Here is a 40,424-nt window from a genome sequence, read left to right as displayed (position 1 = left end):
CAGAAGCTAAAGCTAATGCAGAAGCTAAAGCTAATGCAGAAGCTAAAGCTAATGCAGAAGCTAAAGCTAATGCAGAAGCTAAAGCTAATGCAGAAGCTAAAGCTAATGCAGAAGCTAAAGCTAATGCAGAAGCTAAAGCTAAGGCGGAAGCTAAAGTTGAGCAAACTGCAGTAAGCGAACAACTTTCTCCTGTTCCTTACAGTAGTTATTACGTTGCAGAGAAGATAAAAGTCGAAACAGATGACAACCCTCATCAAGCATCTGACATTTCTACCACAGTAACCATCTATCAGATAGCCTCTGGGGAGAAAGAGGTTATTATTTCTGAAAAAGGTTTTCCTGTTTCTGTTGAACATATCTATCCTTGTATTGTTACCCGTGAAAAACCTTCTGTGTCGGAGATTTTACGGCAGATAGGAAGGTCATTAATGAATCCGATAACGGTTTTGGGAAGAGAAAGTCAAATAATTCATAACCATATTACCCTTCAAAAGGGTTGCCCTACGGTAAAAGATCAGAACATACTTTCTGAAGAATTAATAAAATATGATAAAGTTATTTCTTCGATATCGTCATTAATTCCCTCAGCTCTACCATTAAATATAGTTCAGGGTGTTGTAGGGCCCATGCTGATAATATTAGCTGACGATATTGACCGTAAGCCAGCAAATCTTGATTTACTTAAGGAGGCGAATTCACAACTTGTCAATTTATGCAACCTGGTCGTAAAGGCGCAGCTTGAATCGCTTAAAATAGAATTGAAGAAAGAAAAAATAATAGGAAATTTAATTCCAAAAGATATAGAAATTAAACACGGAGAGTTAGATATAATAATATATGGTAAGAAGAAAACTCTCTATGAGAAGAATGATAAGGTTTATGTAGATGGCATAGGAAAATCAGCAGTATATTATGACAGGGAAAGTGAGATCTGGAAGTATGAGGACGAGAGTTTAAATGCTCCGGAAAGAGATAATGTTCTGATGGAGCAAGATAGTGCTGAAAGATCCTATAGCGATTTTATGAGTTTTTATCAGACAGGATATGAAAATTATGAAATAAACCGGGTAAATGATGCGGCAAGATACTACTCTCTGAGAAGCAGCAATGAACAGCGTGTCGGGGTATTCATCGCGAAAGTATTAAAAAAATCAGGTATTCTTTCTTCCGATGAAGCGATAAAATTTGCCACAAATATTGACGTTCCCATTTTAAATATTGAAATGATATTACACCAGCCCCGGAGAATAATTAGTACTGAGCAATTATTAAAGGTACAAAAAGGAGAGGTATTGTCTTTTATTTCTGATGGGCAGGAGGGACAGGATGGACACGTTGCTCATTATTTGGTTTCATTAGGCAATGGGCGATTTGTTGGGGTGAAGAACTCTATCTTAACGGGTGATGTGAATAGTGAACCGCGTTTCTTTACTGCGGAGCAGTTGGGTGAAATGAAAAATAATTTATTAACACCTTTCCATAACCCAAAAAATAAATTTCAACTCTATTGTGGATATCCTGAAAATAGCCAGCACTCATATCTTTTTACGCTCAAAGAAAATGCTGATAAATTAGCCGAAAGTGGAATTGGTCTTGATATTTCGAGGAAAATTTCCACTGTGTTAAGAAATTCTGGTGAACTATCACACGAGCAAGCCGAGGCTTTTTTTCAAAAAGCGAGTATTATTCTTTCAGGGAAGTCTGCGAATTTATCTGTTTCTTCTTTCACTGATACACTAAGATATGTCACTCCTGCTGAATTTAAGAACGTTGAGGCTGGTAATTTAATTATCATTCAAAATAAATCGGGGGGGGTCGTAAGTATGGCATTAAGTCTGGGTGACGGGGAGTTTCTTTCGGATAATAGAGGTAGAGTAATGTCATCGTCTAAAAATCATGATGTCCTTTCCGCGGAGAAATTGGCAGAGTTATTTTTACCAGAACAATATATTTTTATAGAGAGTGATATTAGCAGAACGAAATTACGTCTGGGATCGCTTTTAGGAAAAGATGCCAGTTTCTATTTTTCAGCTCACTCCGGGGAATTGACTGTCAGAGCTCATGGCGCGCCTGGAAACGTTAATATGTTGAATCCATTTGAACTGGCGGATGTAATACGTGGTTTACTGATAAGTAAAGGGATAGATATCCGTAATATCAGGACGATTAATCTTGAATCTTGTTTTGGCGCTATGGGGCTGCCTTCAATGGGGAAAGCATTGGCAGCATTGCTTGATAAAAGAGTTGTAGCCTATCCTTACAGGTTCAGTGTCAGTGGTAGAGATAATCCCTCCAGCTGGCGTGTGGCTGCGACGACTTACGAACCAGCACTACTTGCAACTGACAGGGAGAGTATTAAAGCCCAGTGCAGGAGAAATTATCGACTGATGAACACGTTGGGTACCATGTATGGATATTTGACACGGAGGCGTTTCGCTCGCTCAGATATGCCGTTTGAAACGATACTCACCAATGTTGCCAGGTTTGTGTTGCATCAGCTTTCAGTAGAGGAATTCATTAAGTTACAACCTGAATATGATGCGGACCTGGGAAATACACTGAGCCTCATTCAAACGTCGCAATTACCTGACACTCCTTATGATTTTGCTGAGCGCTGCTTAGACATATTGTCTTTGACTGAGAGCACATACGCACAGCTCAATGCCAGCATTTTGTACGAAAATACGTAAATTTTCTGCATAATATTTTATAATCTGCGAAGTACCTTCAGATCCTGTTGGTGCTTCGCTATTTTTATCAGAACCAAACGACCTTTCTGGCGATGGAACTATTTTTTCGAGGTATATTGCCGTTTTATTTTTGCTGTTTCATATGCTGACCCATGTTTCTTTTTTAAACCAGCGACACGATAGAATTTATGCGTCTCCTAAAGGAGACATCTAATTTGTTGATTTTTTAATTCTTTCTGAAGTTCATGTTAAGACTGTTGCATGTCGGCGACGGTCTTATTTGACGGCCTGGTGAAAATAATTTCTCAGTTTGATCCTGTTATATTATTTTTATCAATTAAATCAAATAAATAAAAATAATCTTCACGTGTGGCACGACTGTTGCTAGAATTAGCGCAGTGGCTCATTCACCTGGTTAAGACAGCCCTGCGAAAGCGGTCAAGCGCTTCTTAATAACCCGAATGACGCACAAAACGGTGCCTGCCGTCCAAAAAAACCGATAACAGACCTTCAGTGGCTTTATCAAGCATCGGACGTAACGTTGAGCCAGGCACCACCTCATTTACTGTAATGATTTGTCTCGTTACAGCAGAATGGCAGACTCCGCGAATCTGCCATTTTTCGTTTTAACGCCAGCACTTTCTTCCCAGGATGTACTCCGTTAGCATGACGAAAGAGTGTTGAGGAGAGTGTTGATTGAAAACATGGCGTATCTTCCCCCGTTCCCTGCGTCAGCTGGTGCTGATGGCGTTTCTGCTGGTGTTATTGCCGCTGCTGGTGTTGGCCTGGCAGGCGTGGGAAAGCCTGTCGGCGTTGAGCGATCGCGCGGCCGATACCAACCGGACGACCCTGACTCACGTTCGTCGCAGTGAGGTGATGGCCCGTACCGCACTGGAACTGGAGCGTAGCTACCGTCAGTATTGCGTGCTTGATGACCCCATGCTGGCCAGCCTTTATCAGACTCAGCGCAACAAATATTCCCAGTTGCTGGATGCCCAGGCTTCAGTGCTACCGGACTCCCATATTTATGATTCATTGCGTCAGTCACTAATGCAGTTGAATAAAATGACCTGTGACAACAACAATCCGGTTAAAGCGGCTTCTGACACGCTGGAAACATTTTCTGCCGCAAATACTCAGCTGGTAGAGTCCACGCGCGAGGTGGTTTTTTCCCGAGGGCTTCAGTTACAGCGTGAAATCGCTGAACGTGGTCAGTATTTTGGCTGGCAGGCCCTGATACTCTTTCTGCTCAGCCTTGGGCTGGTTTTATTGTTCACCCGGATGATCATTGGCCCGGTTAAGGCGGTTGAAAGGATGATCAACCGTCTGGGAGAAGGACGGCCACTGAGCCACAGCCTCTCTTTTAAAGGACCCCGTGAACTGCGGTCACTGGGACAGCGCATCCTCTGGCTCAGTGAACGCCTTGCCTGGCTGGAATCGCAGCGTCATGAGTTTTTACGTCATATCTCCCATGAGCTAAAAACCCCACTGGCAAGTATGCGTGAAGGAACCGCCCTGCTGGCTGATGAGATAGCCGGCCCACTGACCGTCGATCAGCAGGAGGTGGTGAGCATTCTGGATGAAAGCAGTCGCCACCTGCAACGGCTCATTGAGCAACTTCTGGACTATAACCGTAAACTGTCGGAGTCACAGATCGCGCTGGAGCCTGTGCAACTGGCCCCGCTGGTGGAGGGGATCGTCAGTACGCACCACCTGACGGCAAGATCGAAAAAGATGCATACTGACATTGCGCTGTCGGCCAGCGTCTGTCTGGCAGAGGTGGGTTTGCTTACCCGTGCCATCGATAATCTTTATTCAAACGCCATACATTACGGTGCTGAATCAGGTACCATCTGGATCCGCAGTGAACAGCAGGGCCGCAAGATGGTTATCGACGTGGCCAACACCGGAACGTCGGTGCCGGTCGCCGAACAGGCAATGATTTTTGAACCTTTTTTTCAGGGAAGTCAGCAGCGTAAAGGTGCCGTGAAAGGCAGCGGGCTTGGGCTTAGCATCGCCAGAGACTGCGTACATCGTTTGCAGGGCGATCTTCAACTGGTCAGCAGTGACGGGGCGGATGTCTGCTTCAGAATTGAACTCAACACCATTATCGCCGGGAATGAATAACCATGACATCACACTCCTTTTTTGCCGCCGCGAAGGGTATTAATCGTGTTGGACAATTTATGGTGGTTACTTTGCTTCCCGCCTTTCTGGTTGCATGTCACGGCACTGCCCCTCCCGTGGCGGACAAACTGGGGATGCTGGTTGCGCCAGAGAGTAAAGTTGTCGATTACCAACAGGTACCGTGCGATCGCCTCTGGCAGGCTGTTGATGATAAAATTGATGAAAATCCGCTCTACTGGCTGCGGGCGATGGACTGTGCTGTCAGGTTTTCGCCGGCACAGGCGCGTGCAGAGGCGCGACGCTGGCCGCAGGATGACTGGCACAGCGCCTTTAAACAGGGGGTACTGCTGGCGAATGGCAACGTTACGCCCCAGGAACGTCGTGCATATCTGCAACGGCTGGATACTTTCAGCCAGTATTATCCCGCGCCTGTCCGGCCGCTGATGCAGCTGTGGTGGGGTGAACAGATGGGGCAACTACAGCTTTCCGAAGAACGGATGCGTTATTCTCATCTGCAACAGGCCAGCGATGCACAGCTGGATGCGCTGCGACAGCAGCAGCTCAGTCTGGGTAAAGAACTGACGCTAACCCGCCGTAAACTGGAAAGGCTGACCGATATTGAACGTCAGCTTTCGTCACGCCGTTCTCCTGATGGCGCTGATAACGGCCACAGTGAGAAAAGCGACGGGGCAGACAGTGCTTTACCACCAGGCACCACAAAGGATACCCGTCAGCCATGATAAAAAAATCGGCCACGCTGCTGTTGGTCGACGACGATCCCAGCCTGCTCAAGTTACTGGGGATGCGTCTGAGCAGCGAGGGTTTTCGTGTACTTACCGCAGAAAGTGGGCCGGAAGCATTGCGCATCCTGCCGCGTGAGACTGTCGATCTGGTGATAAGCGATCTGCGCATGGATGAAATGGACGGTCTGGCATTGTTCAGTGAGATCCAGAAAATCCAGCCCGGTATGCCGGTGATTATCCTGACCGCCCACGGGTCGATTCCTGAAGCAGTATCGGCAACGCAGCAGGGGGTGTTCAGCTTCCTGACCAAGCCGGTGGATCGTGATGCGCTTTACGGCGCTATCGATCAGGCACTGGCGCAACGGGCACCCGCCAGTGATGACGCGTGGCGTGAAAATATCGTTACCCGTAGTCCGCAAATGTTACGCATGTTGGAACAGGCCAGGATGGTTGCCCAGTCAGATGTCAGCGTGCTGATTAATGGCCAGAGCGGTACCGGAAAAGAGATCCTTGCTCAGGCCATCCACGCCGCCAGTCCGCGAGCAGGCAATACCTTTATTGCCATCAATTGTGGCGCGCTGCCGGAACAGCTACTGGAGTCTGAACTTTTTGGCCATGCGAAAGGCGCCTTTACCGGTGCGGTCAGCAGCCGCGAAGGGCTGTTTCAGGCGGCGGAAGGTGGAACGCTGTTTCTTGATGAAATTGGCGATATGCCACCCGCGCTTCAGGTGAAGCTGCTGCGTGTGCTACAGGAACGTAAGGTTCGTCCGCTGGGCAGCAACCGCGATCTGGATATCAATGTGCGTATTATCTCGGCCACCCACCGCGATCTGCCCAAAGCGATGGAGAAGAAAGAGTTTCGTGAAGATTTGTTCTATCGTCTTAATGTGGTCAACCTGAAGATCCCGGCGCTGCACGAGCGAGCAGAAGATATTCCGCTACTGGCAAACTATCTGTTAAAACAGTCAGCAGAACGACACAAGCCGTTTGTGCGCAGCTTTTCCACCGAGGCGATGAAACGGCTGGTGGCGGCAAGCTGGCCGGGTAATGTACGGCAGCTGGTCAATGTTATCGAGCAGTGTGTGGCGCTCTCTTCTGCGGCAGTGATTGGTGAAGCGTTAGTTGAGCAGGCGCTGGCGGGTGAAAATACCGCGCTGCCTACTTTTGCCGAGGCCAGAAATCAGTTTGAGCTGAATTACTTACGCAAGCTGTTGCAGATGACCAAAGGCAACGTCACACATGCCGCACGACTTGCCGGACGTAACCGCACTGAATTTTACAAGCTGTTGTCGCGTCATGAACTGGATGCGTCTGATTTTAAAGGGTAGTTTTTCATGCCGCCAGGCCAATGATGTATGCCAGTTTCAGCGTCCTGAAAAATAAGATAAACCGCGCTGCGGGACCGTTTCTCTGCATTTATACTGTCAAAATTACCTTCCGGCTGCGGGAGGGGTAAAAAGGGTATGCCATGAAAAAGATTGATGCAATTATCAAACCGTTCAAACTCGATGATGTGCGTGAAGCGCTGGCGGAGGTCGGGATCACCGGGATGACCGTCACCGAAGTAAAAGGATTCGGCCGCCAGAAGGGGCATACAGAGCTGTATCGTGGTGCAGAATATATGGTCGATTTTCTGCCGAAGGTGAAGATAGAACTGGTTATTGCTGATGATATTGTCGATACCTGTGTGGACACGATTATTCGTACAGCCCAGACGGGTAAAATTGGTGACGGTAAAATCTTCGTCTTTGATGTGGCGCGAGTGGTACGTATCCGCACCGGCGAAGAAGACGAAGAAGCAATTTAATCCTGGGTGTGTAACGGGAAAAGAAAAGGGCGGCTGTCTTTGGGATGCCGCCCTTTATTATGGGTCAAATCACGGTGTGTGGGCCAAAAATTTCATAATGGATGCATGGCATGCCGATCCCAACCCTCTGTAGCTGCTGTACCACATGTTGCATAAAACCTACCGGACCACAGAGATAAAAATGCATACCGGGTTCGCTAAGTTCATGCCTGAGTGGCAACAGATCCATCAGGCCTGCACTGTCGTAGTGGCCTTTGTCCAGCGCTGATGGCGCTTTATAACACAAATGCGATGAAAACTTAGCCAGCGTGGCGCCTTTTTCCAGCACTTCGTCGCGAAACGCGTGGCGTCTGGCGTTATCCGCAGCGTGAAACCAGCGCACCTGCGCCGGATGCTTTTCACGCGCGAGTACATCCAGCATCGACAACATGGGAGCCTGTCCGGCCCCTGCCGAAATTAGCGTCACGGGGGTGTCGCTGTTTACGTTGAGGAAAAAGTCTCCTGCCGGTGGGGTAAGATGCAACTCATCACCGGTTTTTGCCTGCTGATGCAACCAGCCTGAAACTTTTCCACCTGACTCATGGCGCACCGCAATACGATAATCCCGGCCATTGGGTGCCTGGGTCAGGGAATATTGACGGATTTGCTGATCGCATCCCCTGCGTAGCCAGACTCCCAGGTACTGGCCCGCGCGATAATCTGCAACGGCCAGCCCATCGGTGGGTGTCAGAATAAAACTTTTGATCGTTTCACTTTGCACGTCGATCCTGCTGATGTGGAAGTGTCGCAGACCTCTCCAGCCACCGGGTTTGCTCTGATTTTCACGATAGATTTCCTCTTCCCGCTCAATAAATACGCCAGCCAGCAGCCCGTAAGCTTTAGCCCATGCGGTAAGGACTTCCGCTCCGGGACTGAGGTCCTCATCAATTGTTGCAAGCAAATGCTTACCAACAATCTGATATTGATCCGCCTGGATGGCAAAGCTGGTGTGCTTTTGGGCAATTTTCTCGATGGCTGGCAGAATAACGGGCAGGTTTTCAATATGAGTGGCATAAGCGCAAATAGCATTAAAAAGCGCTTCGCGCTGGTGGCCGTTACGCTGGTTGCTCATATTGAAAATGTTTTTCAGCTCTGGGTTGTGAGCAAACATGCGGTCATAAAAATGCGCGGTAAGACTGGGGCCGGTAGCGAGCAAAGCAGGAATGGTGCTTTTGATGGTAGCAATAGTTTGGGGATCTAACATGGCGCTGCTCCTTGCGTTATATAACATGTATTTTAAATGAATCTTATAGGGGCTGAGAGGGTATTGTAAATACACATCTGAACCACAGGGTTTTTAACATGCGGATGTGGATGAAAATTTTGCATGTTAATGATGATCAAATATTGTGAAGTCCTGATGGAGACAAAAAGGGGGTAAAGGCTTGTCAGCGCTGGAGCCAATCGTTTGCCTAAAAAGCATGGTTTCGGCTGGCAGTCGGCAGGCAAAACAGTTTACACTGTCTTCCTTCGCCCCAAAGGGCCGTTCAATGCCGAATACCAGTTAGCTGAGTCAGGAGAAGCGGATGTTAAAGCGTGATATGAATATTGCCGATTATGATGCCGAATTGTGGCAGGCAATGGAGCAGGAAAACGTGCGTCAGGAAGAGCATATTGAACTGATTGCTTCTGAAAACTACACCAGTCCGCGAGTGATGCAGGCGCAGGGATCTCAGCTGACCAACAAATATGCCGAAGGCTATCCGGGTAAGCGCTACTACGGTGGCTGTGAATATGTGGATATTGTCGAACAGTTGGCTATCGATCGTGCGAAAGCGCTGTTTGGCGCTGACTATGCCAACGTGCAGCCACACTCTGGTTCTCAGGCGAACTTCGCGGTCTTTACCGCGCTGCTGCAACCGGGCGACACTATCCTGGGCATGAATCTGGCACACGGTGGCCACCTGACGCATGGTTCGCCGGTTAACTTTTCGGGCAAGCTGTACAACGTGGTGCCTTATGGCATTGATGAAAAAGGCAAAATTGATTACGACGATCTGGCGGCACAGGCACAAAAGCATAAGCCTAAGATGATCATCGGTGGCTTCTCCGCCTATTCCGGTGTCTGTGACTGGGCAAAAATGCGTGAAATAGCTGACAGCATCGGTGCTTATCTGTTTGTTGACATGGCACACGTTGCCGGTCTGGTTGCTGCGGACGTCTACCCTAATCCGATTCCTCATGCGCACATTGTTACCACCACCACGCACAAGACGCTGGCTGGACCCCGCGGTGGGCTGATTCTGGCGAAAGGCGGTGATGAAGATTTTTACAAGAAACTGAACTCGGCAGTATTCCCCGGTGGCCAGGGGGGCCCGCTGATGCATGTGATTGCGGGTAAAGCGGTGGCGTTGAAAGAAGCCATGGAACCGGAGTTCAGGATTTACCAGCAGCAGGTGGTAAAAAATGCCAAAGCGATGGTGGACGTTTTTCTCTCGCGCGGCTACAACGTGGTTTCCGGCGGCACCCACAACCATTTGTTCCTGCTGGATCTGGTTGACAAAAATCTGACCGGTAAAGAAGCTGATGCCGCACTGGGTCGTGCCAACATCACCGTTAACAAAAACAGCGTGCCAAACGATCCGAAAAGCCCGTTTGTCACTTCCGGTATCCGTATTGGTTCACCATCCGTCACTCGCCGTGGCTTCCAGGAAGCGGAAGTGCGTCAGCTGGCGGGCTGGATGAGCGATATTCTCGACAATATCAACGATCAGGGTGTTCAGGAACGCGTTAAGAAGCAGGTGCTTGAGATCTGCGAACGCTTCCCGGTTTATGCATAAGCACGCCAGGTTAACAATCAGCGGGACATGGCGTCCCGCTTTTAGATCGTGTTTGTCGTCGTATGCACATCATGATTCCAGTAACATCCTGATACGCTCCTGATGATGGCTTTGCAGGGGAAGTTCAGCGTGGATCAGCGGTGGCGAATAAAGCGGTAAAGACGTGGCGTAGGGTGAGATCACCAGCGCTATCCCTCCCGGTGCACTGTCGCGCTGATATGCCTCCACATCAAGATATTTTATATTCAGTGGCAGTAAGGTCAGTTCCCGCAGCTGTTGTTCAACGTCAATTTCCAGCTGGCGATCTTTCCCGGTCAACAGCAATACCTGTTTTTCCTGAAGTGCATTTTCCTGCATCAGCCACGCGCCGAAAATAATGGCAATCAGCGCCACTTCTTCCAGTGTGAAATGTAACTTATACAGTTGCTCAATGTCCGCTACTGTCTGCCGGGCAGTACGCAGCAGGCGGGGATAGAGCCTGACCACTTCTTCAGTCAGACCGTTATCAATGCCAATAGCGAACAGGCTACGCTCCATTGCCTGGCTGAGGTGTGTATAGAGCTGAGCGCACAGCCCCTGTTCATCACTGAAACGCATTGCCGACAGTTTCTGGAAATCTGCGATCATCTGACGTACGGCAGAGAGCAACCGGCGTTCATGCTCATGGCAGATATTGTCTGCCACTGGTGTGCAGAGCTGGCTGAACACCAACGCGAATAACATCACTTCGCTGTCATCAGGTGCGACTTTGCAGCGCTTTTGCCAGTGGCGAACCACTTTCAGAGCAACCTGATGCTCAGGCCGTGCCGACAGCCAGTAGAGTTGAGCGTTACTGAATTCAATATGCGCGCGGCGGCCCAGCGAATGCTGCATAAAAAGCGGAAGAAACTGGCGATCGCGCTCGCTGAAATCCCGTGACAGCTGGTTAGCACAATAGTGCACCAGTGCCTGCAGATTATGCTCATCGTAAAGGGCTTTGCCGATCCCCAGCGCGTTCAGTTGCTGTTTAACGGCCGGTGCAAAATGGTGCTGAACAAAATCTGGGGTGACACGCAAGGCTCGTCGCAACCAGTGCAGCAGGCAAAGACGTTGATCCAGTTCCGCTCCGTCAATCCGGTAGTTACCCCGGGTATCCTCGTTAAGGACAAGCCGGTGATAGCGCTGGATTTCTGTTGCCACCTCCGCTATATCTTGCCGGGTAACTGACTGATCCACCCGGTTGAGCTCACTCAGCGATGCCAGGGTGACAGTGGTTTGCGGCAGATAAAGCAGTAACAGCAGATGGCTCTGACGTTGTGGACTGGAAAAGGCAGAAGGATCGGGTACGGATAAACTCATCGTCTGCAATCCAGGTCAAAGAGAAACATCGCTAAGAATAGCCCGACTGCGACGTTATGATTTTGTGTTGGTGGTATTTATTCGCGTCTTTTAAGACAGGTCACAGAATTTTTTTCCAGATAACAGGAAGGAATAAGATTTGTTATGTTATAACATGTTTTTCCGGTTGGTGATCGGCGTCCTGCTGCTGACAATAGCGCCATTAACGTGGAGTCATCCTCACAGCTTTATTGCCATGCAGGTGACACCGGTCCAGAAAGATAACCAGCTTACCGGACTGAAAATGCACTGGGTAATGGATGAAATTACCTCGGCCGATCTGCTCTACGATGCGGGTAAGGCAAAGCCGGGATCGCCAGTGTGGAAAAAACTGGCGGCAGAAGTGATGGCTAACGTGTTGGGGCAGCACTATTTCAGTGAATTCTGGCATGATGGTAAAGCCGTGAAGTTTTACAACCTGCCGCCGGAATACCAACTGTTCAGAGAGGGACATAAAGCCGTGCTGGAGTTTATTTTACCGCTGGGTGAACCGCAGCCGCTGTCCGGCCAGCGCTATACGTTTTCTACCTTTGATCCAACTTATTTTGTTGATATGTATTACGATTCTGAAAAATCACTTCATTTGCCGCCGGAACTGGCGTCCCGATGTAAATTTACCCTGCACACGCCCAAAGCCAATGAATCCATGAAAGCGTATGCACTCTCTTTGGATAAAGCTGACGCACCACCGGCAGAGATGGATCTGGGGCGGCAATTTGCTCAAACGGTAACGTTTTCATGTCACTGACTGTGTTGCATAAAAAATTAAAACCGGTGGGCTGGTGGCAGGCATGGCCTCTGATGGTGTTGTTAGCTTTGCTGTTGGCGGCTGGTCTGGCGTTATGGTTTTACTGGCCACAGATCCTGCTGCAAAGCACGTTCTGGCAGAGATCGCTGAATCAGCAAATGACCATACTGTTGCAACAGGTTGCCACGCATCCCCATCAGGCGGGAGTGACATTAATGGGCTTCAGCCTGATTTATGGTGTGCTTCATGCGCTGGGACCGGGCCACGGCAAAGTGGTGATCGCCACTTTTCTGGCAACGCACCCAACCAGAGTTAAAACCAGTCTGCAACTGACCCTCGCGGCTGCCGTGGTGCAGGGCGGCGTGGCCATTGCGTTGGTTACGGTAATGCTGGGGATACTGGGTCTTTCGTCCCGTCAGCTGCATCTGAGCAGTTTCTGGCTGGAGAAAGGAAGTTATCTGCTGGTCGTCGGTTTGGGAGGCTGGCTGTGCTGGCGGGCAGTAAGCAAAATTTGGCGCACATGGCGATCGCCGCAACCACTGACCATCCACAGGATAGTTTCGGCTGGTAATCAGCACGGCGCTGAGTGTGGTTGTGGACATCATCACGTCCCGGACCGCGAGATGCTCGACAGGGCCGTGAGCGGCAAAACCAAAATTATGGTCGTGCTGTCGATGGGCTTAAGGCCCTGTTCTGGCGCGATTATGATGCTACTGTTTTCGAAAGTGATTGGCGTCTATACGTGGGGAGTGCTTTCCGCACTGGTGATGGCGGTGGGTACGGCAATGACGGTATCGGCAATGGCTTTGCTGGTGCAGGTTTGGCGTTCACTGGCCGTGACGTTGAGTCGGAATGTACCCGCTGCACGCTGGCAAAAAGTGGGTTGGGCGTGCCTGTCTCTGGCGGGAGGGATAGCGCTGATGGCGTTGGGAACCATGCTGTGGCTCACTGCTCAACCGGCGATGTCCGGCGGTATCAGGCCTGTGTTTTTGCATTAACGCAGGTCCAGCACCCGCGCGTTTAATCGCGCGGACGCTGTTGCAGCGGCGCTTCAGCGCTTCAGCGCTTCGCTCAGCTCATCGCGCATGGACGCCAGCATCGTTTTCACCACGCGGGGATTACCGGCAATAATGTTGCCGGAAGTCATATAGCCATGTGCGCCAACAAAGTCAGTAACCAGACCACCTGCTTCACGTACCAGTAGTTCACCGGCTGCGAAATCCCACGGTTTCAGACCGATTTCAAAATAACCGTCCACGCGACCCGCGGCAACATAAGCCAGATCCAGCGCCGCCGAACCACTGCGGCGGAAATCCGCACACTGCGTGAACAGTTTGCCAATGATGTTGATATAGGGCGTGGCGTGCTGCTTCATTTTAAACGGGAAACCGGTGGCCAGAATAGTGCCGTCCAGATCGCGGGCGCTGCTGCCACGTAAACGATAGCCGTTAAGTTGAGCGCCCTGGCCACGTGCCGCGCTGAACAGCTCATTGCGCATCGGATCATAAACCACGGCAACTTCAGTGCGACCTTTGATACGCACGGCGATTGAAACGGAGAAGTGAGGGAGACGCTTGATAAAGTTTGACGTGCCATCCAGTGGATCGATAACCCATTGTACATCCTGGTCTTCACCGGCTAATTCACCACACTCTTCAGAAATAATGGTGTGTTTCGGGTAAGACTTGCGGATCACCTCAATAATAAGGCGTTCAGCGTCGCGATCAACATTGGTAACGAAGTCGTTGCTGCCTTTCTGGCTGGCTTCAACCGCGTCCGGGGTTTCGTAATTTTTGGCAATTAAATTTCCGGCCTTGCGCGCAGCGCGCACGGCGATGTTGAGCATCGGATGCATCGGTCTCTCTCACTGGATGTTAAAGAACGGGAAAACGGCGCGGATTATAACAGGGGGAACGGCAAATGTCCTGAAAATATGTTAGCATCGAAAAATTATCTCACGGATCTGAATTCCTATGCTGCAAAACATCCGAATCGTGCTGGTGGAAACGTCTCACACCGGCAATATGGGCTCCGTCGCGCGTGCGATGAAAACAATGGGCCTGAGCAATCTCTGGCTGGTTAATCCACTGGTTAAGCCTGATTCCCAGGCCATCGCGCTGGCGGCCGGAGCCAGCGATGTGATTGGCGAAGCCCGCATTGTTGATACCCTTGACGACGCGCTGGCGGGCTGTAGTCTGGTAATTGGCACCAGCGCCCGTTCCCGCTCACTGCCCTGGCCGATGCTTGATCCGCGTGAATGTGGCGTGAAAAGCGTGCACGAAGCGCAGCAGGCACCGGTGGCACTGGTGTTTGGTCGTGAGCGTGTTGGTCTGACCAATGAAGAACTGCAAAAATGTCACTATCACCTCGCGATAGCCGCCAATCCTGAATACAGTTCACTGAATCTGGCGATGGCGGTACAGATTATCGCTTATGAAGTGCGAATGGCGTTTCTGGCGCTGCCGGAAACGGCACGGCCAGAGTATGAAACTTCACCGTATCCGCTGGTGGATGATCTGGAGCGCTTCTATCAGCATCTGGAGCAGATGATGACTCACAGTGGTTTTATCCGCGAAGGTAGCCCCGGGCAGGTGATGAGTAAAATGCGCCGCCTGTACACCCGCGCCCGCCCGGAGAGAGACGAGCTGAATATCCTGCGTGGCATGCTTTCCTCGCTGGAAAAACCGAAGGGCGACAGATAAGCGGAACCGGTCCGCCGTCAGGTAAAAAGTAGTTGAGCAGATTACCAGGTTAAATAGTTGAGTAAATTACCAGGTTAAATAGTTGACCAATTCACTCGGGAATGTCAGACTTGCGTCCATCTTTTTGTTCACGCCCGTAATCGGGCAAAACTGAGGTTGCTTACGCCATGAGACTGACATCCAAAGGCCGCTATGCCGTTACCGCTATGCTCGACGTTGCTCTTCACTCCCATGAAGGGCCGGTGCCTTTAGCTGATATTTCTGAACGTCAGGGTATCTCCTTGTCTTATCTGGAACAGCTCTTTTCACGCCTGCGTAAAAACGGCCTTGTGGCCAGCGTTCGTGGTCCGGGTGGCGGATATTTGCTGGGCAAAGCGTCGAGTGAGATCGCGGTTGGTGCGGTAATTACTGCCGTTGACGAATCTGTTGATGCGACCAAATGTCAGGGTAAAGAGGGGTGCCAGGGTGGCGAACGCTGTCTGACGCATGTTCTGTGGCGTGACCTCAGCGAGCGGATCAGCGACTTCCTTAATAACATTACGCTGGCGGAGCTGGTTAACAATCAGGAGATCCTGGATGTGGCAGATCGTCAGAACAATATTGAAAAAGCACGCGTGCCTGCTGGCCGTATGCACGAAACCATTAACGTCAATCTGCGCGCCTGATTAAGGCTACGGTAAATCCCGTTATCCATCGCACGGGCGGATAATGGATAGCGGGAGTGCCAGACAGCATTGAATGACGTTAATCAACGGAGTTCAATTGCCATGAAAGTACCGGTTTATCTCGATTACGCCGCAACCACACCCGCCGATCCCCGCGTTGCTGAAAAAATGATGCAATATCTCACTCAGGATGGCACTTTCGGTAATCCGGCTTCCCGATCTCACCGTTTTGGCTGGCAGGCTGAAGAAGCCGTTGATGTTGCGCGTAATCAGGTGGCTGAACTGATTGGTGCCGACCCGCGGGAAATCGTCTTCACCTCCGGTGCAACGGAATCAGATAACCTTGCCATTAAAGGTGCCGCCTTTCAGCACCAGCAAAAAGGCCGTCATCTCATCACCTGCCTGACCGAACACAAAGCGGTGCTTGATACCTGTGCACAACTGGAAGATCAGGGTTTCACCGTAACCTGGCTTGCTCCGCAACCCGATGGTCGGATTGCCCTGGCAGACCTTGAAGCCGCGATGCGTGATGACACCGTGCTGGTTTCAGTCATGCACGTTAATAATGAGACCGGCGTGGTGCAGGATATTGCTGCTATCGGTGAGTTGTGTCGCTGCCGCGATATTCTTTTTCATGTTGATGCCACGCAGAGCGTTGGCAAATTGCCTCTCAACGTGGGTCAGCTTGCAGTCGATATGCTCTCTTTCTCTGCCCATAAGGTTTATGGTCCGAAAGGAATAGGCGGTCTGTATGTGCGCCGCAGGCCACCAGTTCGCATTGCTGCCCAGATCCACGGTGGAGGCCACGAGCGGGGGATGCGTTCCGGCACGCTTCCCGTGCACCAGATTGTCGGGATGGGTGAGGCCTTTCGCATTGCGAAAGAGGAAATGACCGCCGAAATGGCCCGTCTGCATGCCTTACGCTTAAAACTCTGGAAGGGTATCAGTCAGCTTGACGATGTGACCCTGAACGGGGATGCACAGCATAACGTGGCGGGCATTCTTAACGTCGGTTTTGGCGCGGTGGATGGCGAAACCCTGTTGATGGCGCTGAAAGACCTGGCGGTATCATCCGGTTCCGCCTGTACGTCGGCCAGCCTGGAGCCTTCCTACGTGCTTCGTGCGATGGGTGTTTGTGAGGCACTGGCACACAGTTCACTGCGTTTTTCTCTTGGCCGTTTTACCACGGAAGAGGAAATTGATTTTGCCATCAGAACGGTAAAGAGCGCAGTCAGCCGCCTGCGCGTCCATACCAAATCTCACTGAAACTGGTAACAGGTTGATCCGGTATCACGGTATGCCGGTGCGACCTCTGTTTGCTCAATGTTGTCAATCTGCCAGAACGGCAACAGAGAACGTTTATTGTAGTGTCCGGCCGTTTTAAACGGCCCCTGATAAAGCATCAACAAGGAGCCATGCAATGACAACGACGCCAATGAAAATATCACTGTCAACGGCAGCGGCCGATCCCCGCTGGGGTGATAAAGCGATCCTCACCAGCAATGACAGTGGAATGACCATCCACCTTACTGGTGACGATGAGCTGACCACCGTCCAGCGTGCGGCGCGTAAAATTAACGCACAGGGTGTCCGTAACGTCAGCCTGAGTGGCGACTGGGATCTGGAAAAAAGCTGGGCGTTCTGGCAGGGCTATCGTAGCCCGAAAGGAGAAAATCAGGTGGAATGGGCCGCGTTTAACGAGGCCGACACCGCCGAGTTTGAACGTCGCCTGGAAATTATTGACTGGGTGCGCGATACCATTAATTTGCCCGCTGAAGATCTTGGGCCGGAGCAACTTGCCCAGCGTGCTGTTGATCTGCTGGCTGCGGTTGGTGGGGATAAAGTCAGTTACCGAATCACTAAAGGTGACGATCTGCGTGAACAGGGTTACATGGGATTGCATACGGTGGGACGCGGTTCTGTGCGCAGCCCGGCATTGCTGGCGCTGGATTTCAACCCGGACGGCGATGATACAGCACCGGTATTTGCCTGTCTGGTGGGCAAAGGCATCACTTTTGACACCGGCGGTTATAGTCTGAAGCCAAGTGGATCGATGGACTCAATGAAATCAGATATGGGCGGCGCCGCGACTCTTACCGGTGCACTGGCACTGGCTGTCAGTCGTGGCCTGAAAAAGCGCGTTAAGCTTTACCTTTGCTGTGCTGACAATATGGTCAGTGGCAACGCGTTTCGTCTGGGAGACATCATCCGTTATCGCAATGGTAAAACGGTGGAAGTGATGAACACCGATGCTGAAGGACGGCTGGTACTGGCTGATGGCCTTATTGATGCCAGCGAACAGCAGCCACAGTTGCTGATTGATGCCGCGACCCTCACCGGTGCAGCCAAAACCGCACTGGGCAACGATTACCATGCATTGTTCAGTTTTGATGACGAGCTGGCCCAGTCGCTGTTAAGCACTGCGGCCAGTGAAAACGAACCCTTCTGGCGTCTGCCCCTGGCGGAGTTTCACCGTAACCACCTGCCATCAAATTTTGCCGATCTGAATAATATTGCTGCACCTTCCCATACGGCGGGGGCCAGTTCTGCCGCGGCCTTTCTTTCCTACTTTGTGAAGCATTATCAGCAGGGCTGGCTGCATATTGACTGTTCTGCCACCTACCGTAAAGGTGCGGTTGACCAGTGGGCTGCCGGGGCCACCGGGCTGGGTGTGCGTACCGTGGCCAGTATGTTACTGAAATAATCTTATTGTACAGGGCCGGATGTGGCACTGCCTCCGGCACTGTGTCGATGTCGCTTGCAGGACTGACTTATGAATGAAAGTAATCAGCGGCTGGAAGAAGTTCTGAAACTGGCTGCGTCTGAGCCAGCACACCGGCCTGAGTTTTTTGCTTTACTGATGGACGCCAGCGTGTGGGTGCCGGGCGAAAATGCAGAAGTGGGGGGAAGCAACATCACCCCCTCTGCGGTGGATTTACAGCACTGGAAAAGAGACGATGGCAGCACCGTTATCCCTTTCTTCACTTCCGCCACCGCGATGGAGCAGGTAGTCACGGACGCTCAGCCTTTTCTGGTTATGCCGGTACGCACGCTGTTTGCTCTGACACAAGGAGAAACCCTGTTTCTTAACCCTGAGCTGGCGTCAGGAAAGGAGTTTACACCAACAGAAATCAAACATTTGTTAGGTGAAGAGGGGAATGCCCTTACTCAGCACAGCGTGCTGGAAGGAGGAGCCACGCTGTTGTTGTCCGAAGTGACGGAACCGCCGGGGCAGATGATTGATTCACTCATCGGGCTGTTTACGAAATATAAACAGGTACGTCGGGCTTTTGTCGCGCATATCAAAGAATCTGCAAAGGAGCGGCCTAATCTGCTGATTGGCATTGAAGCTGACAGCGATATCGACACCATTATTCAGGCGGCGGGCAGCGTGGCCACCGACACGCTTTTGGCTGATGAAGCCATTGATATTTGTCAGGTGACGGAGCATGAGCCCGGTATCAGTCACTTTTTTACCGCCCATATCACCCCATTTTATCAACGCAGGTGGGGGAGTTTTCTGCGTGAATATAACGCGAGCGGTTAATGCTGAATGCAGGCTGAAATGACATTGGACAGGGTACAGATCTTTCAACGGCAGCCCTGTACCCTGTCAATGGATCGGGAGGGGATTATTGGGTGATGCTGATGGGCAGATCGTCGCGGCTCCCCCATTCCCCCCAGGAACCATCGTAGAGTCTGACGTTTTTGACACCCAGGGTGTTCAGCGCAAGGATCACCACCACCGCCGTGACGCCAGAGCCACAGCTGGCGATCACCGGTTCAGTAAGACTGACGCCATAATGTTGAAAAATGTCTTTCAGGATGTCCGCAGGCTTCAGCTGACCATTTTCCACCAGTTCGTTCCAGGGTAAGTTGAGGCTGCCCGGAATATGGCCACGCCGCAAACCCGGTCGTGGCTCTTCCACCTCACCTTTAAAGCGGTTTGCTGCTCTGGCATCAATCAGCTGAGCACCGCCTTCATGACTGACCAGCAGTACGTCGGTTACATTTGCGGTTGCCTGTGGATCGACGTCAGCGGTAAATTCCCCTTCCGGCAGAACAACGGCACCGTCTGCCAGCGGGTAATCTGCCTCTTCCCAGCCTTTCAGTCCGCCAGCGAGAATCGAAACCTGCTTCACAGCGTACTGACGCAGCATCCACCAGGCGCGCGGTGCGGAAAAAAGATTCCCCTCATCGTACACCACCAGATGTTTTTCACCGTTGACACCCAGTTCACGCATGGCCACGGCAAACGCTTCGGCACGGGGCAACATATGTGGGTAGGGCGCATTGTGATCGGAAAGTGCTTCGATATCGAAGAAGGGGGCATTGGGTAAATGTCGGGCAAGATACTCTGTGTGAATGTTGCGTCCATTTTGCTGGCCTGGGGGTAGCATTCGTGCGTCAAGAACCTGAATATTTTCATCAGAATAATGCTCCGCCAGCCAGTCGGCGGTCACAAAGAACGGGGTTGTCATAGCACGCTCACGAGTGGTTACGATGCACAAAGTGTTAACTATCCTGGCGTGTAGTACAAGCTGTCCGTGCAGTATCCATCACATTAATACTGAAAAACCACTCCTACTGCGAAGGTGCACAGCCGCTATATTGACAAACATGGCAAGGATTTGAGCAATAGCTGCTCATCAGGATTATTGTATTAACAGTAACACAAAAGAAAGCCATTACTGTTGGTGTGGGCATGGCTGTCAATGTCTTATGTTCGATAACTGTCAAAAAACGACTTAACCCACAGTAATATAAAAAGCGATAATTGAAAGATTAGTAATTCTTTATTGTTTATATTTATTAAATGTTGGTTTTTATATGTTAATTTGTTGAACAACAGAGGTTCTGTCATGACTTTAATAACGAAAGCGTCTTCACATTATTGTGACTATAAGAAAAAAAGACTTCCTGATACAAATAACAAATCGGCTGAAAATGGACGTCAGTATGAATTAGAGAAACACCTTTTCACTAAACAACTTGATTTTGTGCTAAGCAATCCTGGTTTGCACAGTGGCAATTTTCGAAAGCATTCTCTAAGTAATGCATTTCTGACAGTAGTGCCAAATATTGAAAAAATAACGAAGTTTGCGGCAGGTAATGCTTCAGTCAGTACTAAAAACCATGTTTCAGCTAATGTCCCGGTTAACATCGAAAATAACGATCTGTGTTGTATTATAAACGAAGCGGCATGTTCAAAAAAAATCTGGAAGGGTAATTCAAAAAATTTACAGTCTCACAGGAAAAAAAAGCCATACAGAGCTAATGATAAAAATAAGTGTGTTGGAAAATGGAACAGCGCGAATAAAAAAATACAGGAAGTGCAGCACGACACAAAGAGTAATAAACCTGTTTTGACATCAGAAAATTTTTCTGGGTATGAGCCTGAAACATCTAAAACAGGAGAGGATGGTTTTTTTGATAGGCTTTTTTCTGGAATAAAAATCTTTCCAGGTGTTGATGCCGGAGTAATAAAATCAAGTGAGAATAGCATTCCAAAAACTGCATGTAAAAATAAACTAATTTTCAATGATAATGAAAAAAAGAATTTTTTGCATAAACTTGAAGATAGGTTTGTATCTTCCGAACTACTGGCCGATCAGGATAAGAATAATTTTGAATACGTTACAAGAGTAATAAGTGCTGATGAGCCACTTGCCTATTCAGGATTTAAATATCCTGACGTGAATTTTTTAAGTATAGAAGGAAAGGAATATCAAGCCACGGATTTACTTGATGACAATTCTGAAAAAATAGTTGGCTTTTCTGAAAAAGAATTTCTCAGTGCTAATGGTGAAACAAAAGGAAGGGTCCTGCTGATCAAAAACCAAAGGCCAGTTGTAAAGACAGAAATGAAAGGGATTTTATCTGACAGAGATATTGGGCCGCAAAGGGAATCAGGAGAACTTATTACATTGGGTATTAGTCCGATAACTGCCGGGTTTATTGCAAATATTGAGCGACAAAAATTTATCAAAAACCCGGACAAGTTTGGCTGCGCTGATCCATCTGTAAGTAAAAAATACGTGGCAAGTCTGGCAAATTTTAGTGCCAATGGGGAAAAGTTTTTATTACAGGAGACTCCTGCTAATAAGTCGAAACCTGCTAATTTAAAGGATGTATTGCCGTTGCCGGAAAGAGCTGCTTTTTACAGCAGGGATCCACTAACAGGCGTCAGGACAGAGATACTGATAAGACTTCATAAACAAAAAGATGATAATAAAGATGTCGATAACTTTTATTATTTAAAGCCCACTGATAAAGAGAATGAGTTCTATATATATCAATTTGAAGGTCACCGTCTTGAGCGGATGGAAAAAAAAGTGATTTATAATGTGGAAACACAGTCATGGCGATATGCAGACAGTCCACAGCAGGAAAAAATTGAGGTGGATATTGTAGAAGGAAATAAACAGGTTAATCTTTATGGTGATTATTATAATGCGAAATTGAATGGTGAAGGTAACTATATTGTCCATTTTTACAAAGAGAATGGGTTGAAAGAGTATATTCCTGTTTACAGAGAGCCACTTTCAAAAAAATGGAGTACAGGTAAGAGCAATAATCAGGCTACATTTGACTACTCTCAGGAGGCGTTGATTGAGAAAATTTCCATTCCTGAAAGTGATGATTATTCTTATTTTGCATTAGGAAACAATGATCCTGAATATTATGGCAAGGGAAATATATATGAAAAGGTTTACAAAAATCGGGATGTGAATGATGATTTAGGTAGGTTTGTAGAAATGAGTGGCAAAATTGTTCCTGTAAGAAATAAGAAGCATGCAGGACATGGTGTATTGTATGAGGTCTATGACGTAAAAAATGCGCAGCTACCGGGCTATGCTATTGAATGGGATGGTGAAAGATGGTTATTTGAAAAGCCAACATCCGCTCATATATCTGATGAACTGAAGGAAATTATTACTACAGATATGTATGTCAGCAATCTGGATGAAAGCATGCTGTCGTCTCCTAACTCGGAAGGATTGAGAACTGATAAATATGATAATAAATATATCAGGGTTAACAACGGATTTATCAGTATTAATCAAGATGAAAATAAATTTTTTATAAGAAAACCTGCCGGAGATGATATTTTCCTTAATTTCATAGAGGGTAAATTTTTTCCAGCTAACTCAGCTGCTGATAAAGGAAAAAAAATAATTAAGCGTGATCTGAAAAGTGACTGTCCCAGCTGGTCAACCCAATATGATGAACTTGGAAAAATTTCTCAGAAAAATGAAGTTATCACCATACGACATCGTGGCGATTCAGATACTAACGTGGCCGAAAACAGCCTGAGTGCATTCAGACTTTCCTATAAAAATTGTCGCTCAGCGATAGAAACGGACGTATTGTTGACTAAAGATAATCAAGCTGTGATATTCCATGATGTAAGAATTGGAAAGATGATGGAACCCGGCTATGATCCTGAGCGAAACACCGGTCCAAACGCTTTTCTGAAGGATATGACATTAGATGAGCTTAAAAATAAAAAACTTCTCGACCCCAGAAGACGACCCACAGAGGACACAATTATAACGGTTGATGAATTAATCAGGGATTATCGTCAACAAAATGGACAATCTTTGCTTTATCTGGAAGTCAAAGATCCTCAGCTTATCATGCGAGTCGCAAAGACAATTACTGATGAGGCAAAGTATGATCCCACCTTGCTTAAAAGAATTATTGTTAAATTTAATATGGCCGAATTTCCTACCTATGTCGACTGGGTGGCGGGATTAAAAAATGCCGGTGCGGATATAAATATCATGGCTAATCCGGTAATGAGCCCCGCAGCGGCAGCAAGAATTAATAAACTCCCGAATAACGCCATACCGATACCTCCTGGTGATCCTCTGCATGATAATGCCAGCAGAGCAGTCTGGTGGTGGTCTCACGCTTATGGACAAAATGTTCCTAACGTCGAAATTGTTATCAAAAGCTCTGACAGTGGATTTATAAATAAAGTACGTAAGTCATCTCCCCAGGGGGATTATTTAGAGCCAGTAAGTCTTGATATAGCTAATACTGTACCAGGATCACCTGCATATTTTATTGCCATTGTGAAGAAAAATCATAAACCTTTGGGTACTTATGTCCCCGCTCCAGACCGAATCATGTGGAGAGATGGTTTCATTTCTGGTATTACAGTACCTGACACCGCGCAACCTCATAAAAGGAGCGATATTGTGGATTCTTATTATAATAATGACTCCAGATGTTGCTACACGCTTGAGGACAGACTGGCGGAAAATGAACATGAGGACGTAAGAGCGAATATTGCATGGAACCGTGGCATTGGAGCCAACGTAATAACATCTGATGATATTGACAGTATTGATACTTTTTTAGATAAAGCCAGGGCTCTTGACAGGGTAGCCATACCTCATCCTAAATATCCTAAACAAGAAATGCAATCAAAGTTGGCATGGGAACTGAAATACTGGCCGGCGCCGGATGGGAGCAGCGCAAGATTTAAAGGGTGGGGTGGTGGCTCTGCAAAATTGTTCTGGGGTGGGCAGGTTTGTATTTACGATAATCCTTATACAAAATATCCATGGGTATATCAATGTGATGTTACTCCGCCGTTTGGTTATAAAAATGAACTCAACATGAGAGTTGTCAAAAATGAAAAATATGGTGCTGTAAATCAGATATTATCGCATGATAAAAAATTCTGCATGAGTGGAAAAGATGGGGATAGCTCGTATATGAAATGGACGACAGATTGTAGCGCAGAAAATACGGAAACGCATTTCTGGTATACGGAATATGAGCACTTACGGAATTTGTATGCTGATGATAATATAAAATATGCTCAGTTCTATCGTGGAGGTATATATTATGGTCAGGCATATGGCCTTCTGTCAAATACAAACACGCCGGATGACTGGGCTGAATGGAAGTTGGAAAAGGTGGATTAATAGCAAGTTATGTAATACTAACTCATATTTTCAGAGTTAATATTTAATCCGGTGCGGTGATTTTATATGATCACCGCATCAATTTTGTGAAATGATTGCGTGGTTGAATATACCCAAGAGTAATGAAGCAAAAAAACCTTCTTTATGTTGTTGTTTTTTAAGGTAAAAATCAGGGTTTCGTGAGCCTGATTTCTCAGTTTTTTCTACATTTTTCAAGTTCGATATTAATTTTTTTGATGCTGTCAGTAATATTTATGTTTTTTTCGATAACCTGACTTATACCATTGCCAATAATCTCTTCAGCATGATGTAAATCAAAATATGTTCCATCATGAAAGGCATTTTCACGAATTCCCGAGGCTGAGCTTTTTTCCGTAAGAGAAAGCCACGGATAGTAATCTGTGATTTTTACATTATTATATTGGTAATAAGAAGCAGAGCTTCCGCCGAGTAAAACAATTTGTTCAGTAATTGTTGGTGAAAAAAGCCATTGCATAAATAAAGCGCACTGTAACTTATTTTCGGAGTTTTTAGCAATTCCAATAGCTCCTCCTCCCAGTAATGGTTTCCCACCTGGGACAACAGAATATCCAATAGATGAAGAAAGATTACTATGTGCAACATTGGAAAATAAATTATTATAAATTAGTAACATGGAAAGATTCCCGTGCTCAAATTGAGTAATGGCGTCCTGCCACCAGTTGCTGTTAATACAAAGATTGTGATCCAGGCTCTGAATATATTTATAGAGCACATCTTCTGCTATTTCTGGAATAAGTCGTGCCGGTGGTTTGTTATGCAGTAAACGGCCGCCTTTTGCGTAATAACGCAATAAAAACTCTGTGGCTATTACTTCTGTACCACCTGTGTTAGCACATGAACCTGTTGAGGTTATTTCTCCTTGTTGGCGGAGATCCGAAAAAAATAGCGACAATCTGTCATACTGCTCGAAATTTTCAGGTACATTCATCTCATGCCTGAATTTTTCAAAATATATTCGTCTTATTCTTTGATCTTCAAATAAATCATGACGATAGAAAAGCATCTGAGCACTGGGATCAAAAGGCAGGGTGTAAGCTATATCATTGACTTTGCTGTAGCGCTCAGTTACTTCTTTAGGGAAGCTATCAAGAAGATATAGCAAATCTTGTGTTAAATTTTTTAAAGGTTCAAAGATTTTCTCTGCCAGCCATGGCAAAGTGGCAATATCTATTCTGATTAGATCATATTCGATGGATGCGGTCAGTTTGTTGGTTATTTCAATAAGCTGATCGAAGGGCATACGGGTGATTTCTACCTTGATACCTGTTGTTCTGAAAAAATGTGGTAACAGCTTTTCCAGGGCATCTGTAGAAGGACTTGGAATACTCAAAAACGTTATTTTATTCGGCTGGGATGGACTGTGAATTTTAGGGAAAAAAATTCTGTAATCATCATGACTTTTTAACTGTAAATCAAGATTTCGCTCTTGATCGTTGATTAAGTGATGAGCAACTTTATTACCCAGGTTCTCATAATTCACCGGGTAACAATACAGATTTTCTTCAAGATGCAATTCGTCTCCAGACAATGCATAAATTGGGGGGCAGTCCTGACTTGAACCAAGATGACAGGCATTTCTGATATGGCGAATTTTATCAAAGTCGGAACAGATGATCGCATCAAGGGGGATGTCCTGGAAAAATTCAAAAGCGATTTTGTGACATTCGCAATCAGGAGAAGAAAAATGCTGTATCTTTATATTTTCCTCATCCGCAAAAGCATCTGTCAGGTATTGCATAAATTTTAACATGTTTGAATATTTTTCTGGCTCAGTGAATACACCAATATTTTTATATCCTTTTTTTCTTATGGTTGCAGTAAGATGCTTGATCTCCTTTTGGGCATTGATGTCAAAAAATAAATTTGCACCAACTGGATTTCGATATGCGAATATAATTTTTTCACTTGGGATGGACAGTCTTTTATAATATAAATCAGCGCTGGCAAAGCAACTTACCACAACAACTCCATGGCATTGATGGCTGGCCAGAAGCGCCAGTTGCTTTTTTTCAACTTCTTCATTTTCACCTGTTACAAATATTTCAATTCGGTAGCCATTTTTCGAAAAAAAACTATTCATGCCACTGTAAAGATTATGATATCGCTCTGCTCGCATATCCGGTACAACCAGTGCAATACTTTTAGAGTTTCCTCCACGCAACGTCTTTGCCTGCGCATTAGCTTGGTAGCCTAATCGATCTGCAGCTGCTTTTACCGCACTAATCTTGGCCGCACTTACGTTGCCGCGTTGGTTCAGAACGTTAGACACCGTCCCGTGTGAAACACCTGCAAGTCTGGCGATATCTTTTATCGTTGGCATAAATAACCTCTCAAATTTTGTGATGCTGATTTTATCATTTGGGCATAACTCGCCGCAAATTTGTGAAGAGGATATAAGATTACTGAAGACCAAATTGACACGTACCAAAAAAAGGTTATCTTCCAAAAAAGGAAAAAATAATGACTGTTGAGGATTAACATTATGCACGTTCATTTCTTGGGAACAGCATCGTCTGAAGGTATTCCAAACCCATTTTGCTCATGTGATTTATGTGAACAGAGTCGCACTATTAAAGGAAAGGATATCCGTACGAGATCTTGTGTAATTATTGATGAGATTTTACAAATTGATATCGCTCCAGAATACCACTATCAGCTAATACGTGATGGATTAAATGCAAGGAAAATTAAGGATTTATTATTCACTCATACCCATGCAGATCATTTTAATATCGGTGAGCTTTACAGCCGAATGGAAGGTTTTGGGCACCATATAGATCATTCTCTTAACATTTATGGCAATGACGTTGCCGTGGGGAAATGTGCACAGCTGCTTGAAGGATTCAGTGATGAACGTTTCAAGCTGAGAAAAGTCGTCCCCTTTGTCGAGTTTGAAAGCAATGGTTATCGCATCACACCTTTATTGGCAAATCACGCTATCTGGGAATTCTGTTATATTTATTTTATTGAAAAAGAGGGAAGGTCAATACTTTATGGCCATGATTCCGGTTGGTTTCCAGAGCTAACCTGGCACGGTCTTCAAAACAAAAAAATCGATCTCTGTATTCTCGAATGTACTCTCGGCTATAACGGAAACAGTAGAGCAAACAATCATATGAGTGTTGAGACAATTCTTGCCACCAGAGAAAGATTATATGCAATGGGATGTTTAACAAAGCAAAGCAAAATTCTCCTCTCTCATATTTCGCACAATGTAAAAATGAATCACTCAGAATTTAATGAAAAAATGTGTCCTCATGGAATAGCGGTTGCGTATGATGGGTTAACAATTAATCTTTAAAAGGATATTATAAATGAAAATCAGGAAAACCCCCCGTCTGTTTATTATGATGTATGCACAATATTTTGTGCAGGGTGCCTGGAACATGACAATGGGATTGGTATTAAGTACCTTTGGTATGTCGTCGATTATTGGTACTGCGTACGGGGCTCTGGGCTTAGCAACAATACTTTCACCTCTGATTATTGGAATGATAGCAGACAGATTTTTTTGTTCCCAAAAAGTAATGGGGACATTACATTTAATAAATGCAGGTGTCCTTTTGTTGATTCCTCAGTATATTATTAGCAATAACAATGTGATGTTTTTGGCGATGCTCTTTATCGTAGGGCTACTGTTTTATCCTACCTCTGCACTGGCAAACAGTATTAGTTTTCGTCATGCCAGTGGTGTTAAAACCTTTCCAATAATCCGGGTTTTTGGAACGCTGGGATTTATGTCAATAGGCTTTATTCTGGGGCAGTATGGCTTTTCAGGTAGTATCATGACCTGGTATATTGCAAGTTTTTCCGGTGTATGCTTGGGCGTGTACTGTTTCACTCTACCTGATACACCACCTAAGGCAAAGGGAGAAAATTTCGAGGCCAGAGATCTTTTTTGTCTTGATGCTTTAGCTCTTTTCAAGGATAAAAGTTTCAGCGTATTTATGTTAAGCACTTTTTTTCTTATGATCCCTAAAACGGCGTATTCAGCTTACATACCCGTTTTCTTAAAATCATTAGGATTCGATAACGCAGCAACCATGTTACAAATTGGCACTGTGTTTGAGATCATATTTATGTTTGTTCTCTCATTTTTCCTTATGAAATTTGGATTTAAAAAAGTCATTCTTTTGGGGGCGTTCTGTTGGATTATTCGGTGTTTTTTACTGTCCCATGCGGCAATCGATAATCATGTCGTTTATATCCTTATTGCACTGATGCTACAAAGTTTCTGTTGGGACTTCTTTTTTACCGCTGGGGATATTTATGTCGACAGTAAAGCAAGTGAAAAAATAAAAGCTCAGGCGCAAAGTTTACGTTTTATTGTATCCAATGGTATAGGTCTTATGTTTGCATCAACAGTTTGCGGGAAAATATTTAACAGCACCGTCAACTTAAAAGATCCATTGGCTTTATTACAGTGGCAAGATTTTTGGATCTATCCGATGGTGATTGCGGCGATAGTATCTTTGTCATTTTTCATCTTTTTTAAAGATGAGAAGAAAAAAAATATCACCTCTTCTCAAGGAAGATAGCACAACGATAAAAGTGAGTGCATTAACATCTGACGCAACATGCAGATATTCACCTTTAATATGGACATCTTTTCTGACATGTTGCTAATTTGGCGCATTAATAAAGGAGTTTAATGATGTCAGTTGAGCATTTTTTTTATAATTTTTTTGGTTCGTCCCATTACTGGGTAGCGTTAATAAAATTTAGTGCGTCTTTTATCCTTGGTGCTGTCATCGGCTGGGAGAGGGAATCAAAAAATAAGCCCGTTGGAATTAAAACATGTATTATTATATCCGTAGCAAGTTGTTTATTGACTCAGGTTTCAATTCAGTCGGCTGAATATTATGCTGAAATGTCATCTAATATACGTACTGATCCTATGAGACTCGCAGCTCAGGTCATTAGTGGGGTCGGTTTTCTTGGTGCTGGGGTCATTATGCACAAACAAGATGATGGCATTTCAGGGTTGACCACTGCTGCTATAGTGTGGGCTTCTGCGGGAGTGGGAATTGCCTGTGGCTCAGCTTTTTATCTTTATGCCTTATTTGGTACGTTGCTTTTTTTGATTGCAATTCGTTTTAGTTCCTCCATCGCTCGTTTCAAACTCAGTGACGGTTCTATCCACAGAGCCTCTGTCAATTTGGTCATGCTTGACAGTGAGACTATAACAGCAGTTTTTACTCAAATGCATAATAAACAATGTTATATTGATAATCTCAATATTATCGACGGTAAAAAAGGACGGATAATTATGAGGATGCGGCTCTCGACAAATAAAAAAACAACCGTATTCAACCTTTATTCAACGCTGAAAAGTATTGAAGGCGTCCTTTCTGTTGCGCTCGAACGCTGAAAGGAGCATGTTTTATTATTCGATAGTATGGTTTAAGCAGTCAGGGAGGCTGCTGTTTTATTGAAACTTTTTTATGAGACTTGTCGAATTTAATGATGGCAATGCAGTTAAGCTAATGTGATATCAGGATATAAAAGGGGATGCTCTGCAGCAGTAACCTTTACGGTTGTGGTAGTCCGCTGGATTGCTTAATTTACTGTAACACAGCCGTATTCACCCTGTCTTATCTGTCGCCAAATAATTCCTTGCCGTTTTTTTCGTAACCTGTGACTACTTGACGGTATTCTTTGGTCGGCTGAAATATCGTTCCGCAATGTTGCGGAGGTGATATGCATAATGATCGAATGTTTAACCATCTGAGGCTATTTTTTCATTGGATTTGTACTAATGACAGCGTTTGCGTATCTACGATCCGGGATAGTTTCAGATGACAGGAATAAAAAATGAAAATCAGCACTCTGGCACTCAATGCTAATTCTGTCGCGAAGACCTGATCCGAACTGACCTTTATGAACCAGCACTGGCCCCTGACTCTGTACGATGTTCAAGATGGTTACCTGTTATCCGATAGATTTTTGTGCCAAAGCCACTGCGAGTCTGGCTTTTATCTCCGGTGATATTGGGGGTTTTTCAGCGATGCTGCGACACATTTCAGCACAGGGATATTGCTGCTATCCAGTGCCGTGGCAGACCATTCCACAATAGCGTTAGCATCAGGCCGAGAAAGCAACTGTCTAATCTGTTTTGAAAACAGATAGTTAATTCGGGTGAATGTATTAAGGGGATACTGCACGGTGATATGCAGTTTACCTGAATGCATGATATACCCGGTTGCCGCACATCTATGATAGTTATATTACATTCGCAGCCGGTCGCCATATCCATATACCCCTTTTAATGCTGTTACCCTTATTCCGTAAACATGACGAATAGTTATAGATTTGTTGAATCTCTGATAGGCAATCCTTTCGTTGCGCTCTATAATCTGCGCCATTTTCCGTGCCGGGGAGCTTTCTTGCCGGTCACACTCGATGTCTAACAGGGGTCCATATGACTATTGAACGTACTTTTTCTATCGTAAAACCGAACGCGGTGGCAAAAAACGTGATTGGTGCCATTTTTAACCGTTTTGAGAGCGCTGGCTTCAAAATTGTTGGCAGCAAGATGCTCCACCTCAGCAAAGAACAGGCTGAAGGTTTTTATGCTGAACATCAAGGTAAACCCTTTTTTGACGGTCTTGTTGAATTTATGACCTCAGGCCCGGTTGTGGTTTCTGTGCTTGAAGGCGAAAATGCTGTTCAGCGCCATCGCGATCTGATGGGGGCAACTAATCCGGCGAACGCCCTGGCGGGTACGCTGCGTGCTGATTACGCTGACAGCTTTACTGAAAATGCTACCCATGGTTCAGATTCAGCAGAATCTGCTGCCCGTGAAATCGCTTACTTCTTTGGTGAAGGCGAAATTTGCCCACGCACTCGCTAAGGTGATCGTTTCAGGCTGTGGCAGTGCGTTTACAAATTAATTTTCAGACGCGCTTTACCTCATCTGCCTGGCCTGTACAATAATCGCCCCTGACTGGGATAGAGTTTCCTCAGGGGCGTTCTCTTTATATTTGCCAGTGTTAATACATGGTCACTCAGGGTGATATCTGACCTGACCGATACATATTTGGTTTAACGCTTTCATATATATGTTTTTTCCCAGTGCCATAACGTGTAACAACAAGGCCAGAGAGTATTATGTCTGAACACAATGTGACTCCGTTGTCTGTACCACCTGCCATGGTCATGGCTGCACCCAAAGAAAAAATCAATCTGCTTGATCTCAACCGTCAGCAAATGCGCGAGTTTTTTGTCGGTCTCGGTGAAAAACCGTTTCGTGCCGATCAGGTAATGAAGTGGATTTATCATTACTGTTGTGATGATTTCGATCAGATGACTGACATCAATAAAGTTTTTCGTGGCAAGCTGAAATCGCTGGCTGAAATTCGCGCCCCTGAAGTGGCAGAGGAGCAGCGCTCTGCGGACGGTACCATCAAATGGGCCATCACGGTTGGTGGTCAGCAGGTTGAAACGGTCTATATTCCTGAGAAAGATCGCGCCACGCTGTGTGTCTCCTCTCAGGTTGGATGTGCACTGGAGTGCAAGTTCTGCTCCACGGCACAGCAGGGCTTTAACCGAAACCTGCGTGTGTCGGAGATCATTGGTCAGGTCTGGCGTGCCGCTAAAATTATTGGTGCATCGAAAGTCACCGGCCAGCGTCCGATCACCAACGTCGTGATGATGGGGATGGGTGAACCGCTGTTGAATCTCAATAACGTGGTGCCAGCAATGGAAATCATGCTGGACGATTTCGGCTTCGGTCTGTCAAAACGCCGCGTCACGCTCTCCACTTCCGGTGTGGTTCCGGCACTGGACAAGCTGGGCGATGTAATTGATGTGGCGCTTGCCATTTCTTTACATGCGCCAAATGACGCCATTCGTGATGACATTGTTCCCATCAATAAAAAGTACAATATCGCGACCTTTCTGGATGCTGTCAGCCGCTATATCGCCAAATCTAATGCCAATCAGGGGCGAGTGACCATTGAGTACGTGATGCTTGATCACATTAACGACAGTACGGACAATGCTCATGAGCTGGCGGCACTGCTTAAAAATACGCCCTGCAAGATTAACCTGATACCCTGGAACCCCTTCCCAGGTGCGCCTTATGGTCGCAGTTCGAACAGTCGCATCGATCGTTTCTCTAAAGTGTTGATGGATTATGGTTTTACCACTATTGTGCGTAAGACCCGTGGTGATGATATTGATGCCGCCTGTGGTCAACTCGCTGGTGAAGTTATTGACCGCACCCGACGCACGATGCGTAAGAAGATGGCCGGTGAGACGATTTCTGTGAAGGCACTCTGAAAGCTTGATTTTTGATCAGCGCGCTTCTGTTTCCCCTGTTTTGATTGGCGTAAAGTGTTGCATAACGCAAATCAGGAGGCAGAATGGGAAAAGGATTTCCAGTTTGGCTGGTATTGCTGCTCAGTGCATGCGGCACGTCGTCACAAAATAATGAACTGGCGCTGACAAGGTTACAGCTGGGGCTTGAGTACCTGGCCCGCGATCGGCTGGAACCGGCCCGACGCAATCTGGAACAGGCAGTACGTCTGATACCGGATGATTATCGCAGTCACCTCGCTATGGCCCGCTATCAACAACGGCTGGGGCATCAGGATATGGCGCGACGGCATTATCAGCGTGCCTTACGGTTGGCGGGAGATAACCGTGATGTAATCAATAATTACGGTGCGTTTCTCTGTGGTTTAGGGCAGTATGATGCGGCCCAGCTGCAGTTTAGTAAGGCCGCAGATTCATCGGAAAACCACAATCGGGCTGATGCAATTGAAAACGCCGGATATTGTTATATCCGTGCAGGAGAGAAGCATAAGGCTGAAGCGGCGCTGGCTGAGGCGACGCGCAATGATGCGCAAAAAGGCAAGGTTCTGCTTGCAGAAGCCGAAAGGCGATTTGGAAATAATGAGCGCGATGCCTCGCGGCTCCTGTTAGATATTTATCAACGCAACTTTGCTGCTTCGGCAGAAAGCTTGTGGCTAGAGATTCGCTTCGCCGCGCAGGCTGAGCACCCTGAGGTCGTCAGACTGGCAGGAGAGCAGCTGGCGCGAAATTTTCCACAATCGATACAGTACCTGCATTTTTTAGCTAATGAATACTGAAGCCATCCAAGACAAATCAGCATCAACTTCAACGGGCGGGCGCCTGCGTGAGGCCCGTGAACAAATGGGCATGACTCAGCAAAATGTTGCCGAGCGCCTTTGCCTGAAACTTTCCACCGTGCGTGACATTGAAGACGACAAGTCTCCGACCGAACTGGCCTCAACCTTCCTGCGTGGCTACATTCGTTCTTACGCACGCCTGGTACACGTACCGGAAGAGGAGCTGCTACCGATGATGGCGAAGCAGGCCCCTGTCCGTGCGGCAAAAGTGCAGCCAATGCAAGGCTTTGCGCTTGGCAAACGGCGCAAAAAACGCGATGGCTGGTTGATGATTTTCACCTGGCTGGTGTTGTTTGTGGTGCTGGGACTGACCGGTGCATGGTGGTGGCAGAATCACAAAGCAGCTCAGGACGACCTGGTTTCAATGGCCGATCAGAACGCGGATAATCATAGTGATAACAGCCAGTCTGTCCCTCTCACTGACAGCAACAGCACCGACAGTACGCCTGCTGCGGACAGTTCACCGGCTCACGGTGCGTCTGTCACCACGCCGTCAACCCCAGGCGAAAACAATCAGTCTGCCTCATCGTCCGCTAGCGTATCCCCTGCAGGCAGTCCATCCGCGCCTGTATCCGCAGCGAACAGTCAGTCTGCTACCAGTCCGACAAATGCCGCTCAGCCTGTTGCCGTATCGCCAGCTCAGGCACCGGTTGACAGCAGCGCCAGCGCGACAATGCCAACGTCTGCGGCTGGCGTCAGTACGCCTGCTACTGATGCGGGCGCGCTGGTAATGGATTTCAGTAAAGATTGCTGGCTGGAAGTGAGCGATGCAACGGGCAAAAAACTGTTCAGTGGTATGCAACGTACCGGTGGCAAACTCAGTCTGAATGGCACCGCTCCCTATCACCTGAAAATCGGTGCTCCTGGAGCCGTGCAGATTAAGTATCAGGGGCAGCCAGTCGATCTGAGTCGTTTTATCCGTTCAAACCAGGTTGCACGCCTGACCGTTGGTACGAACTAACGCATTTAGCCCGGCGTGGGTAATTCCGGAGAAAGAATATGCACAACGAAGCCCCCATTATCCGTCGCAAATCAACGCGCATTTACGTCGGCAAGGTGCCTGTGGGCGACGGTGCGCCTATTGCCGTACAGTCCATGACCAATACGCGAACCACCGATGTCGCCGCAACGGTCAATCAAATCAAAGCGCTTGAGCGCGTTGGCGTGGATATTGTCCGCGTTTCGGTTCCCACCATGGATGCCGCTGAAGCCTTTCGCCTGATCAAACAGCAGGTCAATGTCCCGCTGGTAGCGGATATCCATTTCGATTACCGCATTGCCCTGAAAGTGGCTGAGTACGGTGTTGACTGTCTGCGCATCAACCCCGGTAACATTGGTAACGAAGAGCGTATCCGCCAGGTGGTTGACTGTGCCCGCCACAATAATATCCCGATCCGTATCGGCGTTAATGCGGGATCGCTGGAAAAGGACTTGCAGGAAAAATATGGCGAACCAACACCGCAGGCCCTGCTGGAGTCAGCAATGCGCCATGTGGACCACCTCGATCGCCTGAACTTCGACCAGTTTAAAGTCAGTGTCAAGGCATCAGATGTTTTTCTGGCAGTCGAATCATATCGGTTGTTGGCGAAGCAAATTGATCAGCCGCTGCACCTTGGTATCACTGAAGCAGGAGGAGCACGCGCGGGTTCCGTTAAATCTGCTATCGGGCTGGGGTTACTGTTGTCAGAAGGGATTGGCGACACGCTGCGTATTTCACTGGCGGCCGATCCTGTGGAAGAGGTTAAAGTTGGCTTTGATATTCTTAAGTCCCTGCGTATCCGCTCACGCGGCATTAATTTCATTGCCTGTCCTACCTGTTCACGTCAGGAATTTGACGTTATTGGCACGGTAAATGCGCTGGAGCAGCGGCTGGAAGATATCATCACGCCGATGGATGTCTCCATTATCGGTTGTGTGGTAAACGGACCGGGTGAGGCGCTGGTTTCCACAATGGGTGTGACCGGTAGCAACAAGAAAAGCGGTTTTTATGAAGACGGCGTGCGCCTGCGCGAGCGTCTCGACAACCATGACATGATTGACCAGCTGGAGGCCCGTATCCGTGCCAAGGCCGCGATGATGGATGAGTCCCGCCGTATTGACGTTCAGCAGGTCGAAAAATAATGTGGCGCACGGGCCCGCCCGCCCGTGCCCAATTCATATTGTGAGAAAATGTAGTGGCAAAAAATATTCAGGCAATTCGTGGCATGAACGATTACCTGCCAACAGACACCGTAGTATGGCAACGCATTGAACAGATCCTCAGACAGGTGTTGGCCAGCTATGGTTACAGCGAAATTCGCTTGCCAATTGTAGAACAGACCCCGTTATTCAAACGCGCTATCGGTGAAGTTACCGACGTGGTTGAAAAAGAGATGTATACCTTTGACGATCGTAATGGTGAAAGCCTGACGCTGCGCCCGGAAGGGACGGCAGGCTGTGTGCGCGCCGGTATTGAGCATGGTTTGCTGTACAATCAGGAACAGCGCCTGTGGTACAGCGGTCCGATGTTCCGCTATGAACGGCCACAAAAGGGGCGTTACCGTCAGTTCCACCAGCTGGGTGCCGAAGTGTTTGGCCTGCAAGGGCCGGATGTCGATGCCGAAATGATTATGATGACGGCACGCTGGTGGAAAGCGCTGGGTATTGCGGATCATGTTAGCCTGGAGCTTAACTCCATTGGCTCACTGGAGGCGCGGGCCAGCTACCGTGACGCTCTGGTGGCTTTTTTGGAACAGCATCAGGATTTGCTGGATGAAGACTGCAAACGTCGCATGTACAGCAATCCATTGCGGGTGCTGGACAGTAAAAATCCTCAGGTACAGACGCTGTTAGACAGCGCGCCTCAGTTGGCCGATCATCTTGACGAGGATTCCCGCGAGCACTTCGCCGGTTTGTGTCAGCTGCTTGATGCAGCCGGTATCCCCTATACCATCAACCAGCGTCTGGTTCGCGGTCTGGATTATTACAACCGTACCGTGTTCGAATGGGTTACCAGTAGTCTGGGGTCTCAGGGAACGGTGTGTGGCGGTGGACGCTATGATGGCCTGGTGGAACAGTTGGGTGGTCGTGCCACGTCTGCTGTCGGTTTTGCCATGGGGATGGAACGTCTGGTCCTGCTGGTGCAGGCGGTGAATCCTGAATTTGAACCGACGCGCATTGTCGATGTCTATGTTATCGCTTCGGGTCAGGGGGTACAGTCGGCGGCGATGCAACTGGCTGAAAAACTGCGCGATGCCGAACCGTCAATAAAGTTGATGACCAACTTTGGTGGCGGCAACTTCAGGAAGCAGTTTGCCCGGGCTGATAAGTGGGGCGCGCGTATTGCGCTGGTGCTCGGTGAGGCCGAAGTCGCTAACGGCGATGTGGTCATCAAAGATTTACGTAACGGTGAGCAGAAGACGGTGGCTCAGCGTGATGCAGCAGCCACGCTGGCTGTGTTGTTGAATCAGACAGCCGCTATTTAAGGAGAAGGTTTGCGTGGAAGTGTATAGCAACGAGAACGAACAGGTTGACGCGCTCAGGCGTTTCTTTGCCCAGAATGGTAAGGCACTGGTTGTGGGAGTGATCATCGGTGTGGGCGCGCTGGCGGGCTGGCGCTACTGGAGCAGTCATCAGGACAACCGGCACGTTGAGGAGTCTGCTGCCTGGCAACAGGTTTACACAGCGCTGGATACCGGTAAGCCGGAAACGCTGAAGAAGGCGGAGACGTTCGCCAGTGAAAATCCAAACACCTATGGTGCCATAGCGTCGCTGGATCTTGCTAAACGTTATGTTGACAGCGATCAGCTGGATAAAGCGGTTGTTCAGCTGCAAAATGGCCTGAAGTCTACCAAAGACGCGAACCTCCAGGCGGTGCTCAATTTACGTCTGGCCCGCGTTGAGTTGCAGCTAAAGCGGCCGGATGAGGCACTGAAAACCCTTGATACAGTAAAAGGTGATGGCTGGACAGCGATCGTGGCCGATGTGCGCGGTGAAGCGCTGCTCAGCAAGGGTGACACTAAAGGTGCCCGTGATGCCTGGAATCAAGGCATTGTCTCCGATGCGTCTCCGGCGTTGAAAGAGATGCTGCAAATGAAAATGAATAATCTCCCGGGCTAAGTTCACCACGGGTAAAAATAGCCTCAACAGGCACAAGAGGGATTTCATGGAATTGCGTAAGATACTTCTGCCGGGACTGATTTCAGTTACCTTGCTCAGCGGATGTTCATGGTTCAGCGGTGAAGAAGACGTCGTCAAAATGTCTCCGCTACCTAAAGTGGAAAATCAGTTTACCCCACAAAAACTCTGGAGCGTCTCTGTCGGGGACGGCGTGGGTGATTATTACTCCAACCTTCACCCTGCCTGGTCAGAGAGTACCGTCTATGCTGCCGATCGTTTTGGTATCGTAAAGGCGCTGAATGCGGCTGATGGCAAAGAGCAGTGGAAGAGCGACCTGTCCGAGAAGACCGGGTTCTTTTCTAAAAATCTGTCTGCTTTGCTGTCTGGCGGTGTGACTGTTGATGGTGAGCACCTCTACCTCGGCAGTGAGCGCGGTCAGATATACGCCCTCAATACCCGCGACGGTTCCATTGCCTGGCAAACCAAAGCCGCAGGTGAGGTGCTGTCCCGTCCGGTGGTCAGTGACGGTCTGGTTCTGGTGCATACCAGTAACGGTATGTTGCAGGGACTGGATCAGTCGAGCGGTGTCGTCAAGTGGAGCGTTAATCTTGATGTGCCTTCACTTTCCCTGCGTGGTGAATCAGCTCCGGTGGCGGCTTTTGGTGCGGCGATCGTGGGTGGAGATAATGGCCGCGTGAGTGCGGTGATGATGAACCAGGGCCAGATAATCTGGCAGCAGCGCATCTCTCAGTCAATGGGAGCAACAGAAATTGATCGCCTGGCGGATGTGGATACGACACCGATTGTTGTCAACGGTGTGGTTTATGCGCTGGCTTACAACGGTAATCTTGCTGCAATGGATCTGCGTTCTGGGCAAATTATCTGGAAGCGTGAGATTGGTTCAGTGCACGATATGATCGTTGATGGTGGTCGTATTTACCTGGTCGATCAGGACGATCGCATTGTGGCACTCAGCACTGAAGGCGGTGTGACAGTCTGGCGTCAGAGCGATCTGCTGCACCGTAATCTGACTTCTCCTGTGCTTTATAACGGTTATCTGGTGGTGGGTGACAGCGAAGGTTACCTGCACTGGCTTAATACCACCGACGGACGCTTTGTTGCGCAACAGAAAGTAGACAGCTCAGGTTTCCAGACAGAGCCAGTTGTTGCCAGCGACAAGCTGTTAATTCAGGCGAAGGGCGGCGAAGTTTACGCGTTTACCCGCTAATTTCAGCAGGCCTGTCATGCTTTGCCACGGCTCCTGATCCGTCAGGAGCCGTTTCGTTTTTCTCAGGGCGTGGTATCCTTTACGCCTTCAGCCTGCGGGTTGTACAGCTAAAATTTGTCATGAGGCTTCAATATGGTACCTGTGGTCGCGCTGGTCGGGCGTCCCAATGTGGGAAAATCCACCTTATTTAACCGTTTAACGCGCACGCGAGATGCGCTGGTGGCGGATTTCCCCGGACTAACCCGCGACCGTAAATACGGCCGCGCTGAGGTGGAAGGGCGTGAGTTTATCTGCATTGATACCGGGGGTATCGACGGCACAGAAGAGGGCGTGGAAACGCGCATGGCAGAGCAATCTTTGTTGGCGATCGAAGAGGCTGACGTTGTGTTGTTTATGGTCGATGCCCGGGCTGGTCTGATGGCGGCCGATCGGGCCATAGCCAAACACCTGCGCACCCGTGAGAAGCCTACCTTCCTGGTCGCCAATAAAACCGATGGGCTGGACGCTGACTCTGCCGTGGTTGATTTCTGGGCGTTGGGGCTGGGTGATATTTATCCGATTGCCGCTTCGCACGGGCGAGGTGTTACCAGCCTGCTGGAGAAAGTGCTGCTGCCGTGGATGGACGAAATCGATCCGCCTGAAGTGAGCGAAGAAGACGAAAATGAAGCTTACTGGGCAGCACTGGCGGCAAAAGAGCGCGGTGAAGAACCGGAAGAAGAGGAAGAAGACGATTTCAACCCGCTGGATTTACCCATAAAGCTGGCGATTGTCGGACGTCCGAACGTGGGTAAATCCACGCTGACCAACCGCATTCTGGGTGAAGATCGCGTCGTGGTGTACGACATGCCGGGAACCACCCGTGACAGCATTTATATTCCGATGGAACGTGATGGTCGTGAATATATTCTGATCGATACTGCCGGGGTACGTAAGCGCGGAAAAATTACCGATACCGTTGAGAAGTTTTCGGTGATTAAAACCTTGCAGGCAATTGAAGACGCCAATGTGGTGATGCTGGTGATTGATGCCCGCGAAGGTATTTCCGATCAGGATCTGTCGCTACTGGGTTTTATCCTTAACAGTGGACGCTCGCTGGTGATCGTGGTTAACAAATGGGATGGACTGTCGCAGGACGTGCGTGATGAGGTTAAAGAAGCGCTGGATTACCGGCTGGGCTTTATCGACTTCGCCCGTGTGCACTTTATCTCTGCGTTGCACGGTAGCGGCGTGGGTAATCTCTTTGAGTCAGTGACCGAAGCATACGACTGTTCAACCCGCCGG

The 40,424-nt window shown here is 48.0% G+C and carries 31 protein-coding genes (1 of these 31 running past the window's edge); 26 read left to right on the top strand and 5 right to left on the bottom strand.

Features of this window, described 5'->3' with window-relative positions; genetic code table 11:
- The 5 genes from EB241_RS21025 to glnB all read left to right on the top strand — a co-directional run.
- On the top strand, positions 1-2,690 hold a 2,690-nt coding region (locus EB241_RS21025; RefSeq protein WP_199737287.1), incomplete at its 5' end, for a hypothetical protein.
- A gap of 696 nt (positions 2,691-3,386) precedes the next feature.
- On the top strand, positions 3,387-4,817 hold the full coding sequence (locus EB241_RS02140; protein WP_124231565.1) for a sensor histidine kinase: 1,431 nt from the start codon (positions 3,387-3,389) through the stop codon (positions 4,815-4,817).
- 2 nt (positions 4,818-4,819) lie between these two features.
- Positions 4,820-5,557: a two-component system QseEF-associated lipoprotein QseG gene (gene qseG / locus EB241_RS02135; protein ID WP_124231564.1), complete on the top strand. Its 738-nt coding sequence runs from the start codon at positions 4,820-4,822 to the stop codon at positions 5,555-5,557.
- Positions 5,554-6,888, top strand: a complete 1,335-nt coding sequence (gene glrR / locus EB241_RS02130) for a two-component system response regulator GlrR (RefSeq protein ID WP_124231563.1) — start codon at positions 5,554-5,556, stop codon at positions 6,886-6,888. The genes qseG and glrR overlap by 4 nt, the downstream gene beginning before the upstream one ends.
- A 140-nt stretch (positions 6,889-7,028) precedes the next feature.
- A complete protein-coding gene (glnB, locus tag EB241_RS02125; RefSeq protein ID WP_124231562.1) occupies positions 7,029-7,367 on the top strand; it encodes a nitrogen regulatory protein P-II in 339 nt (112 codons plus the stop codon).
- Positions 7,368-7,431: 64 nt separating this feature from the next.
- Here the strand turns inward: glnB and hmpA are convergent, their stop codons facing one another.
- Positions 7,432-8,610: an NO-inducible flavohemoprotein gene (gene hmpA, locus EB241_RS02120; RefSeq protein WP_124231561.1), complete on the bottom strand. Its 1,179-nt coding sequence runs from the start codon at positions 8,608-8,610 to the stop codon at positions 7,432-7,434.
- 322 nt (positions 8,611-8,932) lie between these two features.
- Between hmpA and glyA the strand changes: the two genes are divergently transcribed.
- A complete protein-coding gene (gene glyA, locus EB241_RS02115; RefSeq protein WP_124231560.1) occupies positions 8,933-10,186 on the top strand; it encodes a serine hydroxymethyltransferase in 1,254 nt (417 codons plus the stop codon).
- Between the two features lie 69 nt (positions 10,187-10,255).
- On the opposite strand, the gene csiE is transcribed toward glyA, so the two are convergent.
- Positions 10,256-11,524, bottom strand: a complete 1,269-nt coding sequence (csiE, locus tag EB241_RS02110) for a stationary phase inducible protein CsiE (protein ID WP_124231559.1) — start codon at positions 11,522-11,524, stop codon at positions 10,256-10,258.
- 154 nt (positions 11,525-11,678) lie between these two features.
- On the opposite strand from csiE, the gene EB241_RS02105 reads away from it, so the two are divergent.
- Together EB241_RS02105 and EB241_RS02100 are read left to right on the top strand one after the other, a co-directional pair.
- Positions 11,679-12,311 carry a DUF1007 family protein gene (locus EB241_RS02105; protein ID WP_124231673.1) on the top strand — a complete coding sequence of 211 codons (633 nt, stop codon included), beginning with the start codon at positions 11,679-11,681 and terminating at the stop codon, positions 12,309-12,311.
- Positions 12,302-13,309: a nickel/cobalt transporter gene (locus EB241_RS02100; RefSeq protein WP_124231558.1), complete on the top strand. Its 1,008-nt coding sequence runs from the start codon at positions 12,302-12,304 to the stop codon at positions 13,307-13,309. Before EB241_RS02105 ends, EB241_RS02100 begins: the two co-directional genes overlap by 10 nt.
- Positions 13,310-13,362: 53 nt before the next feature.
- Here EB241_RS02100 and suhB read toward each other — a convergent pair whose 3' ends face one another.
- Positions 13,363-14,166, bottom strand: a complete 804-nt coding sequence (gene suhB / locus EB241_RS02095; RefSeq protein WP_124231557.1) for an inositol-1-monophosphatase — start codon at positions 14,164-14,166, stop codon at positions 13,363-13,365.
- A gap of 118 nt (positions 14,167-14,284) precedes the next feature.
- Here suhB and trmJ point away from each other — a divergent pair, with 118 nt between their 5' ends.
- The 5 genes from trmJ (at position 14,285) to sseB (ending at position 19,225) form a co-directional block, all read left to right on the top strand.
- A complete protein-coding gene (trmJ, locus tag EB241_RS02085; protein WP_124231555.1) occupies positions 14,285-15,013 on the top strand; it encodes a tRNA (cytosine(32)/uridine(32)-2'-O)-methyltransferase TrmJ in 729 nt (242 codons plus the stop codon).
- Between the two features lie 167 nt (positions 15,014-15,180).
- Positions 15,181-15,678, top strand: a complete 498-nt coding sequence (gene iscR / locus EB241_RS02080; protein WP_124231554.1) for a Fe-S cluster assembly transcriptional regulator IscR — start codon at positions 15,181-15,183, stop codon at positions 15,676-15,678.
- 102 nt (positions 15,679-15,780) lie between these two features.
- Complete coding sequence (locus EB241_RS02075; protein ID WP_124231553.1) at positions 15,781-16,944, top strand: IscS subfamily cysteine desulfurase; 1,164 nt, start codon at positions 15,781-15,783, stop codon at positions 16,942-16,944.
- Positions 16,945-17,098: 154 nt separating this feature from the next.
- Positions 17,099-18,382 carry an aminopeptidase PepB gene (pepB, locus tag EB241_RS02070; protein ID WP_124231552.1) on the top strand — a complete coding sequence of 428 codons (1,284 nt, stop codon included), beginning with the start codon at positions 17,099-17,101 and terminating at the stop codon, positions 18,380-18,382.
- A gap of 69 nt (positions 18,383-18,451) precedes the next feature.
- Positions 18,452-19,225, top strand: a complete 774-nt coding sequence (gene sseB / locus EB241_RS02065; RefSeq protein WP_124231551.1) for an enhanced serine sensitivity protein SseB — start codon at positions 18,452-18,454, stop codon at positions 19,223-19,225.
- An 85-nt stretch (positions 19,226-19,310) separates the two neighbouring features.
- Here sseB and sseA read toward each other — a convergent pair whose 3' ends face one another.
- Positions 19,311-20,159, bottom strand: coding sequence for a 3-mercaptopyruvate sulfurtransferase (gene sseA, locus EB241_RS02060; RefSeq protein ID WP_124231550.1), 849 nt, complete (start codon positions 20,157-20,159; stop codon positions 19,311-19,313).
- 381 nt (positions 20,160-20,540) lie between these two features.
- On the opposite strand from sseA, the gene EB241_RS02055 reads away from it, so the two are divergent.
- A complete protein-coding gene (locus tag EB241_RS02055; RefSeq protein ID WP_124231549.1) occupies positions 20,541-24,620 on the top strand; it encodes a glycerophosphodiester phosphodiesterase family protein in 4,080 nt (1,359 codons plus the stop codon).
- A gap of 193 nt (positions 24,621-24,813) precedes the next feature.
- Here the strand turns inward: EB241_RS02055 and EB241_RS02050 are convergent, their stop codons facing one another.
- Positions 24,814-27,150 carry an extracellular solute-binding protein gene (locus tag EB241_RS02050; RefSeq protein WP_158612366.1) on the bottom strand — a complete coding sequence of 779 codons (2,337 nt, stop codon included), beginning with the start codon at positions 27,148-27,150 and terminating at the stop codon, positions 24,814-24,816.
- Here EB241_RS02050 and EB241_RS02045 point away from each other — a divergent pair.
- The 12 genes from EB241_RS02045 to der form a co-directional block, all read left to right on the top strand.
- Positions 27,145-27,963, top strand: a complete 819-nt coding sequence (locus EB241_RS02045; protein ID WP_124231547.1) for an MBL fold metallo-hydrolase — start codon at positions 27,145-27,147, stop codon at positions 27,961-27,963. The two genes, EB241_RS02050 and EB241_RS02045, sit on opposite strands and share 6 nt — an antisense overlap.
- Before the next feature lie 13 nt (positions 27,964-27,976).
- Positions 27,977-29,200, top strand: coding sequence for an MFS transporter (locus EB241_RS02040; protein WP_124231546.1), 1,224 nt, complete (start codon positions 27,977-27,979; stop codon positions 29,198-29,200).
- A gap of 113 nt (positions 29,201-29,313) precedes the next feature.
- A complete protein-coding gene (locus EB241_RS02035; protein WP_233592512.1) occupies positions 29,314-30,033 on the top strand; it encodes an MgtC/SapB family protein in 720 nt (239 codons plus the stop codon).
- A gap of 1,050 nt (positions 30,034-31,083) precedes the next feature.
- Positions 31,084-31,515, top strand: coding sequence for a nucleoside-diphosphate kinase (gene ndk / locus EB241_RS02030; RefSeq protein ID WP_062744669.1), 432 nt, complete (start codon positions 31,084-31,086; stop codon positions 31,513-31,515).
- Between the two features lie 257 nt (positions 31,516-31,772).
- Entirely contained in the window at positions 31,773-32,945 is a 1,173-nt protein-coding gene (locus EB241_RS02025; protein ID WP_124231545.1) for a bifunctional tRNA (adenosine(37)-C2)-methyltransferase TrmG/ribosomal RNA large subunit methyltransferase RlmN, read from the top strand.
- A gap of 83 nt (positions 32,946-33,028) precedes the next feature.
- Positions 33,029-33,757: a type IV pilus biogenesis/stability protein PilW gene (pilW, locus tag EB241_RS02020; protein ID WP_124231544.1), complete on the top strand. Its 729-nt coding sequence runs from the start codon at positions 33,029-33,031 to the stop codon at positions 33,755-33,757.
- Positions 33,747-34,778, top strand: a complete 1,032-nt coding sequence (gene rodZ, locus EB241_RS02015) for a cytoskeleton protein RodZ (protein ID WP_124231543.1) — start codon at positions 33,747-33,749, stop codon at positions 34,776-34,778. The genes pilW and rodZ overlap by 11 nt, the downstream gene beginning before the upstream one ends.
- A 38-nt stretch (positions 34,779-34,816) precedes the next feature.
- Positions 34,817-35,938 (top strand): flavodoxin-dependent (E)-4-hydroxy-3-methylbut-2-enyl-diphosphate synthase, encoded by a 1,122-nt coding sequence (gene ispG, locus EB241_RS02010; RefSeq protein ID WP_124231542.1) that lies wholly within the window; start codon positions 34,817-34,819, stop codon positions 35,936-35,938.
- 53 nt (positions 35,939-35,991) lie between these two features.
- Positions 35,992-37,281: a histidine--tRNA ligase gene (hisS, locus tag EB241_RS02005; RefSeq protein WP_124231541.1), complete on the top strand. Its 1,290-nt coding sequence runs from the start codon at positions 35,992-35,994 to the stop codon at positions 37,279-37,281.
- 13 nt (positions 37,282-37,294) lie between these two features.
- Positions 37,295-37,915 carry a YfgM family protein gene (locus EB241_RS02000; protein ID WP_124231540.1) on the top strand — a complete coding sequence of 207 codons (621 nt, stop codon included), beginning with the start codon at positions 37,295-37,297 and terminating at the stop codon, positions 37,913-37,915.
- A 46-nt stretch (positions 37,916-37,961) separates the two neighbouring features.
- Positions 37,962-39,143, top strand: a complete 1,182-nt coding sequence (gene bamB, locus EB241_RS01995; RefSeq protein ID WP_124231539.1) for an outer membrane protein assembly factor BamB — start codon at positions 37,962-37,964, stop codon at positions 39,141-39,143.
- 132 nt (positions 39,144-39,275) lie between these two features.
- A protein-coding gene (der, locus tag EB241_RS01990; protein ID WP_124231538.1) for a ribosome biogenesis GTPase Der crosses the window boundary here: on the top strand, positions 39,276-40,424 show its 5' portion. The gene runs 342 nt beyond the window's last position; 1,149 of the gene's 1,491 nt are visible here — the first part of the coding sequence; its start codon is at positions 39,276-39,278; the stop codon falls past the right edge of the window.

This window comes from Erwinia psidii (assembly GCF_003846135.1).
GTDB lineage: Bacteria > Pseudomonadota > Gammaproteobacteria > Enterobacterales > Enterobacteriaceae > Erwinia > Erwinia psidii.
The sequence above is the reverse complement of the archived record's forward strand: the minus strand, read 5'-3'. Positions and strand labels throughout refer to the sequence as shown.

Coding starts and splice junctions, on each gene's coding strand:
- suhB (WP_124231557.1), bottom strand. CDS start 14,166: ATGCATCCGATGCTCAACATCGCCGTGCGCGCTGCGCGCAAGGCCGGA.
- sseA (WP_124231550.1), bottom strand. CDS start 20,159: ATGACAACCCCGTTCTTTGTGACCGCCGACTGGCTGGCGGAGCATTAT.
- glyA (WP_124231560.1), top strand. CDS start 8,933: ATGTTAAAGCGTGATATGAATATTGCCGATTATGATGCCGAATTGTGG.
- EB241_RS02105 (WP_124231673.1), top strand. CDS start 11,679: ATGTTTTTCCGGTTGGTGATCGGCGTCCTGCTGCTGACAATAGCGCCA.
- EB241_RS02040 (WP_124231546.1), top strand. CDS start 27,977: ATGAAAATCAGGAAAACCCCCCGTCTGTTTATTATGATGTATGCACAA.
- glnB (WP_124231562.1), top strand. CDS start 7,029: ATGAAAAAGATTGATGCAATTATCAAACCGTTCAAACTCGATGATGTG.
- glrR (WP_124231563.1), top strand. CDS start 5,554: ATGATAAAAAAATCGGCCACGCTGCTGTTGGTCGACGACGATCCCAGC.
- qseG (WP_124231564.1), top strand. CDS start 4,820: ATGACATCACACTCCTTTTTTGCCGCCGCGAAGGGTATTAATCGTGTT.
- pepB (WP_124231552.1), top strand. CDS start 17,099: ATGACAACGACGCCAATGAAAATATCACTGTCAACGGCAGCGGCCGAT.
- ndk (WP_062744669.1), top strand. CDS start 31,084: ATGACTATTGAACGTACTTTTTCTATCGTAAAACCGAACGCGGTGGCA.
- EB241_RS02100 (WP_124231558.1), top strand. CDS start 12,302: ATGTCACTGACTGTGTTGCATAAAAAATTAAAACCGGTGGGCTGGTGG.
- EB241_RS02045 (WP_124231547.1), top strand. CDS start 27,145: ATGCACGTTCATTTCTTGGGAACAGCATCGTCTGAAGGTATTCCAAAC.
- EB241_RS02075 (WP_124231553.1), top strand. CDS start 15,781: ATGAAAGTACCGGTTTATCTCGATTACGCCGCAACCACACCCGCCGAT.
- EB241_RS02035 (WP_233592512.1), top strand. CDS start 29,314: ATGATGTCAGTTGAGCATTTTTTTTATAATTTTTTTGGTTCGTCCCAT.
- EB241_RS02055 (WP_124231549.1), top strand. CDS start 20,541: ATGACTTTAATAACGAAAGCGTCTTCACATTATTGTGACTATAAGAAA.
- csiE (WP_124231559.1), bottom strand. CDS start 11,524: ATGAGTTTATCCGTACCCGATCCTTCTGCCTTTTCCAGTCCACAACGT.
- sseB (WP_124231551.1), top strand. CDS start 18,452: ATGAATGAAAGTAATCAGCGGCTGGAAGAAGTTCTGAAACTGGCTGCG.
- bamB (WP_124231539.1), top strand. CDS start 37,962: ATGGAATTGCGTAAGATACTTCTGCCGGGACTGATTTCAGTTACCTTG.
- pilW (WP_124231544.1), top strand. CDS start 33,029: ATGGGAAAAGGATTTCCAGTTTGGCTGGTATTGCTGCTCAGTGCATGC.
- trmJ (WP_124231555.1), top strand. CDS start 14,285: ATGCTGCAAAACATCCGAATCGTGCTGGTGGAAACGTCTCACACCGGC.
- iscR (WP_124231554.1), top strand. CDS start 15,181: ATGAGACTGACATCCAAAGGCCGCTATGCCGTTACCGCTATGCTCGAC.
- ispG (WP_124231542.1), top strand. CDS start 34,817: ATGCACAACGAAGCCCCCATTATCCGTCGCAAATCAACGCGCATTTAC.
- hmpA (WP_124231561.1), bottom strand. CDS start 8,610: ATGTTAGATCCCCAAACTATTGCTACCATCAAAAGCACCATTCCTGCT.
- rodZ (WP_124231543.1), top strand. CDS start 33,747: ATGAATACTGAAGCCATCCAAGACAAATCAGCATCAACTTCAACGGGC.
- EB241_RS02025 (WP_124231545.1), top strand. CDS start 31,773: ATGTCTGAACACAATGTGACTCCGTTGTCTGTACCACCTGCCATGGTC.